The following is a 55,493-nucleotide window of genomic DNA, read 5'->3' as shown; positions in this document are numbered from 1 at the left end:
ACCCGCTGGGCATCAAGGGAGCGGGTGAGGCGGGGGTCATCCCGGTGTCCGCCGTCATCGCCGCCGCGATCGAGGACGCGGAGGGCTTCGACATCTCGGCGATGCCCATCTCCCCGGACGAGCTCTACCGGCTGCGCCTGGCCCGCCAGGGCGAGCCGGCGGGGTTGCTCGGGGAGCGGGGGACCTCAACCCCGCCGGCTCTGTGAACCATAGTGGCGTTTCGTCGCAGGATGGTGTGGTTTGAGGATCTCGCTATCGGTCCGCGCGCCCGGCCTGCGCGTTCACCGGGCCGGCTGGAAATAACGCGCGGGCAGGTAGTCGCGGAGCTCGGCCGGCTGGTAGCCCTGCTTGTCGATGCGGCGCAGCAGGGTGCGGAAGTCCCGGGTCATGTGCGGCTCGAAGTGGACCAGGATGATGTCCCCCGGGTGCAGCCCGCCCGAGGTCTGGTAGGCGAGGTCGCCGTTCTCGGAGGTCTCCCGCCAGAACAGCAGTGCCTGCATGCCGCAGTCCCGCGCGGCCCGGCGGGTCGTGGTGTTCGACGCGCCGTAGGGGGCCCGGAAGAGCGTGGGGCGGGTGCCGTACCGCGAGGCGTAGATGTCGGCGGCCTTGCAGATCTGGTGCTTCTGCCGGGCATAGGACAGCTCCGTCATCAGCGGATGCGTCATCGTGTGGTCCTGGATCTGCGCACCGGCCTGCTGGAGCCGCCGGAAGTAGCCGTAGTCGTCCTTCACGGCGTCGTTGGTCAGGAACAGGGTGACCGGGATCTTCCGGTCCCTGATGAGCCGGATGAAGTCGCGGTCCTTGTGCCAGCCGTCGTCGATGGTGATGAAGACGACCTTGTCCTTGGTGGCGATCTTGCTGATCACCGGTGGCAGCGTGCCGCGCGCCCGCGGCCGGCCGGCCGCGGGCGGGGTGGTACGGGCCGGGGTGGTGGGGGCGGGGGAGGGCGGCGCCGAGTGCACCCCCGTGATGGTGGCGGCGGGCGCCGGGGTGGCGGTGGGCGTCCCGGCCGGCGGGGCCTGCGGCGCCTGCTGCGGGGAGGCGACCGGCGCCGTGGCCGACGACCCGCGTGCCGTCGCGGAGTGCCCCTGGCAGCCGGCCAGTCCGCCGGTGACCAGCGCCGCCATGGCCGCGGCCGCGGTCACGCGGGTGGTGCGGGTCCGACCGGATGCCATGAAATCCCCCTTGTCCCCCTGGGCGGTCACCGGTCGCTCGGTGGCCGGGGGACGTGACGGCTCGACGGGTACGTGTTCGCTGCTCTTTATTTGACCTTGCCTCGGCGCCGGATGTGGCCTGTTTTCAGGTCTTCACCGGTGTTCCGCCCGGCTGTGGGTCCGGTGCGTTGCCGCCGAGGGAGACGGGGAGATAATTCTCGATCGCGGCCGGGCGGAAACCTTGCTGGCGGACCCAGCCGAGCACGGTCTGGAAATCCTTGGCCAAGCCCGGCCGGTAGTGCATGAGCATGATGTCGCCGGGGCGGAAACCGGTGCCGCCGTCTCCCCGGGCGAACGCGTTGTGCACGCCCTGCGGGGACCTGGTGCCGTTGTAGAACTCCGCCGACCAGATCAGGATCGACTTGATCCCGCAGGCGGCCGCGGCCTGCCGGGTGAGCTGGTTGAACGACCCGAACGGCGGCCGGAAGATCTGCGGGCGCCGCCCGTACTGGCCGGCGATGATGTCGCTGGTCTCGCAGATCTCCTTCTGCTGCGCCGCCAGCGGCAGGGTCGCCATGTTCGGGTGGTGCAGGGTGTGGTTCTCCATCCGCGAGCCGGCGTGCTTGAGCGCCCAGAAGTACTCGTAGTGGCCCTTCGCCGCGTCGTTGGTGAGGAAGGTCAGGATCGGCACCTTCTGCCGGCGCACGATGTCGACGAAGCCCGGGTCGTGCTCCCAGCCGTCGTCGATCGTCAGGAAGACGACCTTGTCCTGGGTCTGGATCTGCTTGATGACGGTCGGCAGCCCGTCGGGGTTCTTCGCCGGCACCGTCCAGCTCCCGGCCCTGGGACGTTCCCACTGCTGGTCGGCGAGGTCGGCGGTGAGCCTGCTGCGCAGCGAGGGCCCCTCCGGGCCGCCGAAGGACTGGGCCCGGACCTCCGGCCACGTGCCGGCGCCGGTGCCGAGCACCGCGGCGACCAGGCAGGAGACCAGTGGGATCTTGCCTCGCATCGTCCGAACCTTCCCCTCGTCACCGCCGCCGGGCTTCAGCGGAGGTTCACGCCCCTTAGATGTCGCTTACTACCGGCTTGTTCGTACATGATCTGAAGAGGCGGAGCGCCGCGCCACGCCGGAGCGGGTCGTTTGCGATGCCCGTTTGCCACCGTCGCTACGGCGGGCTCGGCACATGTTGCCGTTCGCGTCGCCGGGCGGGTTATCTAAGGTCGGTCCATGAAGGTCAACGGCAGTGCGACGGTGGCGGCCCCGGTGGGCCTGGTCTGGGATGCCCTGCAGGATCCCGCGGTGCTGGTCCGCACGATCCCGGGATGCCGGCGGCTGGAGGCCACCGGCGCCGACACCTACAAGATGACGGTCACCGCGGGGGTGGCCTCGATCAAGGGCACCTACGTCGGTCAGGTCGCCCTCGCCGAGCCCGATCCGCCGCACTCCTTCGTGCTGCGCGCGCAGGGCCAGGGCGCTCCCGGGACGGTCGACGCCACGGTGCTGGTGCGGCTGTCGGACGGCGACGGCGGGACCCGGATCGACTACGCCGCCGACGCGGTCGTCGGCGGGATGATCGGCGGGGTCGGCCAGCGCATGCTGAGCACGGTCGCCAAGCGGACCGCCGGGGAGTTCTTCGCCGCCGTCGAGCGCGCGCTGACCGAGCAGCCCATACCGGCGGAGGCCGGGGTCTCGGCCGGGCCACAGGCCCCCGTCGGCCCGGGGACGGTCTCCGCACCCCCGGCCGCGACGGGCGCGGTGGCGGCCGCACCGGCCGGAATGGGGACGGTGTACGCCGCGCCGGCCGCGGAACGCGCGGCCGGCCCGGCCGCCGCCGCCGCGATGACCGCGGCCTTCGTGGCGGGCGGCGTCATCGCGCTCGGCGGCGTCGCCGTCGGCTACCTGATGGGCCGGCGTGCCCGCCGGTAACCGCCTCCCACCTTCCGTGATCATGCAATCGTTCGACGAACGATTGCATGATCACGGCGGGTTGCGCGGGTTGCGCGGGTTGCGCGGGTTGCGCGGGTGGGGAGGGCGTCAGCCGACCCCGACCAGGTCGACCACGAAGATCAGGGTCTCGCCGGGCTTGATCGCGCCGCCGGCGCCCCGGTCGCCGTAGCCCAGGTGCGGCGGGATCACGAGGCGGCGGCGGCCGCCGACCTTCATGCCCTGCACGCCCATGTCCCAGCCCTTGATGACCCGGCCGGCGCCGAGCGGGAACTCGAAGGCGCTCCCGCGGTTCCAGGAGGCGTCGAACTCCTCGCCCGTGGAGAAGGCGACGCCGACGTAGTGCACGGACACGTTGGAGCCCTTGGTTGCCTCCGGGCCATCGCCGACGGTGATGTCGGTGATGTCGAGGTGGGCAGGAGGCTGCCCTTCGGGGAAGTCGATCTCGGGCCGTTCAAGCGCCATCGCTAAAGCTCCCGGATGTGTGTGGTGGGTGGATGAACGATCGCCGTTCACCCTAGTCGGTGCCTCCTGACGGGAATGGAGCGCGGTCCCGCCCGGTTGACCGGAGCGTGAACGTAGAGATCTTCGCTGATGTCGTCTGCCCATGGTGCTATCTGGGACAGGCCCGGTTCCGCCGGGCCGTGGCGGATTTCGGGCACGAGGTCCAGGTGACCTGGCGGCCCTTCCAGCTCGACCCCGGGGCGCTGTCGGCGGCCGTCCCCGCGACCGCGCACCTGGCGGAGAAGTTCGGCGGCCTGGATCGGGTCACCGAGGCGCACGCCCGGCTGCGCGGGCTGGCCTCCGCCGAGGGGCTCGCCTACGAGCCCGAGCGCGGCCTGCACGTCAACACCGGCGCCGCGCACCGGGTGATCTGGCTGGCCGGCCGGGAGGGCGGCCCGGCCCTGCAGGACGCGGTGGCCGAGCGGCTGTTCCGGGCCCAGCACGCGGAGGGGCGCGACGTGGGCGACGCCGAGACGCTGGCCGAGCTGGCGGGCTCCGCGGGCCTGGCCGCCGGTTCCGTACGGGCCATGCTCGCGTCCGGGGAGGGCGTCGCGGAGCTGGAGCAGGACCTCGCCAGGGCCCGTGAGCTCGGCGTCACCGGCGTGCCGTACTTCCTCTTCGAGGGCAAGTGGGGGGTGTCCGGCGCGCAGCCGGCGCAGACGCTGGAGGCGGCCCTGCACGAGGTGGCCGGCAACCTCACGCGCTGACTCGCCCGACGGCGGGCCGTTTCGTTGGCAGAACTCGACGATTCGCCCGGGCCCGCGCGGGCGGTAGATGTAGGTGTCATGGAATCCCCGGCACGGCAGCTCAGGGGCGGCATCCGGATCGGCATCGACACCGGCGGCACGTTCACCGACGTGGTGGCCGTCGACGAGACGGCCGGGCGGATCGTCACGACCAAGACGCCCTCCACCCCCGCGGACCCCGCCGAGGGGTTCATGGCGGGCGTGCACAAGGTGCTCGGGCTGCTCGGCGCCACCGGGGCGGACATCGCGGCGGTCTCGCACGGCACCACCGTGGCGACCAACCAGCTCCTCGAGGACCGGATCGGCGACCTCGGGTTCATCACCACCGAGGGCTTCGAGTTCCTGCTGGAGATCGCCCGGCAGAGCGTTCCCGACGGCTACGGCAACTCCTACTTCTGGGTCAAGCCGCCGCGCATCGTGCCCGTCCACCGGGTCCGTACCGTCGGGGGGCGGCTCGACCACACCGGCGCCGAGCTCCGGCCGTTCGACGAGGCCGGGGCCGTCGCGGTGGCCCGCTGGTTCCGCGACCAGGGCATCGACACGCTCGGGGTCTGCTTCCTGCACTCCTACGCGAATCCCGCGCACGAGCTGCGGATGCGCGAGGTGCTGCGCAGGGAGCACCCGGCCGCGGTGATCTCGCTGTCCTGCGAGGTGCTGCGCGAGTACCGCGAGTACGAGCGGTCCGTCACCACCCTGGTCGACGCCGCGGTCAAGCCCACCATGATGCGGTACATCGCCCGGATCGCCGAGCGCCTCGGAGAGCCGCCGTTCTACGTCATGAAGAGCAACGGAGGTGTGCTGTCGGCCGAGGAGGTCGTGCACCAGCCGATCACCACGGTGCTGTCGGGGCCCGCCGCGGGGGCGCTCGGCGCGGCCCTGGTCGCGCGTACGGCCGGCATGGACTCGGTCATCACCCTGGACGGCGGCGGGACCTCCACGGACGTGGCGGTGGTGCTCGGCGGGGAGCCGACGCTCACCACGGAGGGCACGATCGGCCGGTTCCCCTCCAAGATCCCGATGATCGACATCGTCACCGTCGGGGCCGGGGGCGGTTCCATCGCCTGGACCTCGCCCGAGGGCACCCTCAAGGTGGGCCCGCGCAGCGCCGGCGCCGACCCGGGGCCGCAGTGCTACGGACGCGGTGGCGAAGACCCCACGGTCACCGACGCGCACGTCTTCCTCGGCCGGGTCCCGCCGCATCTGCTCGGCGGCGAGATCCCGCTGGACGCCGAGGCGGCCCGGGCGGGCATCGAGGGGCTGGCCGCGGCCCTGCGGCTGACGCCGGAGCGGGCGGCCACCGGCATCCTGGAGATCTCCGCCTGGAACCAGGCCAACGCCATCCGTCAGATCACCGTCAAGCGCGGCCTGGACGTGCGCGACTACCCGATGGTGGCCTTCGGCGGATCGGGGCCGCTGCTGGTGTGCCGGCTGATGGACGTCCTCGGCCTGCCCGCCGTGATCGTGCCGGAGAATCCCGGCAACCTGTCGGCGTTCGGGCTGCTGACCGTCGACGTGAAGAACGACTACGTCCAGACCCACGTCGCCCGCGACTCCGAGCTCGACCCCGCGGCCGTCGCCGGCGTGCTGGCCGGGCTGGAACGCCAGGCGGGCGCCGCGCTGGAGCGGGAGGGCTTCGACGCCGCGGCCCACCGCCTCGTCCGGTCGGCGGACCTGCGCTACTTCGGCCAGGCCTTCGAGGTACGGGTCGCCGCGCCCGGCGGCCCCGTCGACGGGGACTTCCGCGCCGAGGTCGTCCGGCGCTTCGAGGACGAGCACGAACGGCTCTACGGCTACTGCTACCGCGGCGACCCGCGCCACCCGGTCGAGTGGGTCAACCTCCGGGTCTCCGGCATCGGGCCGATCAGGAGGCCGGAGCTCGCCGAGCGGCCCGCACCGGAGGAGGGCGCGCCCCCGCCGCTCCCGGCCGCCCACCGGCGGGTGTACTTCGACGAGGACCTGACCCGCGCGGGCGCCGGGGACGGCTGGCGGAGCACGCCGGTCCACCGCCGCGAGGACCTCCGCCGGGAGGACGTCGTCGAGGGCCCCGCGGTGATCGAGGAGTTCGGCTCCACCCTCCCCCTCCACCCCGGCTTCCAGGCGACCTGCGACCCCCACGGCAACCTGGTGATCACCCGAAGCCCCTCCGGCTCGGAGCCCCCGAACCTGGAGCCGTCCGGAGGCGCCCCGTGAGCGCGCGCGCGGTGGCTGCAGGAGGAGCGCGCACAGCGAGGAACGAGCGAGCACGCGACGACGGAGGCCGCCGCGTGAAAGCGCGTGCGAACCGGCGAGCGGAGCGAGCCAGAGGCGGCACAGCGCGTGCGAACCGGCGAGCGGAGCGAGCCCATGAACACTGACCCGATCGTGCTGGAGATCGTCGAGGGGACGCTGGCCTCGGTGGAGCGGGAGGTCGAGACGGCGATCGCCCGGACGGCGCGCTCCCCGATGATCCGGGACGCGCACGACTTCCGGGCCGGGATCCACGACCGCAGGCTGCGGAAGCTGACCGGCAGGTCGTACTCGGCGCTGGTGCAGCCGATCGCCAGGGACTTCCCGCTCGAGACCATGCGGCCCGGTGACGTCTTCTTCCACAACGACGTCTACCTGTCCGAGGGCGGCATCGGCCATCTGCCGGACCTGTGCGTCACCGTGCCGGTCTTCCACGAGGGTGAGGTCGTCGCGTTCGTGCAGGCCTTCGGGCACCACGACGACATCGGCGGGTCCGTGCCGGGCTCGATGCCCTCGCACGCCCGCAGCGTCTTCGAGGAGGGGCTGATGGTCCCGCCGATCCGGCTCTGGGACCAGGGCGTGCCCAACGAGGCGGCCATCAAGATCATGACCCGCAACTCCCGGATGCCGGACTCGCTGGCGGGCGACCTGGACGCCGAGTGCTCGGCCTGCCTGATGGGGGCGCGCCGCCTCGGCGAGCTGTTCGACCGGTACGGCCGGGAGACCGTCGAGGGATGCTTCGACGCCATCCTCGACAACACCACCAGGACCTTCCGCACGGAGATCCTTTCCAAGATCCCGGACGGCACGTTCACCTGGGAGGACTACGCCGAGCACGACGGGGTCGATCCGCCCCGGCTGCACGCGCAGCGCATCACGCTCACCAAGACCCCCGAGAAGATCATCATCGACTTCACCGGGACCTCACCGCAGGCCAAGGGCCCGATCAACCACGCGGGCGACTACGCCGACGGGGTCTTCCTGAAGAAGTGGCTGGCGCCGGTGCTGCGCAACCTCGCCGACACCCCGGAGCGGATGGCCGAGCTCGACGTCAACGAGGGCGTGGTGCCGCTCATCGAGATGGTCTTCCCGGAGAAGGGGACGCTGCTCACCCCGATCTTCCCCGCCCCGACCAACGCCCGTACCTTCGTCATCCTGCGGCTGCTCGGGGTCCTGGCCGGCGTGCTGGCGAAGGCGACCGGCGGCCGGATGCCCGCCGACCAGGAGACCATCCGCTACACCGGGGTGTACGGGGCGGACGCCGACGGCGAGCCGTACCTGATGCGGGAGGTGCTCGGCGGAGGTTCCGGCGGCCGCTACTACGCCGACGGGGAGGACACCATCCACGTGGTGCCCGACTCGCGCAACATCCCGGTCGAGTTCGCCGAGGCCCGCTGGCCGTTCGTGGTCGAGCGGCTCGGGCTGGCGGCCGACTCCGGCGGCGCCGGGGAGTTCCGCGGCGGTCTCGGCTACGACAAGCACCTGCGGATGCTCCGGGACGCGCACTACATGTCGATCGCGGACCGCTCGATCCTGTCCTGCTGGGGGGTGAACGGCGGCGCCGCGGGACGCCCCTTCCTGGTGACCGTCGACGGGCGCGAGATGGAGGGCCTGGTCGACGCCGAGCCCGTCAAGGCCGGCGAGGTCATCCGGATCCGTACCACCGGAGGCGGCGGCTGGGGCGACCCGCTCGTCCGCGACCCCGCCCGGGTGGCCGCGGACGTACGGGACGGCAAGGTCACCTCGGCGGGCGCCCGCGACGACTACGGGGTGGTGCTGCGCGCCGGGACTCGGGTCGACGAGACCGCCACCGGGGATCTGCGGGCCCGGCTGCTCGCCGCCCGCGGTCCGGCGCCGTTCTTCGACCGCGGCCCGGGTTACCCGCTGCTCTCCGGCGGCCGTGACCGGGCCGACGTCGACTGACCGGCTCGCCGCGTCTCCCTGGTCGCCATTGTGAGAACGGCAACTCTCCGACATGTCAAGGCAAAAGCCCGCTAAAGTCCCACTTTCAACGATCTGATTCATTGGGGCGGGCCCATGAGTGTGTTCGGTATCGACTATGCGTGGGGGCGCCCGAGCATCACGGCGCTGAAGAACGCCGGGGTGAAGTTCGTGGCCCGGTATCTCTCCCACGACACCTCCGGCAAGAACCTCACGGCCGATGAGGCGCGCAAGCTGTCCGACGCGGGGATCTGGATCGTCGTGGTCTGGGAGACGACCGCGAGCCGGGCGCTGGCCGGCCGGGCCGCCGGGGTGGCGGACGCCAAGGCCGCGGCGGCGCAGGCGAAGGCCTGCGGCATGCCGTCCGGACGGCCGATCTACTTCGCGGTGGACTTCGACGCCACCTCCTCCCAGCAGGACGAGATCCACGCCTACCTGGACGGCGCGGCCAGCGTGCTGGGCCGCGGCCGGATCGGGGTCTACGCCGGTTACGGGCCGGTCAGGCGGGCCTTCAACGCCAAGAAGATCACCTACGCCTGGCAGACGTACGCCTGGTCGGGCGGCAACTGGGACTCCCGCGCGCAACTGCAGCAGTACTCCAACAATCACACCGTCGGCGGCGTCGACTGCGACTACGACCGCGCCATGAAGTCCGACTACGGGCAGTGGCGCGTCGGCGTCAGCCCCGCGCCGCCGCCCCCGGCGGTCCCGCAGGACGACGACCTGCCCACCGGCCGGCTCGCCGAAGGCGCCCAGGCGATCACCCCGATCGCCCTGCCGCGAGGCAGGTACAAGACCATCGGGTTCACCGCCGACAACAATCTGCAGGGACTGCCGCCGGCCGAGTTGCGGGTCGCGGTGCACCAGGCGGGCTCCTGGCATCTGGCCACCGCGACCGTGGACTCGGGCGGACAGACCGTGGTGACCTTCCCCGACCCCGGTACCACGGACGGGATCTCGGTACGCCGGGAGGACGCGGGCGACGTCCACGTCGCCTGGGAGGTGTCCTGACCCGCGGTCCGGCCGCCCGCACCGGGCATCGGCTCGCATCCGTCCCGGGCTTCGGCCCCGGCCCCCGGCATCGGCTCCCGGGACCGGGCGCGGGCATCAGCCCAGGCGGAGCAGCCGGTCGGGCAGGCCCGGCTCGGTGAGGGAGCGGGCGAGCCGGAGGCCGGTCCGAGCCCGGCCGGGTCCGCTGCCGACGGCGACCGCGCCCACCGTCCCGCCCGCGCGGGCCGTGTGCGGCGGCCTTCCCTCGGCGGTGAGCCGTACGGTGAGACCGGGCCAGCCGGCCACGGTGACGGGACGGGTGGCGAGCAGCGGGGTGCGCCCGCCCAGCCCGTCGTCGACCTGCGCCACCCGCTCGCCCGTGCGCGCCACGGTCACGCTGGTGAGCGAGCCCCCCGTGACCTCGAGCAGCCGCCGGGCGGCGTCGATGGCGGGCCCGGGGGTGGTGGCGCCGCTCTGCGCCATCACCGCGCCGACGATCAGGGCGCTGGTGGCGCCCACCCGCTTGCGCGCCGCGAAGACGTAGTTGCCGCCCGCCGCGTCGGTGAAGCCGGTCTTGCCGCCGATCACCCCGTAGTGTCCCAGCAGGGTGTTGCCGGCCGGCCGCGTCTCGCCGCCCTGTGACGGCGTGTACGACGACATGCCGACCACCTGGGCGAACGCGGGGATCCGCATCGCCGCGCGCAGCAGCTTGACCTGGTCGGCGGCGGTGCTCACGGTGGAGGAGTCGTAGCCGCTGGGGTCGGTGTAGACGGTGTTGTTCATGCCCAGCGCACGGGCGGTGGCGTTCATCTTCTGGACGTACGCCACGTCGCTCCCGGCGTCCCACCGGGCCATCTCGTGGGCGATGTTGTTGGCCGAGACGATCATCAGCGCCTCGAGCGCCTCGCGTTCGGTGAACCTCTGCCCGGCGACCACGTCGACGTGCGTCTCCTGGCGGGCCTTCACGTCGGGCAGGCGGGCCGCCTCCTCCGCGGAGATGGTGTAGGTCGGGCCGTCCTCGCCGTCGCGCAGCGCGTGGTGGCTGAGGAAGACGTAGGCGGTCATGACCTTGGCGACGCTGGCGGTCGGGGTGGGGGTCTGCGCGCCGGAGGTGCCCAGGCTGCCGAGCCCGTCCACCTCCACGGCGGCCTGGCCCTTGACCGGCCAGGGCAGCTGCGGGGCCGAGCCGGGGAAGGTGTGGCTCGCGGCGATGACCAGCCGCACGGCCGGATCCGGCAGCGGCCGCACGATCTGGACCACGGCCAGCAGGACCGGCAGCATCAGGACCGCCAGCACCGCGACCACGAGGCCGCGCGGCCTGGACCGCCGGCGCCGCGCCGGTGCCGGACCCGCGGGCGGCGGACCGGGCGGCTCGTACGGCCCTGACGAGGCGCCGGGCGGCCCGTACGGCCCCGAGGCGGCCGGGGATCCGGGCGGCGGCCCGTAGGGTCCCGAGGGGACCGGGGGCCCGGGCGGCGGCCCGTACGGTCCGGAGGCGGCCGGCGGCCCGTACGGTCCCTGGCCCGAACCTCCCCGTGGCCATGCGGGAGGCCCCTGGCCGGCTCCCGTCCCCGCGGGTTCCGGCCGCTGCGGCACCGCCCCGCCTGGGGACTCGGTCACGGCTGGGCCTCCTCGGACGTGCGGACGGAGCGCCGCCACCGCCGGCGCTCCGCTGAGATCGTTGACGTAAGCGCAACGGTGCGCAATGTCGTTTTAGTTCCTATTCGGACTGACCGGAAGTGGCCGAGCCGAAAGTTCTCCCAGCTCAGGCATTCCCCCTCGGGGGAGCGATCTACCCGGCGGACAGCTGCACGCCCGGCCCCTCCGTGGCCGCGCCGTCGACCAGCAGGTCGGCCCGCCCGCGGGTCCCGTCGGCGGCGAAGTGCGCGCACTCCCGCACGCTCCAGGCGTCCCAGCTCGCCGCGAACTCCGCGCCGTCGCGCCGGAGCGCGCGCCGGCGCCGCAGCTCCCGGGGCGCGTCCACCCAGATGCGGTAGGCGGCGGGCGCCTCCCGGTGGCCGGCCCCGACGCCCTCGATGATCAGCAGGCCGGCCGCCGGTACGTCGCTGACCGGGCGGTACGTGCCGCGCCGCCAGTCGTAGGGCCGGTGGCGGGCGGTCAGGCCGGCGCTCAGCGGGGTGAGGATCCGCTCGGTCAGCGCCGGCCACCAGGCCAGCGGATCGCCGTCCCAGGGCACCGGGAACTCGTCGGACCGCACCACCGGGGCACCGTCCAGGGCGCCGGCCAGCAGGGTGGCCAGCGTCGACTTCCCGGCCGCGCTGGGCCCGTCCACGGCGATCACCCGGACCGGGCCGCAGGACGGAGGGAGCGCCCGGACCCGCTCGGCCAGAGCAGGATAGGTGACGGTCCGCGGCGGCATACCGGCATACTCCCAAGGAGGAAACGGGCCTTCCGGGCCGGGGTCGGGGAGAACAGGAGGTCGTGAGGTTGCCAGAGATCATTGCGGTGCCGGGGGCGCAGGCCACGGCGCATGTTCTCGTCAAGCAGGGACTGGCCGGCCGCCGCCTGCCCACCGTCCTGGACGCGGTCACCGCCACCGCCGGGCTCTACGGCACCGCGCCCACCTGTTACCTGTCCTGCGCGGCCCGGGTGGAGGGCTTCAAGCTCGCCGACCTGGACCGCGAGCTCTACACCGAGCGCAGCGTCGTCCGGCTGCGCTGCGTCCGCGGCATGGCCTACATCGAGCCGCTCGACCTGACGCCGGTGCTCTTCGCCTGCACGGGCGAGAAGAAGGAGCGGACGGTCACCCGCATCGGGAAGGGGAGCGGGCTCGGCGAGGAGGGGGTGCTCGCCTTCGCGGACCGGATCGAGGCGGCGATGGCCGGCCGCCCGCCCGCAACCGTACGGGAGATCCGCGAGCTGATCGGCCCCTGCACCCCGGCGGAGAAGGATGGCCTGCAGCAGGTCGTGGCGCTGCTGGGCCGCTTCGGCCGGATCGTCCGCGCCGAGGTGCGCGGCGGGTGGCGCAGCGACAACTACGCCTACGCGCGCTGGGCGGACTGGACCGGCGCCCCGGTCGCGGAGCTGGACGCCGCGCCCGCACGGGCCGAGCTGGCCCGGCGGTACCTGCGCGCCTTCGGGCCCGCGACCACCGACGACCTCAAGTGGTGGAGCGGCTGGACCAAGCGCGACACGGTCTCCGCGGTGACCGCGCTGGGCGACGAGATCGTGCCCGTGGCGGTGGACGGCAGGGACTCCTGGGTGCTCGCCGGCGAGCTGGAGGCCCTCACCGGGCTCGATCCCCGGGCCGGGCGCGGCGTACGGCTGCTGCCGGTCTGGGATTCTTACTTCATGGCCTACGCCACCTCTCCCGCCGGCCGGTCCAGGCAGGTGGCCGAGAACGACTACCCGCGGATCTACGACACGAGCGGCAACGGCACCTCGGTCGTCACCCAGGACGGCGTGGCCGCCGGGGTGTGGGAGCTCGACGCCGACGGCGGCACCGTGACCGTGGCGCCCTTCGGCGCCGGGCCGCGCTGGGACGAGGTCGAGGCGGAGGTGGAGGTGCTGGCCGGTGCCGTCGGCACCGGGCTGCGGCTGGTGCGCGCGCCGGAGCCGGGCCCGCTCAGCGACGGCCCGCGCAACACCTTCCTGTCCCCGATCACGCTCCGCGCGAAGAACTGAGGAGGCCCCCTTGTCCGGACCGCTCGCAGGTGTCGTCGTCGTCGACCTGAGCAGGGTCCTCGCCGGGCCGCACGCCACCATGATGCTCGCCGACCTCGGCGCCCGCGTCATCAAGGTCGAGCAGCCCGGCACCGGTGACGAGACCCGGAAGTGGGGACCTCCGTTCGTCGGCGACGACCAGGTCAGCACCTACTTCCTGGCCTGCAACCGGAACAAGGAGTCGATCACCCTCGACCTGAAGTCCCCGTCCGGTGCCGACACCCTCACCCGGCTGGTGCGGCGCGCCGACGTCGTGGTGGAGAACTTCCGCACCGGGGTGCTGGACCGCCTCGGCTTCTCCATGGAGCGGCTGCACGAGCTCAACCCCGCCCTGGTCATCCTGTCGATCACCGGCTTCGGCCACGACGGGCCCGAGGGCGGCCGTCCCGGCTACGACGCGATCGTGCAGGGAGAGGCCGGGATCATGAGCATCACGGGGCCGCCCGGGCACCCGTCCAAGATGGGGCTGTCCATCGCCGACATCCTGGCCGGGATGAACGGGGCGTACGGGGTCGTCTCCGCGCTGTTCGAGCGGTCCCGTACCGGCCGCGGGAAGGTCGTGCGGACCTCGCTGCTGGCCTCGGCCGTCGCCGCCCACTCCTACCAGGGCACCCGCTGGACGGTGGGGCGGGACGTGCCGGTGTCGATCGGCAACGACCATCCGTCGGTCGCCCCGTACGGCACGTTCCGGTGCGCGGACGGCGTCATCCAGATCGGTGTCGCCAACCACGGGCTGTGGCGCCGGTTCGCGCCGATCGTCGGGCTCGACCCCGACGATCCGCGCTACGCGACCATGGGGGACCGCTCGGCGCGCCGGGGGGAGCTGACCGCCGACATCGAGAAGGTCCTGGCCGGGGACACGCGGGAGGGCTGGCTGGCCCGGCTGGCCGCGGAGGGCATCCCGGCCGGGTCGATCCGGTCCATCGACGAGGTCTACGAATGGGACCAGACCCGCTCGCAGGGCCTGGTCGTCGAGGTCGACCACCCGCAGCTCGGCCCGATCGAGCTGCCCGGCCCGGCCGTGCGCTTCGAGGGCTCGGCCCCCCGCGAGCACACCGCGCCGCCCACCCTCGGCCAGCACACCGAGGCCGTCCTCGCCTGGCTGGAAGAGCCCCCGCCCTCCTCGTGACCGCGGTCGCCCGGCCGGCCCCCGCCTGAACGGACGCCCCCGTTCCCGTTCCCCCGTCCCCTCCGTGATCATGCAATCAATCGACGAACGATTGCATGATCACGGAGGGAGGGGGAGAGGGGGAGGAGAGGACCGGGTGGGAGGCGACGGTGAGCGGGAGGCGGGTGGACGCGCGGGCGCTGGTCGCGCGGGTGCTGGACGAGGGCAGCTGGACGTGCTGGGACGTCCCGCCGGCCGATCCCGCGCCGGCGGGCTCGCCGTACGCCGCGGCGCTGTCCCGGGCCCGGGAGCTGTCCGGATACGACGAGGCGGTGATCACCGGCTCGGGGACGTTGCGCGGCCGGCGGGTGGCCGTCGTCGCGTGCGAGTTCTCCTTCCTGGCCGGGTCGATCGGCGTGGCGACCGCGGAGCGGCTGGTGCGCGCCGTCGAGCGCGCGACCGCCGAGGGCCTGCCGCTGCTGGCCGCGACCTCGTCCGGCGGCACCCGGATGCTGGAGGGCACGGCCGCGTTCGTCCAGATGGCCCGTATCGCCGCCGCGGTGATGCGGCACAAGGCGGCGGGGCTGCCCTACCTGGTCTACCTGCGGCATCCCACGACCGGCGGGGTGCTGGCCTCCTGGGGTTCGCTCGGCCACGTCACCGTGGCGGAGCCGGGCGCGCTGATCGGATTCCTCGGCCCCCGGGTCCACGAGGCACTGCACGGGGAGCCGTTCCCTCCGGACGTGCAGACCGCCGAGAACCTGTACGCCAAGGGGCTGGTCGACGCCGTCGTCGGGTCCGGCGAGATCGGCGAGGTGGCGGCCCGGGCCCTCGACGTGCTCTGCCGGCCGCGTACGGGGCTCGTCGCCACGGCGGCGGGGCGGACGGCGCGGCGGGAGCGGGACGATCTCGCCGAGGTGCCCGCCTGGGAGTCGATCCGGCGTTCCCGGCGGGACGACCGGCCAGGCGTCCGGGAGCTGCTCCGCCACGGCGCGGGGAACGTGACGCCGCTGTCGGGCACCGGTGAGGGCGAGGCGGACCCGGGGGTGCTGCTGGCCCTGGCGACCTTCGGCTCCGCCCCTTGCGTGGTCGTCGGCCAGGACCGCCGCAGCCAGCGCGCCGGGCACCCGCTCGGCCCGGCCGGGCTCCGGGTCGCCCGGCGCGGCCTGGGGCTGGCCGCGGGGCTGGGACTGCCCCTGGTGACCGTCGTGGACACCCCGGGCGCGATGCTGTCGGCGGAGGCGGAGGAACGCGGGCTCGCCGGGGAGATCGCCCGCTGCCTGGCCGAGCTCATCACGCTGCCGACGCCGACGGTGTGCGCGCTGCTCGGCGAGGGCGCCGGGGGAGCGGCGCTGGCGCTGCTGCCCGCCGACCGGGTGCTGTGCGCCCGGCACGCCTGGCTGTCCCCGCTGCCGCCCGAGGGCGCCTCGGTGATCGTGCACCGGACCGTCGACCACGCCGCCGAGCTGGCCGAGGCCCAGGGCGTGCGCTCGGCGGACCTGCTGCGCGACGGGATCGTCGACGTGATCGTTCCGGAGCGCCCCGACGCCGCCGACGAGCCGGCCGCGTTCTGTGCCCGCGTCGCCGCCCTGCTGGAGGGCGAGCTCATCGGCCTGCTGGCGGCCGGGGACGAGGCCCGCCGGGTGGCCCGGCAGGACCGCTACCGCCGGCTGGGCACGCCCTGAGCGCCGGCCGGGATCACTGGTCGTAGCGGCTGTGCGCGCGGAAGCGCACCCGCTCACCGGGGATGTCGACCGCCTCGACCTGGTAGCCGGCGGTCATCCAGGCGATGGCCTGGGCGTTGGCGGAGTCGTTCTCCCACCAGCGGGCCAGCCGCGGGTTGCGCGCCGACGGCGGCAGGTGAGCACCGCCCATCGCGGACTCGATCTCGCTGAAGGAGATCTCGATCCGCTCGCGGCCGTCCTGCTTCAGGTAGTCGGCGAGCGGCTGGAACCGGGAGCGCACCGGGGTGTTGTCGCCCGACAGCCACTTCTGCGCCTGCTCCGTCGGCAGCGCGATGAACTCCGAGTGCCGCCAGCCCCACTGCTGGTCGGGGTCGTGCAGCGGGGCCACGATGTAGTGCTCGTCGGGCGAGCGGCCCTCGATGCGCACCAGCCGCCCGATGCGGTTGGGGTCCCATCCGCGGCCGAAGCTGGAGATCTCCATGACGATGTCACCGGGCTGGGGCCTGCGCATGCGTTCGGCGAGGGGGGTGCCCGGGCTCGCCATGTACAGCTCCCAGCCGAGGACGGCGAGGATGCGCGACTCCTCGGGTGTCACTCCTGGCTCCACTCCCGGCTGTTCGGGTTCCGTGGCTCAGCGTCCCCACCGGGGGAGTGGAAGCAGACGCCGACCATCCGCCCATTCTCGCACTTTGACCAAGGAAATCCGTTCCCGTCGGCTCGTTGTGATCCACGGCGGAACGAGCGTCGCCGCCTCCCCGGGAGGGGAGGCGACGAGCGCGCCGATCGGCCCGGTCCGGGCGGTGGCGCCGCGGCCGCACCGGCGGCCGGGCACCGGTGAGGTCAGCCGCTCTTGCGGCGGAAGGAACGCTGGCCGCCGACCGGCCCGTGCACACCGCGGACCTTGGAGGAGTCCTTGCCCGGAGCGCCGGTGTTCTTGTCGCCCTGCGGACCGCGCTTGCGTTCCAGGGCCTCGCGGAACTTGCGCTTCACCTCGTCCTCGGAACCCTCGGGCTCCGGTGTTTCCTCAGCCATGCGGACCTCCTGCTCGGTCGTACCTGCCTACAGCCTCGCACGTTCTCGACCGGCGGCGCCCGCCCACCGGCTCCCGGCCACGCTCCGATCAGCGCATGGTCGCGCCGCCGTCGACGCTGAGCACCTGGCCGGTCACCCATTCCGCGTCGGCGGACAGCAGGTAGGCGGCGGCGGCCGCGACGTCGTCGGGATCGCCCAGGCGCGGGCTGCGCTGCATCTTCAGCACGGTGGCGCGGAAGTCCTCCGGCAGGCTCGCGCGCACCTCCGCGGTGAGGACCAGGCCGGGGGCGAGAGCGTTGGCGCGAATGCCCTTCTTGCCCCATTTGGATGCCGTATGACGCATCAGCGCGTTGACACCGGCCTTGGCGATTCCATAGCTGACCCGCTCCCGCTCGCCGACGAACGCGGCGCCGGAGGAGGTGTAGACGATCGCGCCCCCGCCCTGCTCGAGCATCACCGGCACGGTGTGCCTGGTCAGCAGGAGGTAGCCGCGGAGGTCGACGTCGATGGTGCGCTGGAAGACCTCCATCGGCACCTCCACCGCGTCGGTGTCGGCGCCGATGACGCTCAGGTCGGCGGCGTTGGCGTGCAGCCCGTCGATCCGGCCGTAGAGTCCCACCACGGTGCTGACGAGCGCGGCCACCGAGGACTCGTCGCTCTGGTCGTAGTGCGCCGGGGCCGCCCGCCCGCCCGCGGCGCCGATCCCGGCCACGACCCGCTCGGCGTTGCCGAGGTCGATGTCGCCGACGACGACGCGGGCGCCCTCGGCGGCCAGCCGGCGGGCCGTGGCGGCCCCGATGCCGCTGCCGCCACCGGCCACCAGGACGACCTGATCATTGAAACGCAGCATCCTGCCGTGCCCTCCTCGCGTGGGGCTCCGGGAGCCGCCCGGCGGGGACGCCGGCCGCCGCTCGCGCCCGGCCGCGGTGCCCCGTCGTCCTCTGCTGACCAAGCGCTCGCTCAAAGCCCCGTACGGAATCGTACGCCCGGCGCGTGAGATCATGGTGAGCGCCGGAGGCGGCCACCCTTACGTTGGAGACATGTGCGGCGAATGCGCGGACCGGGCCTGCGGGCCATGCGGTGCCCGGCCGGGCCCGGGATGACGGCCGTGCCCCCGGTGACCTCGGGGATGCTCATGGACGTCCCCGCGGAGACGGTGTACGGCTTCCTCTCCCGGCTGCCCAACCACCGGAGCATGGGCGGCCGCCGGTTCCGGCTGGAGTCCCTCGCCGAGGACCGCCTCGGCGCCAAGATCGTGATCCGCGGGCCGCTGGGCATCCGCCGGACCGTCGAGACCACGATCACCTGCCTGCACCCCGCGCGCGGCGTGGGCGGCACCGCCGCGATCGGCCGGCGGACGGTCGCCCACGTACACTGGACCATCGACGCGGCCGGCGAGCGGTCGCGGGTGGCGCTGACCGCCACGGTGCTGCGCATCGGGGCACTGGACCGGCTGCTGCTGGCGGCGGGCGGCCGGAGATGGCTGGCCCGCAGCTTCCACCGGGTGCTGACGCTGCTGCCCGGCACGATCGGCGCGGCGGCCCAGCACGGCACGGTGCCGGTCATCGCTCCCAGCGCAGGTCAGGGAGATTGACCACGATGGCCTCCTGGGTGCTGCGGGCGATCACCACGACCGCCTCGATCTCGGGGTCGGGGTTCTCCTCCCGGTGCGGGACGAAGGGCGGCACGAAGACGTAGTCCCCGGGGCGGGTGTCGATGCGGGTCTCCCGGGGCTCGTCCCCCTCAAGGTCGAGGAAGACGAACGACGGGGTGCCGCTGACCACGTAGATCGCGGTCTCCGAGGCCCCGTGATGGTGATCGCCGGAAGTGGCGCCCGGTGCCACGTGCGTCTGGCCCATCCACAGCGCGCGGGACCCGACCGTGGCCCCGCTGATCGCGGCCCTGCGCGACATCCCGGGCGTCTGGGCGGTCCCGGCGGCCATGCCCGCGGGGACGATGTGGTGCAGCCGGCGGTGAAAGGGATCCTCGGGAATCTCGCTCATGCCTCCCATTTTCCGGGCAGAAGTCCGATGACGCGCAATGCTGGGACGGAATCGCCGGACGCCACCGCAGCAGGGAGACGACCATGAAGATCGGGCTGATCGGAGCCGGGAGCATTGGCGGGACGCTCGCGCGGCTGTTCGCCCGTGCGGGCCATGACGTGGCGGTCAGCAATTCGCGCGGCCCCGACACGCTGCGGGACCTGGAGGCGGAGCTGGGGGAGCGGGGCCGCGCGGTGACCGCCCAGGAGGCCGCGGAGTTCGGCGACGTCGTGGTGGTGTCGGTACCGTTCGGCCGCTACCGAGAGGTCCCGGTCGAGGGGATGGCAGGGAAGACCGTGATCGACACCAACAACTACTACCCGGTGCGGGACGGCGACTTCGAGGAGCTCGACGAGGACCGCACGACCTCCAGCGAGCTGCTGCAGGCCCATCTGCACGGCGCCCACGTGGTCAAGGCGTTCAACGCGATCTACTACGTGAAGCTCGGCCATGCGGGCCGCCCGGCCGGGGAGGCGGGCCGCCTCGGCATACCAATCTCGGGGGACGACGCGGACGCCAAGCGGGAGGTGGCCGGCCTGATCGACCAGATCGGGTTCGACGCCGTCGACGCCGGGCCGCTCGGCGAGGGCGGCCGGCTGCACCAGCCCGGGACGGCCGTCTACGGACAGCTTCTGACCGCCGCCCAGATCCGGGACGCCTTCACCGGCTGAGGCCGCGGCGGCCCGGAAACGCGCCGGGCCGCGGCGGAGCCGGCCGCACGGGCCGGAGGGCCCGGGGCGCTGCCGCGCCGAGGGAGCCCCGGGCGGATCAGCCGGAGGTGCCGGGGCCGAGACGGCGGTGCGCCAGGCTCGGCAGGATCTCGCGCACCCGCGCGGTGACGTCCTGGTCGATCGCGCCGACCCGTACGGCCGGGAACGGGCCGAGGTCGGCGTGCACCACGCCCATCGGGTCGACCAGCAGGCTGCGCCCCACGCCGGTCCGGCCGCCCGACGGCGGGCTCGAGAGGTCCGGCGCCTTGTCCACCGCCACCGTCCAGATGGTGTTCTCGATGGCGCGGGCCCGCACCAGCGTGGTCCAGTGCTCCTCCTTGAACACCCCCTGCGCCCAGGCGGCGATGATCACGATGACCTCGGCGCCCTGGTCGACGAGGGCCCGGAACAGCTCGGGGAACCGCACGTCGTAGCAGGTGACCAGGCCGACCCTGGTGCCGGCGAGCTCGACGACCACCGGATCCGCGCCGGGCGCCACCACCTCCGACTCGAGGAACGCGTAGGCGTCGAAAAGATGGATCTTCCGGTACGAGCCGACCAGCTCACCGGCGGCGTCGATGGCCACCGAGGTGTTGTGGACGCGGCCGTCGCCGGCGGGTTCGAAGACCCCGGCGATCAGCGCGGTGCCGTGCTCCCGGGCCCCCTCGCGCAGGGCGGTGACGAAGGGGCCGTCCAGGGGCTCCGCGAGCGCGGCGAGGTCGTTGCCGAACCGCACCTGCGCCGCCTCGGGGAAGACCGCCAGATCCGCGTCGCCGGTCGCGGCCAGCGCGTCGCGGATCCGCTGCAGGTTCTCCTTGGGGTCGTCGCCGACCGGGATCTGACACAACGCGACGCGCATGGTGGGCACTCCTTCGCCAGAGGTCTCAGGTCCATCCTCCCCCGCCGGCGGCGGGCCGGGCGACCCATGCCCGCCGGTGACCCTGTGTCGCCGCTCTAGCCCTCTCCGTGGTCGTATGGGGCGAGGCGGCGGAGGAGAGGACGACGATGCGGCGAGCGATGATCGGGGCCGGATGCCTGCTGGTGCTGTGGTGCGTCCCCGGAGCGGGCCGGGCGGAGCCGCCCGGGGCGTCGGCCACGACCCTGGCCCAGGGCACGACCACGGACCCGGTCAGCATCCGGATCGACGGACCGGCGGAGTTCGTGGTCAGGACGATCACCATCCGGCCCGGCGGGTCGACCGGCTGGCACTACCACCCCGGCCGGCTGGTCGCCGTCGTCGCGTCCGGCACGCTCACCCGCTACGAGTCCGACTGCTCGGCCCGCGCCTACCGCGCCGGTCAGGCCCTGGTCGAGCCGAACGGAGCGGGTGAGGTCCATCTGGGCCGCAACCTCGGCGCCGTCCCGGTCGTGCTGTACGCCACCTACCTCAACCCGGCCGGGCGGCCGCTCGCCGTGGCCGCTCCCGATCCCGGGTGCCGGCCGCGTCCCCCGTACTCTTGAGCCCGTGAGCGAACCGCTGGTCGAACGTATGCAGGGCTTCGGCACCACGATCTTCGCGGAGATGACCGCGCTGGCCGTACGGACCGGGGCGATCAACCTCGGTCAGGGCTTCCCCGACACCGACGGGCCGCCCGCGATGCTGGAAGCGGCCGTCGAGGCCATCCGCGGCGGCGCCAACCAGTACCCCCCGGGGCCCGGCGTGCCGGAGCTGCGCGAGGCGATCGCGGCGCAGCGCCGGGAGCGCTACGGGCTGTCCTACGATCCGGCCACCGAGGTCCTGGTCACGGTCGGCGCCACCGAGGGGATCGCCGCCTCGCTGCTCGCGCTGGCCGGGCCGGGCGACGAGGTCATCGTCTTCGAGCCCTACTACGACTCGTACGCCGCCATGATCGCGCTGGCCGGGGCGGTGCGGAAGCCGGTGACGCTGCGGCCCGCCGAGGGCCGTTTCACCTTCGACCCGGACGAGCTGCGCGCCGCCGTCGGGCCGCGCACCCGGCTGATCCTGGTCAACTCCCCGCACAACCCCACCGGCACCGTCTTCACCCGCGCGGAGCTGGAGACCATCGCGGCCCTCTGCCGCGACCACGACCTCGTCGCGATCACCGACGAGGTCTACGAGTACCTCACCTTCGACGACGCCGAGCACGTCCCGCTGGCCACTCTGCCCGGGATGCGCGAGCGCACCGTCGCCCTGTCCTCGTCCGGCAAGAGCTTCTCCGCGACCGGCTGGAAGGTCGGCTGGGTCACCGCTCCGGCCCCGTACGTCCGGGCCGTGCAGACGGTGAAGCAGTTCCTCACCTACACCGCCGCCGCCCCGTACCAGCGGGCGGTCGCGTACGCGCTGCGGGACGAGCTGCCCTGGGTCGAGGGGCTCCGCAAGTCCCTGGAGACCAAACGGGACCGGCTGATCACCGGCCTGGAGGCGGCGGGGTTCACCGCCTACCGGCCGCAGGGAACCTACTTCGTGCAGGCCGACATCCGGCCGCTGGGCTTCACCGACGGGGCCGAGCTGGCCCGCGCGCTGCCGGGCCGGGCCGGGGTGGTCGCGGTGCCCAGCCAGGTCTTCTACGACCACACCGAGGCGGGCCGGCCGTTCGTCCGGTTCGCGTTCTGCAAGCGCGACGCGGTCATCGACGAGGCCGTGGAGCGGCTGCGCGCCCTGGCCTGACCACGCCGCCCGGGAGCACGCGCGCGGCGGCGGCTCCACCGGATCACACAGGGACACCGCCCAGGGATAGGCGAGTTCTGCCAATGAGCGCGAGCCGTACGGAGGGTAACGTCGCGGCGTGAGCCAACTGACGGGCAAGCGGGTGCTGGTGGCGCTGGGCGGCAACGCCATGACGGCGCCGGACGGCAGCGCGACGCCGCAGGCCCAGGCGACGGCGGTCGAGGGCGCGATGGAGCTGGTCGCCGACCTGATCGCCGCGGGCGCCGAGGTGGCGCTCACCCACGGCAACGGACCCCAGGTCGGCAACATCCTGATCAAGCAGCAGCTCGCGGCCCACGTCGTCCCGCCGGTGCCGCTGGACTGGTGCGGCGCGCAGACCCAGGCCACCATCGGCGTGCTCATCATGAACGCGCTCGGCCGGGCGCTCGCCCGGCGCGGGGTGGAACGGCCCGCGACGACCGTCGTCACCCGCACCCTGGTGGACGCGGGCGATCCCGCGTTCACCGAGCCGACCAAGCCGATCGGCCGGTACTTCCCGCAGGACGAGGCGCGGCGGTGCATGGACCTCGGGGAGAGCTGGACGTCCTTCGGCGCACGGGGCTGGCGGCGGGTCGTGGCCTCGCCCGAGCCGCTGGAGATCCTCGACGCCGCGGCGGTCGACGTGCTGATGGCCGCCGGCCACGTCGTGGTGGCGGCCGGCGGCGGCGGGGTGCCGGTGGTGCGGCGGGACGGGGCCCTGAGCGGCGTCGAGGCCGTCATCGACAAGGACCTCGGGGCCCAGTTGCTGGCCCGCCTGATCGGCGCGAGCACGCTGGTCATCGCCACCGACATCGCGCACGTGATGGTGGGGTACGGCTCCGAGCGGGCCCGGCCGCTGGGCCGTGTCACGCCGGCGGAGCTGCGGGTCCTCGCCGGTGCGGGCGAGTTCGCCGGAGGAAGCATGGGACCCAAGGTCGAGGCCGCGGTGCGGTTCGTCGAGGCGGGCGGCCACCGGGCCGTGATCACCTCGCTCGCCCACATCGCCGACGCGGTGCACGGCGAGGCCGGCACCGTCATCGAACAAGCAGAGCAAGCAGAGGAAGGCTAGGCATATGCCCGATCCGATCGAAGTCCGCAAGGTGCCCATCGAGAGTGTCACCGATGCCTCGGGGCTCGCCCGGCTGATCGACGAGGGCGTGATCGAGGCCGACCGCGTGCTCGCCGTCGTCGGCAAGACCGAGGGCAACGGCGGAGTCAACGACTACACCCGGATCCTCGCCGATCGGGCCTTCCGCGAGGTGCTGCTCGCCAAGGGGACGCGCAGCCCGCAGGAGGTCGGGCAGGTGCCGCTGGTGTGGTCCGGCGGCACCGACGGGGTGCTCAGCCCGCACGCCACCATCTTCGCGACGGTCGACCCGGCGAAGGCCCCGGCGTCCAGCGAGCCCCGGGTGTCGGTCGGCGTGGCGATGAGCGACATCATCGCGCCCGAGGACATCGGCCGGCCCGCCATGGTGGAGACGGTCGCCGCGGGGGTCCGCGAAGCGATGAAGATCGCCGGGATCGACGACCCCGCCGACGTGCACTACGTGCAGACCAAGACCCCGCTGCTCACCCTGGACACGATCAACGACGCCAAGCGCCGGGGCCACGACGTGGTCACCGAGGACACGCTGAAGTCCATGGACATCTCCAACTCCACCACCGCCCTCGGGATCGCCGTGGCGCTGGGCGAGATCGAGATGCCCGCGGCCGGGCAGATCCACAAGGACCTCTCGCTGTACTCCAGCGTCGCGTCCTGCTCGTCGGGTGTGGAGCTGGACCGGGCGCAGATCGTCGTGGTGGGCAACGTCCGGGGCATCGGCGGCCGGTACCGCGCCGGGCACGGCGTGATGCGCGACGCGCTCGACGCCGACGGCATCTGGGCCGCCATCCGCGGCACCGGGCTGGAGCTGCCCGAGCGCCCGCACCCCAGCGATCTCGGCGACCGGCTGGTCAACGTCTTCCTCAAGTGCGAGGCCGACCCCAGCGGCTCCGTCCGCGGCCGGCGCAACATCATGCTCGACGACTCCGACGTGCACTGGCACCGGCAGATCAAGGCCTGCGTCGGCGGGGTCACCGCGTCGGTCACCGGAGATCCGGCGGTCTTCGTGTCCGTCGCCGCCGTCCACCAGGGCCCTTCCGGCGGCGGCACGGTGGCCGCCATCGCCGACCTGGGCTGACGTACGGGCGGCGGAGCGGCCGGCGAAGGGCGCCCGGGCTGACGGTCAGTGTGCGAACAAGCACCCTGAGTACCCGTGAATGGTTATACCCTCACAGCCGTGCACGGAGCGTCCATTCCCCAGCCCCAGTTCCCCGACGACGACGGCAGGGCCGACCCCCGGCTGAGCGAGGCCCTCCTCGGGTACGCCGCCGGGCGCGTCGGCGAGCACACCGTGATCGAGGAGCTCTACGGAGCCCGGCTGCTCATCCCGGTCGTGGCTGTGCTCACCGAGGAGGCCGAGGTGGCGCCCGGCGAGCCGCGCCGCGAGAAGGAGAGCGAGATGGCGCTGCCCACGCTCATCGGCGACGACGGCCGCCGCGGGGTGCTGGGCTTCACCTCGCTGGAGTCGCTGGCCCGGTGGCGGCCCGACGCCCGGCCGGTCGCCGTGCACGCGCGGCAGGCCTGCCAGGCGGCGCTCGACGAGCAGGCGCACGCCCTGGTGGTCGACGTCGCGGGCCCGGTGCCGTTCGCCGTCGACGGCTTCCGGCTGCACCTGCTCGCCGAGGGCAGGCCGATCCCGCCGCCGCACGAGGACCCCGAGGTGCTGGCCGCGATCGAGGCGGCGTTCGCCTCCGAGGACGGCGTCACCGGTGTCCAGGTGACCAAGGGCACCGGCGCGGAGCTGTCCATCCGCTTCGCCGTCGCCGAGGACCTCGACGAGCGGGCGACCGTCCAGCGGGTGGCCGACCGGCTCGCCGGGATGCTGCGCGGGCGGACCGTCGGAGGCGTCGAGATCGGGGTCGTCCGCCGGTAGGGTTCGCCCCGTGAGCGAGCCGATCCTGGAGGGCGATCCCCCGGCACGGGCGCGGCACGACTGGGCCGGCCCGGTCACCGGCCGGCCCGTCCCGGTCGCCCTGGCGGCGCTCGCCGTGCTCGCCGTGCTGGGCTGGCGGATCGGCCTGCGCCCCGACCTGCCGGCGTTCGGCTACCTCGGCGCGGTCGGCGTGCTGCTGACCTTCATCGACGTGGCGCTCAAGCGGCTGCCGGACCCGCTCACGCTGCCCTCGTACGCCGCCGGGGCGGCGCTGCTCGGGCTCGCCGCGCCCTTCACCGACCAGGGCGGCACCCGTTACGCCCACGCGCTGATCGGCATGGCCGCGCTCTGGCTCCTCTACGCCCTGCAGTGGGCGATCGCGCCGACCCAGATCGGCCTGGGCGACGTGAAGCTGTCCGGGGTGCTCGGCCTCTATCTCGGCTGGCTGGGGCTCGAGGCCTGGATCCTCGGGGTGCTGGGCATGTTCCTGCTCGCCGGCCTCTACTCGGTCGCCCTGCTGGTCAGCGGGAAGGCGACCCGCAAGAGCAGCATCCCGTTCGGCCCCTTCATGCTCGCCGGCACCCTCGTGGCGGTGCTGCTGTTCGCCCAGCCGGTCTGACCCGCGCAATAGGCTGGACCGAGGCGCTCCGGCACGGAAACCTGTCCCCTACACGAGGGGGAGAACGATGCTGACCATGCAGGACGCCCTGATCAGGCTGACCGATTACTGGGCCGGCCAGGGCTGCGTCATCACGGCGCCGATGAACACCGAGGTCGGCGCGGGCACGCTCAATCCCGCGACGGCGCTGCGGGTGCTCGGTCCCGAACCCTGGCGGGTGGCCTACCCGGAGCCGAGCGTCCGGCCCGACGACTCCCGGTACGGCCACAACCCGAACCGGCTGCAGACCCACACCCAGTTCCAGGTGATCCTCAAACCCGAGCCCGGCGACGCCCAGGACCGCTACCTCGGCAGCCTCGCGGCGCTCGGCATCGACCTGACCGCGCACGACGTGCGGTTCGTCGAGGACGACTGGGCCTCGCCGGCGCTGGGCGCGTGGGGTCTCGGCTGGGAGGTCTGGCTGGACGGGCTGGAGATCACCCAGTTCACCTACTTCCAGCAGTCCGGCGGGCTGGCCCTCGACCCGGTGTCGGTCGAGATCACCTACGGGATGGAGCGCATCATCATGGCGCTCCAGGGCGTCTCCCATTTCAAGGACATCGCCTACGCCCCGGGCCTGTCCTACGGAGAGGCGTTCGGCCAGGCGGAGTACGAGATGAGCCGCTACTACCTTGACGACGCCTCCATCGAGACCAACCGGGCGCTGCTGGCGGCCTACGAGTCCGAGGCGCGGCGGATGATCGAGGCCCGGCTGCCGGTGCCGGCCCACTCCTACGTCCTCAAGTGCTCGCACGCCTTCAACGTGCTGGACGCCCGGGGCGCCGTCGGCGCCACCGAACGCGCCCGCGCCTTCGCCCGCATGCGCGCCCTGGCGCACGAGGTGGCCCTGCTGTGGGTGGCCCGCCGGGAGGAGCTCGGCCTCCCGCTCGGCAACGCCGCGGTGTCCTCCGCCGCGGCTCCCGAGCCCGCGACCGAGGCGCCGCCCGCCCTGCCGCCGGCGGAGCGGCCCGCCCCGCTGGCGTTCGAGATCGGCGTGGAGGAACTGCCGCCGGGGGAGGTGGCCCGGGCCGCCGGGGTCGTCCGGGACGCGCTGGCCGATCGGCTGCGGGAGACCCGGCTGCGGCACGGCGAGCTCCGGGTGCTGACCTCGCCCCGCCGGATCCTCGCCCTGGTCGACGAGGTCGAGCCCCGGGAGGACGACGCGCGGGAGACCGTGCGCGGCCCCCGGCTGACGGCGGCCTACGACGCCGCAGGCAGGCCCACGAAGGCCGCGGAGGGGTTCGCCCGGGGCCGGGGGATCTCCGTCGGCGAGCTCCAGACGATCACCGTCAACGGGACCGAGTACGTCGGTCACGTGCGGCAGGTGCCCGGCCGGCCCGCCGCCGAGGTGCTCGCCGGCCTGCTGCCCGGGATCGTCACCGGGCTCCGCGCGGGCAAGAACATGCGGTGGAACGCGCCCGAGCTCTCCTACGCCAGGCCGATCCGCTGGATCGCCGCCCTGCTCGGCGACCAGGTCATCCCGTTCGAGGTGTCCGGCCTGGTCAGCGGGCGGCTGACCCGGGTGCGGCGGACGAGCCCCGAGCCGGTGCTCCCCGTCGCGTCCGCGGTGGAGTTCCCGGCCACGCTGCGGGCCGCCGGGATCGAGCCGGACGGCGCGCTGCGCCGGGAGCGGATCATGGCCGCCGCCGCGGAGCTCGCGGCGGAGGCGGGCGGGGTGATCGACGCGGAGGAGGAGCGCGCGGTCATCGACGAGGTCACCGACCTGGTGGAGCAGCCGGTCGCGATCCTCGGCTCGTTCGACCCGAAGTACCTCGAGCTGCCGGCCCGCATCCTCACCACGGTGATGAAGAAGCACCAGCGCTACCTGCCCGTGCGCACGGTGGCGCGCGGCGGGCCGGCCGGGCCGGTCGTGCCGGGGCGGGAGCCCGACGAGCGGCTGCTGCCGTTCTTCGTCGCCGTGGCCAACGGCGCCTGCGACCACGATGCCGTACGGGCCGGCAACGAGGCGGTGCTGCGCGCCCGCTTCGAGGACGCGTCGTTCTTCTACGTCCAGGACCTCGGCACGACACCCGACGAGTTCGCGGGCAGGCTGGAGAAGCTCACCTTCGAGGACCGGCTCGGCTCGATGGCCGACCGGGCCGGCCGGATCCGGGCGATCGCGATGGAGCTCGCCGACCACATCGGGGTGCCGGAGGAGGAACGGCCGGTGCTGGCCCGCGCCGGGGAACTCGCCAAGTTCGACCTCGCCTCCAGCATGGTGATCGAGCTGTCCGGCCTGGCCGGCACGATGGCCCGGGAGTACGCCCTGCGCGCCGGGGAGCCCGAGGACGTCGCGGAGGCGCTCTACGAGATGGAGCTGCCGCGCTCGGCCGGCGACGCGCTGCCCGTCACCTACGCCGGGGCGCTGCTCGCGCTCGCCGACCGGCTGGACCTGCTGGCCGGGCTCTTCGGCATCGGGGCCGTCCCCACCGGCAGCTCGGACCCGTACGGGCTGCGCCGGGCCGCGCTCGGCGTCATCGCGATCCTGCGCACCCATCCGCGGCTCGGGGGCATCACCGTGCGCGGCGGGCTGGTGGCCGCCGCCCGGCACCAGCCGGTCACCGCGAGCGGCGAGTCGCTGGAGGAGGCGGACGAGTTCGTGCTGCGCCGGTTCGAGCAGGCGCTGCTGGACGAGGGGCACCCCGTCCGGGTGGTCCGGGCCGTCCTGCCGTCCGCCGACCGGCCCGCGTACGCCGTCCAGGCCGCCCACGACCTGGAGTCGCTGCTCGGCGAGGTGCGGTTCCAGCGGCTCACCACCGCGCTCCAGCGGGTCCTGCGCATCGTGCCCGAGGGGACGCCGCCGGTCTACAAGGCGGAGCTGTTCGACGAGGAGGCCGAGCTGGCGCTGCACCGGGCGTACGCGCGGACCAAGGCGGCGCTGGGGCTCGCCATGCCGACCCTGCCGGCGTTCATCGAGAACGCGCTGCCGCTGGCCGAGCCCATCGACACCTACTTCGACGAGGTCCTGGTCATGGCCGAGGATCCGGCGATCCGGGCCAACCGCCTCGGCCTGCTCGCCGCCGTCCGCGACCTCATCCCCGCCGTCGTCGACTGGCGCAAGATCATGTGACGCGCCGGGGCCCGGGGGCAGGCGGCCTGCGGGTCATGTTCCGTCCAGTGTGAGGTGCCGGTGCCGCCGCAGGGTGCCGGTCCAGAGCAGCGGCACGGCGATCAGGATGCCCGCGCCCGCGCCGAGGAACACCAGGCGGGGGTCGTCGCCCAGCAACTCGGTGCCCACGCCCGCCAGCACCGCGCCGACGGGCGTCACCGCCAGCACGACGGCGCGTACCGTGCTCGTCACCCGGCCCAGCAGGGCGCGCGGCACGATCCGCTGCCGCAGCGTGCGGCCCACGATGCTGGAGACGATGGTGCCCCAGACCACCAGCAGGTTGGTGGCCACCAGCCACCACAGGCCGGGCGCCCCGCTCATCAGGACCAGGCCCGCGCCGATCAGCGCGGCGCTGACCGCCATCAGGGGGACGGGCCGGACGCGGGTGACGAGCCGGGGGGCGGCGAGCGCCCCGGCGATCCCGCCGATCCCGCCGCCGGCCACGGCCAGGCCGGCCATCGGGGCGGTCAGCCCGAGGGTGTCCCGGGCGAAGAAGACGATCAGCTTCTCGACCGCGAGGCAGAGGTTGATCATCACCCCGAGGAGCATCAGGGAGAGCATCACGGGGGTGGTGACGACATACCGCAGGCCCGCCGCGAACTCGGCACCGAGCGACCGCCAGGAGGCGGCGGGCGGAACGGGCCGGGCGGCCGTCCGGCGGCCTGCCGTGAACAGCGTGGCCAGCGAGACCGCGAACGTCAGGGCGTTGATCAGCAGCGCAGTGCGCACGCCGAGGCCCGCGGCCAGGACGCCGACGACGGCGGGCCCCAGGACCACCGAGGTCTGGCCGGCCGCCTCCAGGAACGCGTTGGCGCGCACCAGCCCGTCGCCGGTGTACAGGTCCCGTATTGCGATGGTGAGCGCGGTGTCGAAGAACACGCCGGCCCCGCCCGCGAGGAACGCCAGCGCCAGGATCAGCCAGACCGCCGCGGCGTGCGCGGTCGCCAGGACGAAGAGCGTCAGGAACACCGAGGCCCGGATCACGTCCGCCGCGATCAGCACCCGCCAGGGATCGGAGCGGTCGACGAGCGGCCCGCTGGGCAGCCCGGCGAACAGGTAGCCGATGCTGCGCGGCGCGGCGGCCAGGGACGCGGCCAGCGGGCTGCTCGTCACCTGCAGCACCAGCAGCGGGATCGCCAGCAGGGCCAGGCCGTCGCCCAGCAGGGAGACGGCCTGGCCGGTGAGGAAGACGCGGTGGCCGCCGGGCATCACAGGGCCCGGGCGCACCGGAGGGACATCAGGGGGCGATGCGTTCGCAGAGCCAGGCCAGGGCGAGCGGATAGCGGTAGTCGATCGCCATGTGCCCGGCCTCGAACAGCTCGTAGTGGACGACCTCGCCGGGCACGCCCGCCCCGGCCAGCGCGTCGCGGAAGGCCTGGGCACCCAGGTCGAGGTACCACTCGTCCCGGGTGCCCGCGTCGATCCAGATCGCCTTCAGCGAGCGGAGGGCCTCGGCGTGCTCCGGGACCATCCGTACCGGGTCCCAGTCCAGCCAGCGCTGCCAGACCTCCGGCCGCAGCACCCCGCTGCGCGGGTCGAAGGGCAGCTCCGGAGTGCCGTCCTCGCGGGCCGAGAAGCACGCCGCGACGCCCAGCGTCATCAGCAGTTCCTCGTCCTCCTCCCGGGTGAAGGAGACCCGGCCGCGGAAGTCGTCCCACCAGCGGAAGATGTCGCCGTCGTAGTCGCGCAGGAACCGCACGGCCTTGGCGAACCCGGGCAGGTAGCCGTACTCGTAGAGGGAGTCCCCGGCGTGCGTGGCCAGCGCGCCGAACAGGTCGGGCCGCAGCATCGGCGTGATCATGGCGCCGAACCCGCCGCTGGACTTGCCGGTGATCGCCCGGTGGTCGCGGTGGGGGAGCGTCCGGTAGTGCGCGTCGACCCACGGCACGACCTCGTCGCAGAGGTAGGAGTGGTAGCGCCCGGTGCCGGGGGAGTCGACGAACTGGCTGCCGCCGTAGGAGGTCCACGCGTCGACGAAGACGACGATGGCCGGGGGCACCCCGCCACCGGCGAAGACGGCGTCGGCGGTCTCCGGGAACGGCTGCCGGTACGGCGTCCGGTTGCGCCACATCCCGATGTGGCCGGTGTAGCCCTGGATGACGTGGACCGTGGGGTACCGGCGCTCCGGTTCGTCGTCGTACCCGGGCGGCACGTACACCCACAGCGGCCGCTGGTGCGGATCCTTCAGCGGGTTGTCCCGCAGCAGCTCACTGGTGATCACATGTTCGTCCAGGCGTCCCGCGAACTCGGCGGACCAGGGCAGCATCAACACTCCTTCGTGCCGGCGTTCCGATCTTCTCGTCCCCACGATGTCACGAGATGCTGAGAGCAGGACAACGTCGGCTCACGGCTTCGGGGTGGTCATGTCATCCGCACACGGCTCGCACGCGTACGACGTCGTCGTGGTGGGGTCGGTCAACGCCGACCTGGTGGTCCGGGTCGGCCGCCGCCCCGCCGCGGGCGAGACCGTGCTCGGCTCCGACCTGGCGACCCTCCCGGGCGGGAAGGGCGCCAACCAGGCGGTGGCCGCCGCCCGGCTGGGCGCCCGGACGGCCCTGGTGGGGCGGGCCGGGGCGGACGGGCACGGGGACTTCCTGCGCGCCGCGCTCGGCCGGGAGGGAGTGGACCTCACCGCCCTGATCACCGACTCCGGCCCCAGCGGGGTCGCGCTGATCACCGTGGACCCCGGCGGGGACAACAGCATCATCGTCTCGCCGGGGGCCAACGGGCGGGTCTCGGAGGCCGACGTCGCCGCCGCGCGGCCGCTGCTGGCGGCGGCTGCCGTGGTCTCGCTCCAGCTGGAGATCCCGATCCCGGCCGTGACGGCGGCCGCGCGCCTGGCCGCCGAGGCCGGCGCCCGCGTGGTGCTCAACCTCTCCCCGGTCGCGCGGCTGCCACCGGGGCTGCTGGGCCGGTGCGACCCGCTGGTGGTCAACGAGCACGAGGCGGCCTTCCTGCTCGGGCCCGAGCAGGGCGCCCGGTCCGGGCCGGAGGAGCGGGCCAGGGCCCTGCTGCGGCTGGGGCCCCGGTCGGTGGTGATCACGCTGGGCCCCGGCGGCGCGGCCGTCGCCGAGGGCGCCGCGACCGGCCTGGTGCCGAGCCCGGAGGTCGAGGCGGTGGACACCACCGGGGCCGGGGACGCCTTCACCGGGGCGCTGTGCTGGCGGCTCGCCGGCGGCGACGACCTGGCGGCCGCGGCCGGCTTCGCGGCCCGGGTGGGCGCGGCATCGGTCCGCGGAGAGGGCGCGCAGAGCTCCTACCCGACGCCCGCCGAGGTGGCGGCGCTGTGAGAAGGACGCGCTGACCGGGCGTAATGTCGGCTCTGTCCTGGTCGGTGATCGAAAGACGGGTGTGGTGCCGTGGTGACCCGGTCCTCCCTGGGGGAACACGTGACGCTCGCCGAGCTGGAGGGCGATCCGCACGAGCTGATCGCCCGGCTGCGGGCCGCCGAGCCGGTGTCGTGGCTGCCGGTGCTGGACGGCTGGCTGGTCACCCGGCGTGCGCAGGCCCTGGAGGTCATGCGCGACGCCGCCACGTTCACGGTGGACGACCCGCGCTTCTCCACCGCCCAGGTGGTCGGCCCGAGCATGCTCTCGCTGGACGGCGCCGAGCACGCCCGGCACCGGGAGCCGTTCGCCCGCGCGTTCCGGCCCGCCGAGGTCCGCGCCCGGTTCACCGAGCTCATCGAGGAGGAGGGCGACCGCCTGATCACCGCGCTCGGGCCCGGCACGGCCGAGCTGCGCAGGGACTTCGCCGGGCCGTTCGCGGTCGCGGTCATCGCCCGGGCGCTGGGCCTGCGCGACGTCGCCCCGGGCACGGTGCTGTCCTGGTACGACGCCATCGTCGGCGCCGTGTCCAGCGTGACGGCGGGCGACGGCGTCACCGCCGGGGGAGCGGCGGCGTTCCAGCGCCTGCGGTCCGCCGTGGAGGACTCGCTCGGGCCACCCGCGGGGTCGCCTGCCATGCCGTCGGCGCTGGCCGAGGCGGCCGGCCGGCTGACCACGGCGGAGGTCGTCTCGAACGCCGCGGTGCTGATGTTCGGCGGCATCGAGACCGTGGAGGGGATGATCGTGAACGCGGTCTGGCACCTGCTCGGCCACCCCGATCAGCTCGCCCTCGTCCTGGCCGACCCGGGGCTCGTCGCGAACGCCGTCGAGGAGTCGATGCGCCTGGAACCGGCCGCCGCGGTGGTCGACCGCTACGCCACCCGCGACGTCCGGCTCGGCGGGGCCGCGATCCGCCGGGGCGACCTCGTACGGGTCTCCCTCACGGGCGCCAACCGGGACCCGGAGCTGTTCTCCGACCCGGACCGGTTCGACGTGCGGCGCGAGAACGCCAGGCTGCAGCTGGTCTTCGCGCACGGCCCGCACTACTGCCTGGGCGTCCACCTGGCCCGCCTGGAGGCCCGGATCGCGGTGGGGACGCTCCTGCGCAGGCTGCCGGGGCTGCGGCTCGACCCCGCCCAGCCCAGCGCCCCGCGGGGCCTGGTCTTCCGCAAACCGCCGGCCCTGCGGGTGGCCTGGGACGGCTGACCGGCCACGCCGCCGATCTCACGCAGCGGACATGTGCGCGGGACACACCCCGGGGGTGGAAGGATTGACAGCATGTTGCGCTGGTTGACCGCGGGGGAGTCTCATGGCCCGGCCCTCGTCGCGATCATGGAAGGGCTGCCGGCCGGGGTGCGGGTGACCTCGCAGGACGTCGCCGAGGCACTGCGCCGCCGCCGCCTGGGCCACGGGCGGGGCGCCCGCATGAAGTTCGAGCAGGACAAGGTCACGATCGTCGGCGGGATCCGGCACGGCGCGACCCAGGGCGGGCCGGTCGCGATCGAGGTCGGCAACTCCGAGTGGCCCAAGTGGGAGACGGTGATGGCGGCCGACCCGGTCGACCCGGAGGTGCTGGCCGCCCAGGCCCGCAACGCCCCGCTGTCGCGGCCCCGGCCCGGCCACGCCGACCTGGTCGGCATGCAGAAGTACGGCTTCGACGACGCCCGGCCGGTGCTGGAGCGGGCCAGCGCGCGGGAGACCGCCGCGCGGGTCGCGCTGGGCGAGGTCGCCAAGGCGTTCCTGCGGCAGGCCCTCGGCGCCGAGGTGTTCAGCCACGTCGTCTCGCTCGGCGAGGTCGCGGTGCCGGAGGACGCCCCGCTGCCGCAGCCGGAGGACCTCGCCGCGATCGACGAGTCGCCGGTGCGCTGCTTCACCGCGGCGACGGCCACGGAGATGGTCGCCCACATCGACGAGCTCAAGATGGCCGGGGACACCATCGGCGGGGTGGTGGAGGTGCTCGCCTACGGGCTGCCGCCCGGCCTGGGCAGCCACGTGCACTGGGACCGCCGGCTGGACTCCCGGCTCGCGGGCGCGCTGATGGGCATCCAGGCGATCAAGGGCGTCGAGCTCGGCGACGGGTTCACCACGGCGCGCCGGCCCGGCTCCAGGGCGCACGACGAGATCGAGCGGGGGCCGGACGGCATCCGGCGGCGCACCAACCGGGCCGGCGGCGTCGAGGGCGGCATGACCACCGGTGACGTGCTGCGGGTCCGCGCCGCCATGAAGCCGATCTCCACCGTGCCACGCGCCCTCGACACCATCGACGTCACGACCGGTGCGGCCGCCAAGGCGATCAACCAGCGCAGCGACGTCACCGCGGTGCCCGCCGCTGGCGTGGTCGCGGAGGCGATGGTGGCGCTGATCCTGGCCGACGCCGTCCTGGAGAAGTTCGGTGGCGACTCCGTCGAGGAGACCGCCCGCAACGCGCACGGTTACCTGTCCTCTCTCACGATCAAGTAGGTCCACATGCCCAAGGCTGTAGTGATCGGGCCTCCCGGCTCGGGCAAGACCACGGTCGGCAAGGCCCTGGCGGTCCGGCTGGCGACGAGCTTCCGCGACACCGACGACGACGTAGAGGCGGTGGCCGGCAAACCGGTCGGCGAGATCTTCATCGACGACGGCGAGGAGCGCTTCCGCGAGCTGGAGCGCGAGGCCGTGCGCCTCGCGCTGGAGGAGCACGAGGGGATCCTCGCCGTGGGCGGCGGGGCGGTGCTGGCCCCGGAGACCCGCGAGCTCCTGGCCGGCCACACGGTGGTCTACCTCGAGGTGGGGCTGTCGGACGCGGTGAAGCGGGTCGGCCTCGGCTCGGCGCGCCCCCTGCTGGTGCTCAATCCGCGCAGCCAGCTGCGCAAGCTCATGGAGGAGCGCCGGCCGATCTACGAGGGGCTGGCGACGATCACCGCCGCCACCGACGGCCGGACGCCCGACGACATCGCCGAAGAGCTCGCCAAGGTGCTGCCGTGAGCGCGGCCCGGATCCGGGTGGCCGGCGACCGGCCGTACGACGTCGTCGTCGGCACCGGCGTGCTGGGCGAGCTGCCCGGGCTGGTGGGCGAGCGGGCCCGTACGATCGCGGTCGTCCACGACGAGAGCCTGCCGGAGATCGCCCGGCCGGTGTGCTGGGCGCTGGAGCACGCGGGGCACACGGTGCACGCGCTGCCGGTGCCGCAGGGCGAGGCCGCCAAGGAGCCCTGGGTCCTCGCCGGGCTCTGGTCGCGCTTCGCCCGGCTCGGCATGACCCGCTCCGACACGGTCGTCGGGGTCGGCGGGGGGGCCACCACCGACCTGACCGGGTTCGCGGCGGCGTCCTGGCTGCGCGGCGTCGAGGTCGTCCAGGTGCCGACCACCCTGCTCGGCATGGTGGACGCCGCGGTGGGCGGCAAGACCGGCATCGACCTGCCCGAGGGCAAGAACCTCGTGGGCGCCTTCCACCCGCCCGCCGGGGTGCTCTGCGACCTCGCGACGCTGGTGACGATGCCGCAGCAGGACTACATCAGCGGGCTGGCCGAGGTGATCAAAGCCGGGTTCATCGCCGATCCGGTCATCCTCGACCTGGTGGAGGAGGACCCGGAGGGGGCCGCGCGGCCGGACGGCGCGCACACCCGTGAGCTGGTCGAGCGCGCCGTCCAGGTCAAGGCCGACGTGGTCTCGGCGGACCTCCGCGAGAGCGGGCTCCGCGAGATCCTCAACTACGGCCACACCCTCGCGCACGCCATCGAGAAGGCCGAGGACTACCAGTTCCGGCACGGGCACGCCGTCGCCATCGGCTGCGTGTACGCGGCGGAGCTGGCCCGGCTCGCGGGCCGGCTGGACGCCGCGACGGCGGCCCGGCACCGCACCGTGTTCTCGTCGGTCGGCCTTCCGACGTCGTACGGCGCGGACGCCTGGCCGGAGCTGCGCGCCGCCATGACCATCGACAAGAAGGCCCGCGGCGCGACCCTGCGGTTCGTCGTGCTGGACGGCCTCGCCAAGCCCGGCCGGCTCGAGGGCCCCGACGAGAGCCTGCTCGCCGACGCCTACCGGGAGATCGCTCGGTGAACACCGTCCTGGTCCTGAACGGGCCCAACCTGCGCCGGCTCGGCACCCGCGAGCCGGACGTCTACGGCGCCGCCGACTTCGAGGACCTGGCCGAGTTCTGCCGGGAGACCGGCCGCGAGCTCGGCCTGCACGTCGAGGTACGGCAGACCGACGACGAGGCCGAGCTGATCGGCTGGGTGCACGAGGCCGCCGACGCGCGGACCCCGATCGTGATCAACCCGGCGGCGTTCACGCACTACTCCTACGCGCTGCGCGACGCGCTGGCCCAGCGCACCGCGCCGCTGATCGAGGTGCACATCTCCAACCCGGCGGCCCGGGAGGAGTTCCGGCACAACTCGGTGGTGGCCGGGGTGGCGACCGGCACGATCGCCGGCTTCGGGCTGGGGTCCTACGCCCTGGCCCTGCGGGCCATCTCCGACCTCACCGAGATCGCCACCGGCTGACCTCCGGCCGCCCGCCGCCCGGCCCGGGATCACCGGCCTAGTCGAGGCCGAGGTCGAGCTGCTCCCAGGTGATGACGGCGTCCAGTGGGTCCGAGACGTCGACCGCGACTCCGCCGCCGTGGGCACGGAGCGAAACCTTCTCGGTGACGTAGGTGCCGTCCGTGGTCAGCCTGAGCATCTCGATCGACGCGGCGGGACCGTTGTCCTGCACCATGCGCACGATCCAGTAGTGCGGAATTCCCAGCCGGGCGTACTCGGCGCGCTTCTCGGTCAGGTCGGCGGTGATCGTTCCCGGTCAGGCGACCGGGTCGTCCGCCGTCCTGAGCCGGAAGTGCCGCGGTACCCTTCCGGCGGGGCGGAAGCGGCGGCCTAGCGGCGGGAGACGTCACGATGCGGACGCGGGACAGGGCTCTGTGCTGGACGTACGGTGTGATCGCGTTCGGCGCGCTGATCGCCACCTGGTCGCAGAACCTCAGGTTCTTCGCCCAGGACGGCAACGGGGGCCTCTGGGGCTTCCTCAAGGCCTGCTACGCCAACCCGGCAGCGGGCTCGATCACCAACGACATCATCTTCGTGCTGCTGGCCGCCTTCGTCCTCATGGTCGTGGAGGCCCGGCAGCTCGGCGTCCGGCACGTGTGGGTGTACATGCTGCTGTCGTTCGTGGTGGCCCTCAGCGTGGCGTTCCCGCTGTTCCTGCTGGCCCGCCAGCTCAGGCTCGCCCGCGCCGAGGCGCCGTCCGTGCCGCCCTCCGGGGCGCCCTCCATGCCGCCCTCCGCGCCGCCCGCCGGCTGAGCGGCGGCCCGGCGGCCCGGCTCAGCCCGTCAGGACGGCGTCCAGCAGGGACTCCAGCTCGGCGGCCACGTCGTCCAGGGCCCGGGTGTCCCGCTTGGCACGGCACAGGATGGTGGCGCCCTCCACGGCGGCGACGATGAGCGTGGCGAGCCGGCCCGCCCGCTCGTCCGGCACCCCGCCGTCGCGCAGGCCGGTGGTGAGCGCGTCCTGCCAGCGCTGGAAGGCGGCCGCCGCGGCGGCGGCGAGCTGCGGCGACTCCTCGTGCGACTCCACGGTGACGGCGGCGATCGGGCAGCCGGCCTGGAAGTCGCTCTTCTCCAGTACCCGGCGCCACCAGCCCAGGAAGGCGTAGACGGCGGCGATCGGGTCGCCGTCGCGGGTGGCCGACTCGGTGCCCATCGCCACGAACTCCCCGGCGTAGCGCATGGCCTCCTCGGCGAGCTGCACCTTCCCGCCGGGGAAGTGGTGGTAGATCGAGCCGCGCGGCGCCCCGCTGTGCGCGATGACGTCGCGGAACGCGGTGCCGGTGTAGCCGTGCTCGCGGAACAGGTACGCGGCGCTGCGCACCATGCGTTCGCGGCTGTCCCGCGCCATGCCGACTCCTCACCCCGGCCGACCCCCGGTCCCGTCGCGGCGCGGATCCGGTCGCGGCGTCACGGCCGGCCGGGCGCTATGACATTCACCATAGGGACGTGCGATTGACTATGACGGTCATCATAGGGGACGGTCTGTATGACGGCCGTCATAGCCGGCGGCAGAGAGGGGTCCCCCATGGGCGCCGAGACGACGGCGGGCCTGGAGCAGCTCAAGGCGCTGATGAACGCGGGCGCCGAGAGCGGCACCGGCATCGGCCACCTGCTGGGCATGACCGCCGAAAGCCTGGAGCCGGGCCGCGTGGTGTTCTCGCTGACCACCAGGCCGGAGTTCGGCAACCCCCTCGGCTCGGTGCACGGCGGCATCCTGTCGACGCTGCTGGACTCCGCGATGGCGTGCGCGGTGCACACCTCGCTGGCGGAGGGCGCGTCCTACACCACGCTCGAGCTCAAGGTGAACTTCGTGCGGCCGGTGCCGACCGACGGCAGCCGGCTGGTGTGCGTGGGGTCCACGGTGCACTCGGGCCGCCGGGTGGCCACCACCGAGGGCCGGATCACCGACGGCGCCGGCCGGCTGATCGCTCACGGCACCAGCACCTGCATGGTCTTCCAGCCCGCTCAGTAGGGTCTGTCACCTACCCGTACCGGTCCGTAGGAGAAGGAGCCTCCCGTGTTCGACCTGCAGCGTGACGGTGACGTGTTCGTCCTCCGCTTCGACGACGGAGAGAACCGCTTCAGCCCCGCCTTCCTGGACGGCGTCCAGGGGGCCCTCGACACGGTGGAGAAGGCCGAGGGCCCCCGCGCGCTGGTGACGGTGGGGACCGGCAAGTTCTACTCCAACGGCCTCGACCTGGACTGGCTCGGCGCCAACGGCGACCAGGCGGAGGCCTACCTCGGCGGCATCCACGAGGTCTACGCGCGGCTGCTGTCGCTGCCGATGCCCACCGTTGCCGCGCTCAACGGGCACGCCTTCGCCGGTGGCGGCATGCTCGCCCTCTCGCACGACTTCGCGGTGATGCGGACCGGGCGGGGCTACTTCTGCCTTCCCGAGGTCGATCTCGGGATGACCTTCACCCCGGGCATGAACGCCCTCCTCCAGGCCCGGCTCTCCGCGGCCACCGCCCACGAGGCGATGACCACGGGCCGCCGGTACACCGCCGAGCAGGCGCTGAGCGCCGGGATCGTCCAGCACATCGCCGCGGAGGCGGAGGTGCTGCCCACCGCCGTGGGGATCGCCGCCGCGCTCGCGCCCAAGAACGGCCACACGGTCGCGAAGATCCGTACCGGTCTCTACCGCCCGGCGCTCGAAGCCCTCGGCGGCCCGGTCTTCTGAGCCGCCCGGCCCGGCCGGGTGCCCCGGAGGGAGGCGGCGGCCTCCCGCTAGCCTTCGGTGCATAGAACTGAATCTGGTTCGGTTTACTGGTCGAGATGACCCGGTTGAGTTCCGGCCCCACGTTCGGCCGGAGGAAAGGTGCCGCATGCGCATCGGTATGGCTCTGAACTACTCGGGCGGTTTCAAGGAGGCGGTCGCCGAGCTGGCCGACTACGAGAAGGCCGGGCTCGACATCGTCTACGTCGCCGAGGCCTACAGCTTCGACGCGGTCAGCCAGCTCGGCTTCATCGCGGCCAGGACGGAGCGGCTGGAGATCGCCTCCGGCATCCTGAACATCTACTCGCGCACGCCCAGCCTGCTGGCCATGACGGCGGCGGGGATCGACTACGTCTCCGACGGGCGCTTCACGCTCGGGCTGGGCGCCTCGGGCCCGCAGGTGATCGAGGGCTTCCACGGCGTTCCCTACCACGCGCCGCTGGGCCGCACCCGCGAGGTCATCGAGATCTGCCGCAAGGTCTGGAAGCGCGAGGAGCGGCTCAGCTACGACGGTAAGTACTACACGCTGCCGCTGCCCGCCGAGCAGGGCACCGGGCTGGGCAAGCCCCTCAAGATCATCAACCATCCGGTACGCGCTGACATCCCGGTGCTCATCGCCGCGATCGGGCCCAAGAACGTCGAGCTGACCGCCGAGATCGCCAACGGCTGGCAGCCGATCTTCTACCTGCCGGAGAAGGCCGCCGACGTCTGGGGCGCCTCCCTGGCGGCCGGCCGGGCCAAGCGCGACCCGGGGCTGGGCGAGCTCGACATCGTCGGCCAGGCCGCCCTGGCGATCGGCGACGACGTCGAGGGCTTCCTGGAGTTCGGCCGCCCGATGGCCGCGCTCTACATCGGCGGCATGGGGGCCAAGGGCAAGAACTTCTACAACGACCTCTGCCGCCGCTACGGCTGGGAGAAGGAGGCCGAGCTCATCCAGGACCTCTACCTGGACGGCAAGAAGGACGAGGCCGCCAAGCACGTGCCCTACGAGCTGCTGCAGAAGATGTCGCTCATCGGCACCGAGGGCCACGTCAGGGAGCGGCTGGCCGCGATGAAGGCCTCCGGCGTCACCACCCTCAACGTCACCCCGATCGCGGGCGACCACGCCGCCCGCGTCAAGCTGATCGAGAAGGTCAGGGAGCTCGCCGCCGAGGTCTGACCCCCACCCCACCCGACCCCCTCCGTGATCATGCAATCAATCGACGAACGATTGCATGATCACGGAGGGAGGGGGAGGGGGACGGTGACCCGGGGCGGGTGGTCACAGGGCGGAGGCGACCTCCTGGGCGACGCGCTCGCCGGAGCGGACCGCGCCGTCCATGTAGCCGGTCCAGTACGAGGCCGTCTCGGTGCCCGCCCAGTGGACCAGGCCGCAGGGCGCCCGCAGCGCGGGACCGAAGTCGCTGAGCACCCCGGGCGGGGCGATGCCGACGGGTCCGCCGCCGCTCCAGGTCTCGTTGTCCCAGCGCTGGAACGCGGTCCGCTGCGGGGTCTTGGCCTTGTCCCCGAACAGCAGGGCGAACGAGGCGAGGCCGGCCGCCTTCACCTGGTCCGCGGAGGCGCCGTCCAGCGCCCGGATGTTGCTCTGGTTCATGAAGCCCATGAGGAGCCCGCGCGAGGCGTCCGGCGGGCTGTTGTCGAAGGTGGTGTCGATCGCGCCCTGGTCGGAGACCGCCTGGCCGGTGAGCCCGTCGGCGCGCCAGAACGGCGTGTCGTAGACCGCGACGAACTTGGCCACCGAGCCCATCGGATAGCGCTGCATGAGCTGCGCCCGGGCGGCGGGCAGGGCGGGGGAGAAGTCGATCTTCCCGGCGATGGCCGGTGACATGGCGATGACCACGCGCTTGGCGTTGACCGTGATGCCGTCGGCCTCCACCCGGACCTTGCCGTCCTCGGTCACCACGCGCCGTACCGGGGCGTTCAGCCGCACCCGGTCGCCGAGCGAGGCGGCCAGCCTCAGCGGGATCTCCTGGGAGCCGCCGACGAAGCGGCTCTCCTGGCCCCCGCCCGCGGTGTTGATCAGGCGGTCGACGTTGCCGGGGTTGCCCTCGTTGCCGGCGGAGGCGATGTAGTTGAGCACGTAGAGCAGGGACACCTCCCGGGAGCGCACCGACAGGGTCGAGCTGATGAAGGCGTCCAGCAGGAAGCGCGCGCCGCTGCTCAGCGTGTTGGCGCGGGACCAGCTGTAGAACGTCTGGCTGTCCCACTCCTCGGCCTTGGCGGCCTTCCAGGGCTGGCCCACGGGCACCGTCTTGGCCATGTTGCCCATCGAGAGCATGGCGACCTCGAGGTCGACGACCCCCCAGTCCGGCGGTACCGCGCCGAGCACCCCGTCGGTGGCGTAGAGCGACCGCTTGCCGCTGCGGTAGTAGACGTTCTTGCCGGTGTTGTAGGTGGGGAAGGTGGTCACTCCCAGCGACTGGGCCAGGGCGGCGATCCGGTCCTGGGTCGGGCCGATGAACTCCGCCCCGCCCTCGTTGGTGGTGCCGTCGCCGAGCGGCATGCCGTACACCCGCCCGCCGGCGCGGTCCCGGGACTCCAGCACGATCACGGACTTGCCCGCGGCCACCAGGTCGCGGGCGGCGCACAGTCCGGCCAGCCCGGCACCGACGATCACCACGTCGGCCTCGGCGGTGGTGTCGGCGGACGCGCTCGGCATCGCGGGAACGGTCATGAGGGCGGCACCGGCGGCGGTCAGGGCGCCGGTGCCGAGCAGGCGACGGCGGGAAACAGAGGTCACTTGAGTGTGTTCCTTCCACGCGAGGGGCGTGGCCAACGTAAATGATGATCATGGGGTGATCAAGGGATAACCTGAGAACTCCTCATGTTTGTTACGGGAGTGACGCGGTCGCGGGCTCCCGGTCGCAGCCCCGGCCGGTTCATGCGTAGGGTCGGGGAATGCCGCAGATCCATCAGGCGCGCCGGGACCGGCTCGCCACCCTCCTCAGCGACCGCGGCGCCGACGCCGCACTCGTCACCGGCCTGGTCAACGTGCGTTACCTGACCGGGCTGGCCAGCTCCAACGCCGCCCTGCTGGTCGATGCCGGCGGCGGCGCGGTGCTGGCCACCGACGGGCGCTACGCGGGAGCCGCCGCCCAGGTCTGCGACGACCTCGAGCTCGTGGTGGACCGCCGGGTCGCGGCGGTGCTGACGGCCCGTGCCGCCACCGCGGCGGGGCGGCTGGCCTTCGAGGAGCACCACGTCACCGTCGAGGCCCACGCCGCCCTGACCGAGGCGGCGGGCGCCACCCGGCTGGTCCCGCTCCGGCGCGCGGTCGAGGAGCTGCGCAAGATCAAGGACGAGGCGGAGCTGACCCTGCTCGCCCGGGCCTGCGCGATCACCGACCAGGCCTTCGCCGACGTGCTGGGCTCCCTCCGGCCCGGAGTCACCGAGCGGGAGATCGCCGTGGCGCTGGAGCGCCGGATGGTGGATCTCGGCGCGGACAAGCCCGCCTTCGACTCGATCGTGGCGAGCGGCCCCAACGGCGCCGTGCCCCACCACGAACCGGGCGACCGGGCCATCGAGACCGGGGACCTGGTCACGATGGACTTCGGCGCGCGCTACGGCGGCTACCACGCCGACATGACCCGTACGGTCGCCGTCGGCCGGGTCGCGGACTGGCAGCGGGAGATGTACGACCTGGTGGCGGCGGCCCAGCGGGCCGGCTTCCAGGCAGCGGTGGCCGGCGCGGACACCAGGGGCGTCGACGCCGCGGCCCGCGACCTCATCGCCGCCGCCGGGCACGCCGAGCACTTCCCGCACGGTCTCGGCCACGGAGTGGGGCTGGAGATCCACGAGGCTCCGCTCCTGGGGTACGACAAGACCGGTAAGCTGGTGGATCGGGTTCCCATCACCGCCGAGCCCGGCGTGTACGTCGCCGGCCGGGGTGGGGTCCGCATCGAGGACACCCTGGTGGTCCGAGCGGGCGGACCGGAACTCCTCACCAAGACGACGAAGGAGCTGCTGGTCCTGTGACCGGCGGCCCGCTGACTGGAAAGACGACGCCGGCGGGATCACCCCGTCAGCGGGTTGGAGAGAGCACGTGGCGACGACGAACGACCTGAAGAACGGCCTGGTACTCAAGCTCGACGGCGGTGATCTGTGGACCGTCGTGGAGTTCCAGCACGTCAAGCCGGGCAAGGGCGGCGCGTTCGTCCGCACCAAGCTGAAGAACATCCTGTCCGGCAAGGTCGTGGACAAGACCTTCAACGCGGGCGTCAAGGTCGAGGTGGCCAACGTCGACAAGCGGGAGATGCAGTACTCCTACCCCGACGGCGACGAGTTCGTGTTCATGGACACCGAGACCTACGACATGCTGAACGTCTCCCGCGGGACCCTCGGCGACGCCGCCAACTACCTGCTGGAGAACACCCTCGCCACGGTGGCCATGCACGAGGGCTCCCCGCTGTACGTCGAGCTGCCCGCCGCGGTCGTCCTCGAGGTCACCCACACCGACCCGGGCCTGCAGGGCGACCGCTCCACCGGCGGCACCAAGCCCGCCACGCTGGAGACCGGTGCCGAGATCAAGGTGCCGCTCTTCATCACCACCGGCGAGAAGGTCAAGGTCGACACCCGGTCCGGCGACTATCTCGGCCGCGGCTGACGATGCCCGCTCGGAGCAAGGCGCGCAAGCACGCGTTCGAGGTGCTGTTCGAGGCGGAGCTGCGCGAGGACTCCGCCGTCGACGTGCTGACCCGGAGGGGACAGCCCAAAGGCGAGGAGCTGGCGGAGTACGCCCACGCCGTACGGCTGGTGGAGGGCGCCTGGGAGCACCGCGAGCGCATCGACGAGCTGATCGCCACCTACGCGGTCGGCTGGACCCTGGACCGGATGCCGGCCGTGGACCGCACGATCCTGCGGCTCGGCACCCACGAGCTGCTCTGGGTCGACGACGTACCCGACGGGGTGGCGATCAGCGAGGCGGTGGCCCTCGCCACCGAGTTCTCCACCGACGAGTCCCCCAAGTTCGTCAACGGGCTGCTCTCCCGGTTGCAGCAGCTCAAGCCCTCCCTGTTCCTCTGACTCCCGTGCTCGCCCCCGGCCGATCACTGATGATCACCCTGGTCCGGACACCGGGGCCTGCCCGGCGCCGGGCACGGCTACTGTGGCCAGGGTGACGGACATGAAGGGGGCACCCGTGGACGACCGCCCTGCCACCAAGCCCGGAATCCGCCGGACCAGCAGCGTACGGACCGCCGTCGTCTGGGACGTCCTGCGCGCGGCCCTGGACCGCATCTCGGCCGCGTCGGGGCGTACCGCCCTCGACGTGGTCGACGCCGGCGGCGGCACCGGCGGATTCGCCGTGCCTCTGGCCGAGCTCGGGCACCGGGTCACCGTCGTCGACGCCAGCCCCGACGCGCTGGCCGCCCTGGAACGCCGCGCGGCCGAGAAGGGCGTGAGCGTGCAGGCCCTGCAGGGCGACGCCGACGACCTGCTCGGGGTGGTCGGCACCGACAGCGCCGACCTGGTGATGTGCCACAGCGTGCTGGAGTACGTCGACGACCCCGCCGCCGCGATGGCCTCCCTGGCGGCGGTGGTGCGTCCCGGCGGCTCGGTCAGCGTGCTGGCCGCCGGACAGGTCGCCACCGTGCTGCACCGGGCGCTCGCCGGCCACTTCGACGACGCCCGGCACGCGCTCACCGACCCGGCCGGCCGCTGGGGCGACCGGGACCCGGTGCCCTGCCGGCTGACCCGCGACCGGCTGGCCCGGCTGGCCGAGGGAGCGGGCCTGCGGGTGGGCGACGTGCACGGGGTGCGCATCTTCGCCGACCTGGTGCCCAGCGGCCTCATCGACGGCGACAACGCCGCGGCCGAGGCCCTGGTCGCCCTGGAGACCGCGGCCGCCACCCATCCCGTGCTCCGCGACCTCGCCACCCAGCTCCATCTCCTGGCGCACCGCGCCTGACCGGCCGTGCTTCCGGCCGGATCACGGCCGCCGGTCCCGGCTCCCGCGCCCGCGGGCGCCCGTCCCGCGGGCCCGCGGCCACGGCCGGCCGCGCACCGGCCCCCGGTGCGGGTCCCCGGCGGCGTCCCGGCGGGCTATGGTGGCGGTAGATGAGCCGCAAGCAGCAACTTCACAGGCCTGGGCCGCAACCGGGCCCGCCGGCCGACGACGCCGGCTGCGCCATCCTGCACGTCGACATGGACGCGTTCTTCGTGAGCGTCGAGCTGCTCGACCGCCCGGAGCTGCGCGGCCGGCCCGTCGTCGTGGGCGGCGCGGGCGCGCGCGGCGTGGTCGCGGCGGCCTCCTACGAGGCACGGGCCTACGGCGTGCACTCGGCGATGCCGATGACCCGGGCCCGGCGGCTGTGCCCGCAGGCGGTCGTCCTGCCGCCCGAGCACGAGAAGTACGCCCGCGTCTCGGCCGCGGTCATGGAGATCTTCCGTTCGGTCACCCCCTCCGTCGAGCCCCTCGCCCTGGACGAGGCGTTCCTGGACGTCTCCGGGGCGCTGCGGCGCCTGGGCCCGCCGGCCGAGATCGGCCGGCTCATCCGGGCGCAGGTCGCCGAACAGCAGGGGATCACCTGCTCGGTCGGGGTGGCGAGCACCAAGTTCGTGGCCAAGCTCGCCTCCACCCGCTGCAAGCCCGACGGCCTGCTGGTCGTGCCCGCCGCCGAGGTGGTGCCGTTCCTGCACGCGCTGCCGGTGGCGGCGCTGTGGGGGGTGGGGGAGCGCACCGAGCAGACCCTCGCCCGGCTCGGGCTGCGCACGGTCCGCGACATCGCGCACACCCCGCCGGCCACCCTGCAGCGCGAGCTCGGCACCGCCCTCGGCACCCATCTGCACGAGCTGGCCTGGGGCCGGGACCCGCGGCCGGTCGTCGCGTCCGCCCCCGACAAGAGCATCGGCGCCGAGGAGACCTTCGACCACGACATCGACGACCGCGAGATCATCCGGCGGGAGCTGCTGCGGCTGGCGGAGAAGGTCGGAGCCCGGCTACGCGCGAGTGGCAACGTTGGACGTACGATTAGTGTCAAACTAAGAATGGCGGACTTCAAAACGATCACTCGGGCCCGCACGCTGGGCGACCCCACCGATCTGGCTCGTGTGATCTACGCCACAGCATGTGAATTGTACGAGACGGCAGGACTTGAACGGGTACGACTTCGGCTGGTCGGCGTTCGGGTGGAGAACCTGGGCCCGGCCGATCGGACCCCCCGTCAGCTGACCCTGGACGAGCCGGACAACGGCTGGCACGAGGCCGAGCGTGCCATGGACAAGGTGGTCGGCAGGTTCGGCAGGGGGGCGGTCCGGCCGGCGGCCCTGGTCCGGCCGGACGACGCGTACGACGAACGTGGGACGAGGGGAGGGAGACGATGACCGGACCGTGTGATCTGACCACTCCGCTGACCTGGGTCGGACGTTTTCTTTCTTACGCTCGCCCCGCCTCGTATTCTGGGCATATCACCGATGGCCAAGTCCCCGTCAGGCATCGGATCGACCGTAGCGGGGCTGTCTTTGGGAGGCGCCGTGCCGCTCTCTGAGCACGAGCAACGTCTGCTCGACCAGATCGAGCGGGCGCTGTATACAGAAGATCCGAAGTTCGCTCACGCGGTTCGGTCGACGAATCCGCAGGTGCACTACAAGCGCCGCATCGTCAAGGCGGTGCTCGGCTTCGTGCTGGGCGTGTGCGTGCTGATGGCCGGTCTGGTCATCAACGCCGGCTCGGTCACCGTCGGCGTCAGCGTGACGGGCTTCCTGCTGATGGTCGCCTGCTGCGTGTGGGCGCTGTCCAGCTGGAAGCGCATGACCGGGGTCGGCACCGAGCCGGCGACGCCCAAGCGCAACTCCCGGCCCGCCCGCGCCGGGTTCATGGATCGCCTGGAAGAACGCTGGCGCCGCCGCTCCGACGGCGAGTAGCGGCCCGCCGCGCGGCCCCCGCCGCAGCCTGGGCGGGGGCGCGAGAGGACGTGTGCCGCGTCGGCGGCACGGCGCGGCCAGCGGGTCCCGTCAGCGCGGTGCCCGGCCGGGAACGGGTCGGTTCCCGCTCCGCTCACCGGTGATCGACCGGCGCGGGGTCCACCGCCATCGACCGTGCCGGGTCAGGTCACCCGTGCCGTCCCGGCCCGCCGGCGATGTGCCCTTCACCTGCGGCGCCCCGGCTCACCCGCCTCACCTGCGGATCAGCTCACCGATGCGGCTCACCAGGCGGTCGAAGACCTCCAGGGCCCGGCTGCCGGCGCCGCGCAGCGCCGACATGGCCGTCGGCGGCGCCAACCGCGCCCGCAGCCTGGTCCGGCGGTCCACCGATTCCGCGATCACGGTCCGGACGGCCGCCACGTCCGCGCGCAGCGTGTCGGCCGGAGCCGGCACGGGGGCGTAGCGGGCGCGTTCCTCCGCCCGGGCGATCCGGTCGAGGGCGGCGGAGGCGGGACCGGCCAGTTCGAGGAGCTCCCCGAGATGGCGCGCCGCGGCGCGCGGGCTGTCGCTGGACCGCCAGGGCAGGCCGTGGTCGATGGCGTCGGCGCGCATCTCGGCCCAGGCGGCGTGCGCGGCCTCCGCGGGATCGGCCGGCGGGTCGGCCGCGCGCCAGGTCCGCCGCTGCCGGAGCGGGCCCGGCCCGGCCGGACCCCGGCCCCGGCCGCGAGCGCCCGGCCGGACCGCCTGGGCCCAGCGGCGGCGCCGGGCGGCGAGGCGCACGCCCATCGGCACCGCCAGGATCAGCAGGATCAGCACGAGCGCGCCGATCCAGCCGACCGGCACGCCCGGGCCCTTCTTCTGGTCCGGGGTCGCGCCGGCGGTCTCCTCCTCCTCCAGGCGGTGACCCGCGGCGGCGCTGGGGGTGGCCCCGCCGCCGGTGACCGCGGGCGCCGTCGGCGCGGACGTGGCCTGGCCTCCCTGCCCGGCGCCGGTCTCCCCGGTGGCCGTCTCGGCGTAGGCGGGGGTGGTCGCGGTGCCCTGGCCGGCCTGGCCCGACGCCCCCGGGGTCGGTTCGAAACGCAACCAGCCCACGCCCTCGAAGTACAACTCCGGCCAGGCGTGCGCGTCCCGGGACCGCACCACCCAGGTGCCGTTCTCGTCCCGGCTGCCGGCGGTGTAGCCCGCGGCGACCCGGGCGGGGATGCCCAGGCTGCGGGCCAGGACCGCCATCGCCGCGGCGAACTGCTGGCAGTACCCGACCCGGTGCTCGGTGAGGAAGTCGAGGAGGTCGTTGGTGCTGTCGGGAGGCTGCGCGGTCAGGCTGTAGGTGAACGCCGGCGAGGTGAACCACTCCTGCAGCTTGAGCGCCCGCTGGTAGTCGTTGCGGGCGCCCCTGGTGTGCCTGAGGGCCAGGGACAGGATCGACTCCTGGACCTCCGGGCTCACCGCGAGGTAGTGGCCCCGGATGTCCGCGGGGGCCTCGCCGGCCGCCTGGAGCTGCGCGGCCGTGGGCTCCGCCCGCTTGCTGGTGACCGTGTACGACCGCCCGTCGGCCACGTCGCGCAGGGAGTAGACCATGAGCGAGGCGGGGTGCACCCGCCAGTCCCCGGCGATGCCCACCCGGACGGGTGCGTACGGCAGCGGCAGGAACTCGAAGCCCTCGGCGCGCCGATCGACCTTGATGTCGGTGCGCACGGTGCGGACCGGGGTGTCCCCGGCCAGGCCGGGCGCGGGCGGCAGGTCCCGATCCCTGATCCGGTCCCTGGGCGTGCCGTTGAACGAGCTGTAGGTCCACTGCCCCGACTCGAACAGGTCCAGTGCCCACAGCCGCAGGTAGTCGGGCTGCCCCGGGTCGTTGGTGCGGTAGGTCAGCACGATCGAGTCGTCCGGCCGCTGCAGCTCCCGGCGCAGGCTGACCATCGGGTCCGGCTTCCGCACCGTGCCCGAGCCGGAGGCCCGGTCACCGGTCCCGCTCAGCCCGAACATCCCCTTCGGGTGGATCCCGGGCACGGCCATCGGCACCAGCACGGCGAGGGCGACGGCGGCCATCCCGACCCGGCGGCCCGCTCCCGCCATGGCCCGCGAATCGGGCCGCTCACCCGGCACCGCCTCGGACCAGCGGGCGGAGAGCACGTGGCGGCCCCAGCCGCTCACCTGCTCGCGCGCGTCGGCGACGAGCAGCGCCATGAACCCGGTGGCGCCGAGCATGAAGGCGATCCAGCTGACGCTCTCCTCCCGGACCGCCGCGGGCACGCTGTACATCGCCAGCAGCGGCAGGCCCGCCGGGGCGGCGCGGCGCAGCCGTACCGCCAGCAGGTCGACGGTCGCGGCGACCAGCCCGACGCCGAGGGTGGCCAGCAGCGCGACCCCGTCGTTCAGCGGCACGGGCGCGGTGTACTTGTTCGCGGTGTCCCAGCCGTCGTTCATCAGCGAGCCCAGCCGGGCCAGTGACGAGGGCGTGGGGACGACCCACAGGAACGCCTCCGGGGCGGTGTAGACCACCGTCAGGTAGAGGTTCAGCGCGGCGAGGCCGCCCGCCAGATTGAAGATCGCGGGCAGCCGGAAGCGGCGGGTCAGCGCGCCCGCGGCCGTGACGACGGCGACCGCGCCCAGCCCGGGCCAGAACCACCCCCAGCCGATGAACAGCGGGTAGAGCCCGATCGAGCTCAGCAGCGTGGCCACCGCGGCGGTGACCGTCAGGCGTGTCTTCATGGCCGGCTCCGCTCGGCGGGCGGGATGTATCGGGCATCTTCCAGGGCCTGGTCTGCCTGCGCCCAGGCGGCCGCCAGCGCGGCGGCCGCGCTGATCGTCACCACCCGCCAGCCGGCCGTGCGCAGCGTCTCCGTGGCGATCATGGTGGGACCGTGCTGCGGTCCCCCCTCACGGTGGGTGACGTCGACGAGGATCGCGACGCAGGTGGCGGTCCCGCGCCGGATGGCGGCCACGGACCGCGCCTCCAGGGGGTCCAGCAGGCCGAAGATCGCGATGACCAGCCCGTCGCCCTGCCGGCCGGCCCCGATCGCCTCCCGCAGCGCGCCGAGCCCGGGCACCAGCGACCTGTTCGTGGACATCCGGGCGATCGCCAGCGCGTCCAGCAGCGCCCCCTCGAAGCCGCTGCCGCCGGCGGAGGCCTGCGACTCGCCGGCGTCGGTCAGGAACCGCAGGCCGAAACCCTCGCGGGCCAGATGCACCCCGACCGAGGCGGTGGCCGAGACGGCCTGCTCGAACGACGACCCCGGGCCCTCACCCCGGTGCACGTGGCGCCGGGTGTCCAGGAAGAGCGCGCCCCGGCTCTGCCAGTGCTGCTCCTCGCGCCGCACCATGAGCTCGCCGCGCCGGGCCGTGGAGCGCCAGTGGACCCGGCGCAGGTCGTCGCCGTGGCGGTACTCCCGGGGGGCGATGTCGTCCTCGCCGGCGCTGGAGACCGTGTGCGCGCGGCTGTCGCCGCCGCCGGTCCACGCCCCGCTCAGCCGGCCGGCCGGCAGCGGCACGATGGCGGGGGTCACCGTGAGGGTGTCGGTGAGGCTGAAGGAGCGGGCCAGCTCCACCAGCCCGAAGGGGTCCGCCAGGCGCACGGTCAGCGGTCCCACCCGGTAGCGGCCGCGCACGTCGGAGCGGACCCGGTAGCTCAGCTCGCGCGAGCCGCTCGCCTCCACCCGGTCCAGGACGAACCGGGCCCGCCCGCCGAGGGTGTACGGCACCCGGTCCTCGACCAGCAGCAGCCCGGTCGGCAGCCGGGAGACGTTCTCCAGGCGCAGGTCGACCCGGGACTCGTGCCCCACGGGGAGCCGGGACGGCTCGAGCCGCCGGGCGCAGGCGAGCCGGTAGCGGGTACGCGACACCGCGAGCGACGACAGCAGCGGCATGGCCAGCACGAGGGTGCCGGCGCGCAGCAGATCCCGCTCGCCCAGGATGAACGCGCACAGGATCGCGGTCAGCCCCGCGGCGACGAAGGACCGGCCGCGGGTGGTCAGGGCGCTGAGTGATTTGCGCATGTCCGGTGGCCGACCCGGTTCATCGACGCCGGTCGGGCACGGGCAGCCGGGTGACGATGTCGTGCACGACATGTTCCGGGAGGCGCCGCTCCACCCGCGCCTCGGCCGTCGGCAGCAGCCGGTGCGCCAGCACCGGCACCGCCAGCTCCTGCAGGTCGTCGGGGACGACGTAGTCGCGCTCGTCGATCGCGGCCCGTGCGCGGGCGGCGCGCACCAGGTGCAGGGTGGCCCGCGGGGAGGCGCCGAGCCGCAGGTCGGGATGGTTGCGGGTGGCGGTGACGAGGTCGATGGCGTAGTGGCGGATGGCGGCGGCGACGTGCACCCGCCGGACCACGTCGATGAGGTCGCGGACGTCGTCGGCGTGGGCCACCGGCTCCAGCCGGTCCAGCGGTGACGCCTGCCCGTGGACGTCGAGCATCTCGAGCTCGGACGCGGGGTCGGGGTAGCCCATGGAGATCCGGGCGGTGAACCGGTCCCGCTGCGCCTCGGGCAGCGGGTAGGTGCCCTCCATCTCCACCGGGTTCTGGGTGGCGATCACCATGAACGGCTGCTCCAGGTGGTAGGTCGTGCCGTCCACCGTGACCTGCCGTTCCTCCATGCACTCCAGCAGCGCGGACTGCGTCTTCGGGGAGGCGCGGTTGATCTCGTCCCCGACCAGGAGGTTGGCGAACACCGGACCGGGCTTGAACTCGAACTCCCGGCGCTCCTGGTTGTAGGCGCTGACGCCGGTGATGTCGCTGGGCAGCAGGTCGGGGGTGAACTGCACGCGCCGCACGGAGCAGTCGACGGAGCGGGCCAGCGCCTTGGCCAGCATGGTCTTGCCGACCCCCGGGACGTCCTCGATGAGCAGGTGCCCCTCCGCCAGCAGCACCGTGAGCGCGAGCCGTACGGCGACCGGTTTGCCCTCGATCACGGACTCGATGGCCGCGCGGATCTTGTTCACGATCTGCGCCAGTCCGTCCAGACCGCCGGCTCGGTCCCCGAGGTCGCCGTGCGTGCTGACTGCCACTAACCCTCCTCAGTCGCCTGCCGGGTGCGCATGGCGTCCTCGACCTAGGACGCCACTCTGTTTTGTCCGGCTTTTGACATTACGTCGTCAGGCATCCCGGCCGCGATGACCGCGTGGCAGTTGAGTAAACCGTGTTTTGCGGGAATCGGGGAATCTCCGCCTCCCATCGGTCCGGATCGGCACCGGGCGTCCCGGCGGCCCCGCCCGGGGCGGCCGGGACCGTGCGGCCGGGGTCGTGCGTCCGGACGGTGCGGACCGGGCCGGCGCGGCCCGCGATGTCCCGGCGGCTGCCCCGCGGCTCGCGGAGCGGGTCGACGCTCCGGTCGACGCTCCGGTGGGTGCGACGACGCCCCACTCCGCTCCACCCCTGTGACCTGGTCTTTTGTCCCGCGACACGGTGGAGGAACCGCGTTTTCTCAGTTGACGGTGGGGGAGAGTGGAGTACAGTGGGGCGCTGTGGGGAGCGATTGCTCTCCGCGGGGTCCGGGAGGTGGGGCCGGTGTTCCTCGGCACCCATGCGCCGCGCCTGGACGACAAGGGGCGGCTGTTCCTCCCGGCCAAGTACCGCGAGGAGCTGTCGGAGGGACTGGTGATCACGAAGGGCCAGGAGCGCTGCCTGTACGTCTTCCCCATGGCAGAGTTCGAGCGGATCACCGAGGCGCTCCGTACCGCGCCGGTCACCGCCAGGTCCGTGCGGGCGTACAGCCGTGTCTTCTTCGCCAGCGCGTCCGACGAGGTGCCGGACAAGCAGGGGCGGATCACCATTCCGCCGGCGCTGCGCGGCTATGCCGGGCTGGAGCGCGACTGCGCCGTCATCGGGGCCAACACGCGCCTGGAGATCTGGGACGCCCAGGCCTGGGAGACCTACCTGGAGCAGGAAGAGCAGCAGTTCTCCGACCTTTCGGAGGAGGTGTTGCCCGGGGTTCTTTGAGGGTTCGACTTTCCGGTCCTCGACCGGTGTGGCCCACGTTCGGCCAGGTCTCCACCCGCTCTCCGTGCCAGCTGACGCAGCTTCCCCGGCGCCAGGTGGCATTCCCGTCAAAGGGATCTTCCTCAAGGGCAGCGGATGGGGACCTGGCCGGGCGAGGCCGCCGGTGACCGGTGAAGGCCACAGTCCGCGAGCGGTGGCGGCACAAGGGGGGTTCAGGATGCGCAGTGATGATGACATGGACGGGCACGGTCACGTACCGGTCATGCTCGATCGCGTCCTGTCGCTGTTCGAGCCCGCCTTCGACCGCCCCGAGCCGATCCACGTGGACGCCACCCTGGGCATGGGAGGCCACGCCTTCGCGATGCTGGAGGCGCACCCCCGGCTCAGGCTCATCGGGCTGGACCGGGACCCCACCGCACTGGAGCGGTCCGGCCGGCGGCTGGCGCCCTTCGGGGATCGCGTGACCCTGGTGCACGCCGTCTACGACGAGCTCCCCGACGTCCTCGAGCGGCTGGGCATATCCCGCGTCGACGGGATCCTGTTCGACCTGGGCGTGTCCTCCCCGCAGCTCGACGAGGCCGAGCGCGGCTTCGCCTACTCCTACGACGCCCCCCTCGACATGCGCATGGACCGTACCCGCGGCCGCACCGCCGCGGAGGTGGTCAACGGCTACAGCGTCGGCGAGCTCACCCGGATCCTGCGCGACTACGGCGAGGAGCGCTACGCCCGCCGGGTCGCGATGGCGATCGTCCGGGAGCGCCAGACCGAGCCCTTCCACTCGACCAAGCGCCTCGCCGACATCGTGCGGACCTCGATCCCCGCCGCGACCCGCCGCACCGGCGGCAACCCCGCCAAGCGCACCTTCCAGGCGCTGCGGATCGAGGTCAACGAGGAGTTGACGGTCTGGGAGCGGGCGCTGCCCGCAGCCCTGGACCTGCTCCGCGTGGGCGGCAGGATCGTCGTCCTGTCGTACCACTCGCTGGAGGACCGCATCACCAAGCGGGCCCTGGCCGAGCGCACCATCGACACCACCCCACCCGATCTGCCCGTCCCGATACCCGGCCTGCAGCCCAGGTTCCGGCTGCTGGGCCGGGGGGCGGAACTGCCGTCCGAGGACGAGACCACCACGAACCCACGGGCAGCCTCAGTCCGGCTACGCGCCGCTGAGCGGATCCGGGAGGCCGGATGAGCACCACGACCACGCGCCCGGCGAAGGCCGCGCCCCACGACCGCCCCGCCAGGAGGTCCGGCCCGGCCGGGTCCGCGGCGGGATCCAAGACCGCCGAGAGCCCGCCCGCAGGCACCCGGCGCGCGGCCGACGCGGGGGCGGCGCGCGCCCCGGCACCGCCCGCGCGCCCGGGAGTGCCGCCGCGCGCGCCCTTCGTGCTGCTGGTCGTGGCGCTGCTCGGCGGCGCGCTGGTCAGCCTGCTGCTGCTCAACACGGTGCTGGCCAAGGACGCGTTCACCCTCACCGAGCTGCAGCAGAGCAACAACCTGCTCACCCAGCAGCGCCAGGCCCTGCAGGAGCAGATCGCCCGCGAGGAGGCGCCCGAGCGGCTCGCCCAGAAGGCCAGGGCGCTGGGCATGACCCAGCCGGTCCGGCCGGCGTTCGTCGACGCCCGGACGGGCCGGGTGGCCGGCGACACGCTGCGCCCGGTGCCGCGCGCGGCCGCGGCCGCGGCCGGCGCCGCCGGAGTGGTCGGGGTCCCGGGTGCCGTCGTCCCCGGTGACGGCATCCCCGGCTGGGGAGGCGGATCGGTGCCCCCGCCCCAGGGCGGGACCCGGTGACGACCAGGCGGGGGCCCGCCATGCCGCCGCCGGGCCGGCGGGGGAGCCCGCCGGGCCGGGGGCAGGGCGGGCCCCCGCGCAGGGCGGGCGGCACCTCCCGGGGCACCGGCTCGGGCACCGCGAAGGGCGCCGGCACCGTCAAGGGCACGGGCGGGAGCCCGCGCACGCCGAGCGCGGGCACGCCCCGCAGGAGC

The 55,493-nt window shown here is 73.6% G+C and carries 55 protein-coding genes and 1 pseudogene (1 of these 56 running past the window's edge); 38 read left to right on the top strand and 18 right to left on the bottom strand.

Annotated features, from left to right (window positions below):
- Positions 1-206, top strand: the 3' end of a protein-coding gene (cutA, locus tag ACRYCC_RS28610; protein ID WP_433816815.1) for an aerobic carbon-monoxide dehydrogenase large subunit. Its footprint begins 2,227 nt before the window's first position; only the last 206 of its 2,433 coding nucleotides appear in the window; its start codon lies off the left edge, out of view; its stop codon occupies positions 204-206.
- Positions 207-281: 75 nt separating this feature from the next.
- On the opposite strand, the gene ACRYCC_RS28605 is transcribed toward cutA, so the two are convergent.
- Both ACRYCC_RS28605 and ACRYCC_RS28600 read right to left on the bottom strand, forming a co-directional pair.
- A complete protein-coding gene (locus ACRYCC_RS28605; RefSeq protein ID WP_433816814.1) occupies positions 282-1,175 on the bottom strand; it encodes a polysaccharide deacetylase family protein in 894 nt (297 codons plus the stop codon).
- A 124-nt stretch (positions 1,176-1,299) separates the two neighbouring features.
- Positions 1,300-2,163, bottom strand: a complete 864-nt coding sequence (locus ACRYCC_RS28600) for a polysaccharide deacetylase family protein (protein WP_433816813.1) — start codon at positions 2,161-2,163, stop codon at positions 1,300-1,302.
- 219 nt (positions 2,164-2,382) lie between these two features.
- Between ACRYCC_RS28600 and ACRYCC_RS28595 the strand changes: the two genes are divergently transcribed.
- Entirely contained in the window at positions 2,383-3,081 is a 699-nt protein-coding gene (locus ACRYCC_RS28595) for an SRPBCC family protein (RefSeq protein WP_433816812.1), read from the top strand.
- Between the two features lie 108 nt (positions 3,082-3,189).
- Here ACRYCC_RS28595 and ACRYCC_RS28590 read toward each other — a convergent pair whose 3' ends face one another.
- Entirely contained in the window at positions 3,190-3,564 is a 375-nt protein-coding gene (locus ACRYCC_RS28590) for an FKBP-type peptidyl-prolyl cis-trans isomerase (RefSeq protein WP_433816811.1), read from the bottom strand.
- 107 nt (positions 3,565-3,671) lie between these two features.
- Between ACRYCC_RS28590 and ACRYCC_RS28585 the strand changes: the two genes are divergently transcribed.
- The 4 genes from ACRYCC_RS28585 (at position 3,672) to ACRYCC_RS28570 (ending at position 9,527) form a co-directional block, all read left to right on the top strand.
- Positions 3,672-4,310, top strand: coding sequence for a DsbA family oxidoreductase (locus ACRYCC_RS28585; protein WP_433816810.1), 639 nt, complete (start codon positions 3,672-3,674; stop codon positions 4,308-4,310).
- 78 nt (positions 4,311-4,388) lie between these two features.
- Positions 4,389-6,539: a hydantoinase/oxoprolinase family protein gene (locus ACRYCC_RS28580; protein WP_433816809.1), complete on the top strand. Its 2,151-nt coding sequence runs from the start codon at positions 4,389-4,391 to the stop codon at positions 6,537-6,539.
- A gap of 153 nt (positions 6,540-6,692) precedes the next feature.
- Entirely contained in the window at positions 6,693-8,498 is a 1,806-nt protein-coding gene (locus tag ACRYCC_RS28575; protein WP_433816808.1) for a hydantoinase B/oxoprolinase family protein, read from the top strand.
- A gap of 114 nt (positions 8,499-8,612) precedes the next feature.
- Positions 8,613-9,527, top strand: a complete 915-nt coding sequence (locus ACRYCC_RS28570) for a glycoside hydrolase domain-containing protein (RefSeq protein ID WP_433816807.1) — start codon at positions 8,613-8,615, stop codon at positions 9,525-9,527.
- 96 nt (positions 9,528-9,623) lie between these two features.
- On the opposite strand, the gene ACRYCC_RS28565 is transcribed toward ACRYCC_RS28570, so the two are convergent.
- Together ACRYCC_RS28565 and ACRYCC_RS28560 are read right to left on the bottom strand one after the other, a co-directional pair.
- Complete coding sequence (locus ACRYCC_RS28565) at positions 9,624-10,802, bottom strand: D-alanyl-D-alanine carboxypeptidase family protein (RefSeq protein ID WP_433816806.1); 1,179 nt, start codon at positions 10,800-10,802, stop codon at positions 9,624-9,626.
- Positions 10,803-11,298: 496 nt separating this feature from the next.
- Positions 11,299-11,886: a uridine kinase family protein gene (locus tag ACRYCC_RS28560; RefSeq protein ID WP_433816805.1), complete on the bottom strand. Its 588-nt coding sequence runs from the start codon at positions 11,884-11,886 to the stop codon at positions 11,299-11,301.
- 62 nt (positions 11,887-11,948) lie between these two features.
- Here ACRYCC_RS28560 and ACRYCC_RS28555 point away from each other — a divergent pair, with 62 nt between their 5' ends.
- The 3 genes from ACRYCC_RS28555 to ACRYCC_RS28545 all read left to right on the top strand — a co-directional run bounded on the left by ACRYCC_RS28555 (position 11,949) and on the right by ACRYCC_RS28545 (position 15,983).
- On the top strand, positions 11,949-13,151 hold the full coding sequence (locus ACRYCC_RS28555) for a winged helix DNA-binding domain-containing protein (protein WP_433816804.1): 1,203 nt from the start codon (positions 11,949-11,951) through the stop codon (positions 13,149-13,151).
- 10 nt (positions 13,152-13,161) lie between these two features.
- Positions 13,162-14,319: a CaiB/BaiF CoA transferase family protein gene (locus tag ACRYCC_RS28550; protein WP_433816803.1), complete on the top strand. Its 1,158-nt coding sequence runs from the start codon at positions 13,162-13,164 to the stop codon at positions 14,317-14,319.
- A 149-nt stretch (positions 14,320-14,468) separates the two neighbouring features.
- Positions 14,469-15,983 carry a carboxyl transferase domain-containing protein gene (locus ACRYCC_RS28545; protein WP_433816802.1) on the top strand — a complete coding sequence of 505 codons (1,515 nt, stop codon included), beginning with the start codon at positions 14,469-14,471 and terminating at the stop codon, positions 15,981-15,983.
- A 13-nt stretch (positions 15,984-15,996) separates the two neighbouring features.
- On the opposite strand, the gene ACRYCC_RS28540 is transcribed toward ACRYCC_RS28545, so the two are convergent.
- The 3 genes from ACRYCC_RS28540 to ACRYCC_RS28530 form a co-directional block, all read right to left on the bottom strand.
- Complete coding sequence (locus ACRYCC_RS28540; RefSeq protein WP_433816801.1) at positions 15,997-16,578, bottom strand: DUF7662 domain-containing protein; 582 nt, start codon at positions 16,576-16,578, stop codon at positions 15,997-15,999.
- A 245-nt stretch (positions 16,579-16,823) separates the two neighbouring features.
- Positions 16,824-17,015: a DUF5302 domain-containing protein gene (locus tag ACRYCC_RS28535; protein ID WP_433816800.1), complete on the bottom strand. Its 192-nt coding sequence runs from the start codon at positions 17,013-17,015 to the stop codon at positions 16,824-16,826.
- An 88-nt stretch (positions 17,016-17,103) separates the two neighbouring features.
- Complete coding sequence (locus ACRYCC_RS28530; RefSeq protein WP_433816799.1) at positions 17,104-17,865, bottom strand: SDR family NAD(P)-dependent oxidoreductase; 762 nt, start codon at positions 17,863-17,865, stop codon at positions 17,104-17,106.
- Between the two features lie 201 nt (positions 17,866-18,066).
- On the opposite strand from ACRYCC_RS28530, the gene ACRYCC_RS28525 reads away from it, so the two are divergent.
- Positions 18,067-18,609: a hypothetical protein gene (locus ACRYCC_RS28525; RefSeq protein ID WP_433816798.1), complete on the top strand. Its 543-nt coding sequence runs from the start codon at positions 18,067-18,069 to the stop codon at positions 18,607-18,609.
- Here the strand turns inward: ACRYCC_RS28525 and ACRYCC_RS28520 are convergent.
- Entirely contained in the window at positions 18,578-19,018 is a 441-nt protein-coding gene (locus ACRYCC_RS28520) for a cupin domain-containing protein (protein WP_433816797.1), read from the bottom strand. The genes ACRYCC_RS28525 and ACRYCC_RS28520 overlap by 32 nt on opposite strands.
- A gap of 83 nt (positions 19,019-19,101) precedes the next feature.
- Between ACRYCC_RS28520 and ACRYCC_RS28515 the strand changes: the two genes are divergently transcribed.
- Positions 19,102-19,728: an NADPH-dependent F420 reductase gene (locus ACRYCC_RS28515; RefSeq protein WP_433816796.1), complete on the top strand. Its 627-nt coding sequence runs from the start codon at positions 19,102-19,104 to the stop codon at positions 19,726-19,728.
- Between the two features lie 97 nt (positions 19,729-19,825).
- Here ACRYCC_RS28515 and ACRYCC_RS28510 read toward each other — a convergent pair whose 3' ends face one another.
- A complete protein-coding gene (locus ACRYCC_RS28510) occupies positions 19,826-20,626 on the bottom strand; it encodes a carbon-nitrogen hydrolase family protein (protein WP_433816795.1) in 801 nt (266 codons plus the stop codon).
- 146 nt (positions 20,627-20,772) lie between these two features.
- Between ACRYCC_RS28510 and ACRYCC_RS28505 the strand changes: the two genes are divergently transcribed.
- From ACRYCC_RS28505 to ACRYCC_RS28475, 7 genes are all read left to right on the top strand, one after another.
- Entirely contained in the window at positions 20,773-21,228 is a 456-nt protein-coding gene (locus ACRYCC_RS28505; RefSeq protein ID WP_433816794.1) for a cupin domain-containing protein, read from the top strand.
- Between the two features lie 4 nt (positions 21,229-21,232).
- Positions 21,233-22,396, top strand: a complete 1,164-nt coding sequence (locus ACRYCC_RS28500; RefSeq protein WP_433816793.1) for a pyridoxal phosphate-dependent aminotransferase — start codon at positions 21,233-21,235, stop codon at positions 22,394-22,396.
- 118 nt (positions 22,397-22,514) lie between these two features.
- A complete protein-coding gene (locus ACRYCC_RS28495; protein WP_433816792.1) occupies positions 22,515-23,483 on the top strand; it encodes a carbamate kinase in 969 nt (322 codons plus the stop codon).
- A gap of 4 nt (positions 23,484-23,487) precedes the next feature.
- Positions 23,488-24,594: a barbiturase gene (bar, locus tag ACRYCC_RS28490; RefSeq protein ID WP_433816791.1), complete on the top strand. Its 1,107-nt coding sequence runs from the start codon at positions 23,488-23,490 to the stop codon at positions 24,592-24,594.
- Positions 24,595-24,693: 99 nt separating this feature from the next.
- Positions 24,694-25,389, top strand: a complete 696-nt coding sequence (locus ACRYCC_RS28485) for an SseB family protein (RefSeq protein ID WP_433816790.1) — start codon at positions 24,694-24,696, stop codon at positions 25,387-25,389.
- Positions 25,390-25,399: 10 nt separating this feature from the next.
- On the top strand, positions 25,400-26,008 hold the full coding sequence (locus tag ACRYCC_RS28480) for a prepilin peptidase (RefSeq protein WP_433816789.1): 609 nt from the start codon (positions 25,400-25,402) through the stop codon (positions 26,006-26,008).
- A 67-nt stretch (positions 26,009-26,075) separates the two neighbouring features.
- On the top strand, positions 26,076-29,117 hold the full coding sequence (locus tag ACRYCC_RS28475; RefSeq protein ID WP_433816788.1) for a glycine--tRNA ligase: 3,042 nt from the start codon (positions 26,076-26,078) through the stop codon (positions 29,115-29,117).
- A 33-nt stretch (positions 29,118-29,150) separates the two neighbouring features.
- Here the strand turns inward: ACRYCC_RS28475 and ACRYCC_RS28470 are convergent, their stop codons facing one another.
- Both ACRYCC_RS28470 and ACRYCC_RS28465 read right to left on the bottom strand, forming a co-directional pair.
- The gene (locus ACRYCC_RS28470; RefSeq protein ID WP_433816787.1) at positions 29,151-30,383 is read right to left on the bottom strand and encodes an MFS transporter; all 1,233 of its coding nucleotides are present in this window, start codon (positions 30,381-30,383) and stop codon (positions 29,151-29,153) included.
- A gap of 10 nt (positions 30,384-30,393) precedes the next feature.
- Positions 30,394-31,422 carry an alpha/beta hydrolase gene (locus ACRYCC_RS28465; protein ID WP_433816786.1) on the bottom strand — a complete coding sequence of 343 codons (1,029 nt, stop codon included), beginning with the start codon at positions 31,420-31,422 and terminating at the stop codon, positions 30,394-30,396.
- Positions 31,423-31,519: 97 nt separating this feature from the next.
- Between ACRYCC_RS28465 and ACRYCC_RS28460 the strand changes: the two genes are divergently transcribed.
- The 6 genes from ACRYCC_RS28460 (at position 31,520) to aroQ (ending at position 36,962) form a co-directional block, all read left to right on the top strand.
- A complete protein-coding gene (locus ACRYCC_RS28460; RefSeq protein WP_433816785.1) occupies positions 31,520-32,446 on the top strand; it encodes a ribokinase in 927 nt (308 codons plus the stop codon).
- Between the two features lie 72 nt (positions 32,447-32,518).
- Complete coding sequence (locus tag ACRYCC_RS28455; RefSeq protein WP_433816784.1) at positions 32,519-33,688, top strand: cytochrome P450; 1,170 nt, start codon at positions 32,519-32,521, stop codon at positions 33,686-33,688.
- A 72-nt stretch (positions 33,689-33,760) separates the two neighbouring features.
- Positions 33,761-34,942: a chorismate synthase gene (gene aroC / locus ACRYCC_RS28450; RefSeq protein ID WP_433816783.1), complete on the top strand. Its 1,182-nt coding sequence runs from the start codon at positions 33,761-33,763 to the stop codon at positions 34,940-34,942.
- Positions 34,943-34,948: 6 nt separating this feature from the next.
- The gene (locus ACRYCC_RS28445) at positions 34,949-35,446 is read left to right on the top strand and encodes a shikimate kinase (protein ID WP_433816782.1); all 498 of its coding nucleotides are present in this window, start codon (positions 34,949-34,951) and stop codon (positions 35,444-35,446) included.
- Positions 35,443-36,519 (top strand): 3-dehydroquinate synthase, encoded by a 1,077-nt coding sequence (gene aroB, locus ACRYCC_RS28440; protein ID WP_433816781.1) that lies wholly within the window; start codon positions 35,443-35,445, stop codon positions 36,517-36,519. The genes ACRYCC_RS28445 and aroB overlap by 4 nt, the downstream gene beginning before the upstream one ends.
- Positions 36,516-36,962 (top strand): type II 3-dehydroquinate dehydratase, encoded by a 447-nt coding sequence (gene aroQ / locus ACRYCC_RS28435; protein ID WP_433816780.1) that lies wholly within the window; start codon positions 36,516-36,518, stop codon positions 36,960-36,962. Before aroB ends, aroQ begins: the two co-directional genes overlap by 4 nt.
- A gap of 37 nt (positions 36,963-36,999) precedes the next feature.
- Here aroQ and ACRYCC_RS28430 read toward each other — a convergent pair whose 3' ends face one another.
- Positions 37,000-37,236, bottom strand: a complete 237-nt coding sequence (locus tag ACRYCC_RS28430) for a hypothetical protein (protein WP_433817208.1) — start codon at positions 37,234-37,236, stop codon at positions 37,000-37,002.
- Positions 37,237-37,352: 116 nt separating this feature from the next.
- Between ACRYCC_RS28430 and ACRYCC_RS28425 the strand changes: the two genes are divergently transcribed.
- Entirely contained in the window at positions 37,353-37,754 is a 402-nt protein-coding gene (locus tag ACRYCC_RS28425; protein WP_433816779.1) for a DUF2834 domain-containing protein, read from the top strand.
- Positions 37,755-37,775: 21 nt separating this feature from the next.
- Here the strand turns inward: ACRYCC_RS28425 and ACRYCC_RS28420 are convergent, their stop codons facing one another.
- Positions 37,776-38,348 carry a TetR/AcrR family transcriptional regulator gene (locus ACRYCC_RS28420; protein ID WP_433816778.1) on the bottom strand — a complete coding sequence of 191 codons (573 nt, stop codon included), beginning with the start codon at positions 38,346-38,348 and terminating at the stop codon, positions 37,776-37,778.
- Positions 38,349-38,525: 177 nt separating this feature from the next.
- On the opposite strand from ACRYCC_RS28420, the gene ACRYCC_RS28415 reads away from it, so the two are divergent.
- The 3 genes from ACRYCC_RS28415 to ACRYCC_RS28405 all read left to right on the top strand — a co-directional run bounded on the left by ACRYCC_RS28415 (position 38,526) and on the right by ACRYCC_RS28405 (position 40,875).
- Complete coding sequence (locus ACRYCC_RS28415) at positions 38,526-38,972, top strand: PaaI family thioesterase (protein ID WP_433816777.1); 447 nt, start codon at positions 38,526-38,528, stop codon at positions 38,970-38,972.
- A 45-nt stretch (positions 38,973-39,017) separates the two neighbouring features.
- Positions 39,018-39,680, top strand: coding sequence for an enoyl-CoA hydratase-related protein (locus tag ACRYCC_RS28410; RefSeq protein ID WP_433816776.1), 663 nt, complete (start codon positions 39,018-39,020; stop codon positions 39,678-39,680).
- A gap of 145 nt (positions 39,681-39,825) precedes the next feature.
- Positions 39,826-40,875, top strand: coding sequence for an LLM class F420-dependent oxidoreductase (locus tag ACRYCC_RS28405; protein ID WP_433816775.1), 1,050 nt, complete (start codon positions 39,826-39,828; stop codon positions 40,873-40,875).
- A 102-nt stretch (positions 40,876-40,977) separates the two neighbouring features.
- On the opposite strand, the gene ACRYCC_RS28400 is transcribed toward ACRYCC_RS28405, so the two are convergent.
- Positions 40,978-42,456, bottom strand: coding sequence for a flavin monoamine oxidase family protein (locus ACRYCC_RS28400; RefSeq protein WP_433816774.1), 1,479 nt, complete (start codon positions 42,454-42,456; stop codon positions 40,978-40,980).
- A gap of 158 nt (positions 42,457-42,614) precedes the next feature.
- On the opposite strand from ACRYCC_RS28400, the gene ACRYCC_RS28395 reads away from it, so the two are divergent.
- The 6 genes from ACRYCC_RS28395 (at position 42,615) to ACRYCC_RS28370 (ending at position 47,576) form a co-directional block, all read left to right on the top strand.
- Complete coding sequence (locus ACRYCC_RS28395) at positions 42,615-43,691, top strand: M24 family metallopeptidase (RefSeq protein WP_433816773.1); 1,077 nt, start codon at positions 42,615-42,617, stop codon at positions 43,689-43,691.
- Between the two features lie 67 nt (positions 43,692-43,758).
- Positions 43,759-44,319 carry an elongation factor P gene (gene efp / locus ACRYCC_RS28390; RefSeq protein WP_433816772.1) on the top strand — a complete coding sequence of 187 codons (561 nt, stop codon included), beginning with the start codon at positions 43,759-43,761 and terminating at the stop codon, positions 44,317-44,319.
- A gap of 2 nt (positions 44,320-44,321) precedes the next feature.
- Complete coding sequence (gene nusB / locus ACRYCC_RS28385; RefSeq protein WP_433816771.1) at positions 44,322-44,738, top strand: transcription antitermination factor NusB; 417 nt, start codon at positions 44,322-44,324, stop codon at positions 44,736-44,738.
- Between the two features lie 100 nt (positions 44,739-44,838).
- Positions 44,839-45,621 carry a methyltransferase domain-containing protein gene (locus tag ACRYCC_RS28380; RefSeq protein ID WP_433816770.1) on the top strand — a complete coding sequence of 261 codons (783 nt, stop codon included), beginning with the start codon at positions 44,839-44,841 and terminating at the stop codon, positions 45,619-45,621.
- A 149-nt stretch (positions 45,622-45,770) separates the two neighbouring features.
- Complete coding sequence (locus ACRYCC_RS28375) at positions 45,771-47,036, top strand: DNA polymerase IV (protein WP_433816769.1); 1,266 nt, start codon at positions 45,771-45,773, stop codon at positions 47,034-47,036.
- 150 nt (positions 47,037-47,186) lie between these two features.
- Positions 47,187-47,576: an SCO2097 family morphological protein gene (locus ACRYCC_RS28370; protein ID WP_433817207.1), complete on the top strand. Its 390-nt coding sequence runs from the start codon at positions 47,187-47,189 to the stop codon at positions 47,574-47,576.
- Positions 47,577-47,828: 252 nt separating this feature from the next.
- On the opposite strand, the gene ACRYCC_RS28365 is transcribed toward ACRYCC_RS28370, so the two are convergent.
- From ACRYCC_RS28365 to ACRYCC_RS28355, 3 genes are read right to left on the bottom strand one after another with little or no spacing between them, the layout of a single operon-like run.
- Entirely contained in the window at positions 47,829-50,288 is a 2,460-nt protein-coding gene (locus ACRYCC_RS28365) for a transglutaminase TgpA family protein (RefSeq protein WP_433816768.1), read from the bottom strand.
- Entirely contained in the window at positions 50,285-51,571 is a 1,287-nt protein-coding gene (locus ACRYCC_RS28360; protein ID WP_433816767.1) for a DUF58 domain-containing protein, read from the bottom strand. Before ACRYCC_RS28360 ends, ACRYCC_RS28365 begins: the two co-directional genes overlap by 4 nt.
- A gap of 19 nt (positions 51,572-51,590) precedes the next feature.
- Positions 51,591-52,580, bottom strand: a complete 990-nt coding sequence (locus tag ACRYCC_RS28355; protein ID WP_433816766.1) for an AAA family ATPase — start codon at positions 52,578-52,580, stop codon at positions 51,591-51,593.
- Positions 52,581-53,079: 499 nt separating this feature from the next.
- On the opposite strand from ACRYCC_RS28355, the gene mraZ reads away from it, so the two are divergent.
- The 4 genes and pseudogenes from mraZ to ACRYCC_RS28335 form a co-directional block, all read left to right on the top strand.
- A complete protein-coding gene (mraZ, locus tag ACRYCC_RS28350) occupies positions 53,080-53,511 on the top strand; it encodes a division/cell wall cluster transcriptional repressor MraZ (protein WP_433817206.1) in 432 nt (143 codons plus the stop codon).
- A gap of 217 nt (positions 53,512-53,728) precedes the next feature.
- Positions 53,729-54,700, top strand: coding sequence for a 16S rRNA (cytosine(1402)-N(4))-methyltransferase RsmH (rsmH, locus tag ACRYCC_RS28345; protein WP_433816765.1), 972 nt, complete (start codon positions 53,729-53,731; stop codon positions 54,698-54,700).
- Entirely contained in the window at positions 54,697-55,299 is a 603-nt protein-coding gene (ftsL, locus tag ACRYCC_RS28340; protein WP_433816764.1) for a cell division protein FtsL, read from the top strand. Before rsmH ends, ftsL begins: the two co-directional genes overlap by 4 nt.
- Positions 55,296-55,493, top strand: a pseudogene (locus ACRYCC_RS28335) (DUF3352 domain-containing protein); the annotation flags it as partial. The gene ftsL and the pseudogene ACRYCC_RS28335, both read left to right, overlap by 4 nt.

It is taken from the genome of Actinomadura scrupuli, from assembly GCF_050971785.1.
Classification (GTDB): domain Bacteria; phylum Actinomycetota; class Actinomycetes; order Streptosporangiales; family Streptosporangiaceae; genus Actinomadura_E; species Actinomadura_E scrupuli.
Note: the sequence above shows the minus strand (reverse complement) of the source record. Positions and strands in the feature narration are given on the sequence as shown.

Bases quoted from the DNA above. Each gene is read 5' to 3' on its own strand.
- ACRYCC_RS28605 (WP_433816814.1), bottom strand. From the start codon at position 1,175: ATGGCATCCGGTCGGACCCGCACCACCCGCGTGACCGCGGCCGCGGCC.
- ACRYCC_RS28600 (WP_433816813.1), bottom strand. From the start codon at position 2,163: ATGCGAGGCAAGATCCCACTGGTCTCCTGCCTGGTCGCCGCGGTGCTC.
- ACRYCC_RS28595 (WP_433816812.1), top strand. From the start codon at position 2,383: ATGAAGGTCAACGGCAGTGCGACGGTGGCGGCCCCGGTGGGCCTGGTC.
- ACRYCC_RS28590 (WP_433816811.1), bottom strand. From the start codon at position 3,564: ATGGCGCTTGAACGGCCCGAGATCGACTTCCCCGAAGGGCAGCCTCCT.
- ACRYCC_RS28580 (WP_433816809.1), top strand. From the start codon at position 4,389: ATGGAATCCCCGGCACGGCAGCTCAGGGGCGGCATCCGGATCGGCATC.
- ACRYCC_RS28575 (WP_433816808.1), top strand. From the start codon at position 6,693: ATGAACACTGACCCGATCGTGCTGGAGATCGTCGAGGGGACGCTGGCC.
- ACRYCC_RS28570 (WP_433816807.1), top strand. From the start codon at position 8,613: ATGAGTGTGTTCGGTATCGACTATGCGTGGGGGCGCCCGAGCATCACG.
- ACRYCC_RS28560 (WP_433816805.1), bottom strand. From the start codon at position 11,886: ATGCCGCCGCGGACCGTCACCTATCCTGCTCTGGCCGAGCGGGTCCGG.
- ACRYCC_RS28535 (WP_433816800.1), bottom strand. From the start codon at position 17,015: ATGGCTGAGGAAACACCGGAGCCCGAGGGTTCCGAGGACGAGGTGAAG.
- ACRYCC_RS28530 (WP_433816799.1), bottom strand. From the start codon at position 17,865: ATGCTGCGTTTCAATGATCAGGTCGTCCTGGTGGCCGGTGGCGGCAGC.
- ACRYCC_RS28525 (WP_433816798.1), top strand. From the start codon at position 18,067: ATGCGCGGACCGGGCCTGCGGGCCATGCGGTGCCCGGCCGGGCCCGGG.
- ACRYCC_RS28520 (WP_433816797.1), bottom strand. From the start codon at position 19,018: ATGAGCGAGATTCCCGAGGATCCCTTTCACCGCCGGCTGCACCACATC.
- ACRYCC_RS28515 (WP_433816796.1), top strand. From the start codon at position 19,102: ATGAAGATCGGGCTGATCGGAGCCGGGAGCATTGGCGGGACGCTCGCG.
- ACRYCC_RS28510 (WP_433816795.1), bottom strand. From the start codon at position 20,626: ATGCGCGTCGCGTTGTGTCAGATCCCGGTCGGCGACGACCCCAAGGAG.
- ACRYCC_RS28505 (WP_433816794.1), top strand. From the start codon at position 20,773: ATGCGGCGAGCGATGATCGGGGCCGGATGCCTGCTGGTGCTGTGGTGC.
- bar (WP_433816791.1), top strand. From the start codon at position 23,488: ATGCCCGATCCGATCGAAGTCCGCAAGGTGCCCATCGAGAGTGTCACC.
- ACRYCC_RS28475 (WP_433816788.1), top strand. From the start codon at position 26,076: ATGCTGACCATGCAGGACGCCCTGATCAGGCTGACCGATTACTGGGCC.
- ACRYCC_RS28465 (WP_433816786.1), bottom strand. From the start codon at position 31,422: ATGCTGCCCTGGTCCGCCGAGTTCGCGGGACGCCTGGACGAACATGTG.
- ACRYCC_RS28460 (WP_433816785.1), top strand. From the start codon at position 31,520: ATGTCATCCGCACACGGCTCGCACGCGTACGACGTCGTCGTGGTGGGG.
- aroC (WP_433816783.1), top strand. From the start codon at position 33,761: ATGTTGCGCTGGTTGACCGCGGGGGAGTCTCATGGCCCGGCCCTCGTC.
- ACRYCC_RS28445 (WP_433816782.1), top strand. From the start codon at position 34,949: ATGCCCAAGGCTGTAGTGATCGGGCCTCCCGGCTCGGGCAAGACCACG.
- ACRYCC_RS28425 (WP_433816779.1), top strand. From the start codon at position 37,353: ATGCGGACGCGGGACAGGGCTCTGTGCTGGACGTACGGTGTGATCGCG.
- ACRYCC_RS28420 (WP_433816778.1), bottom strand. From the start codon at position 38,348: ATGGCGCGGGACAGCCGCGAACGCATGGTGCGCAGCGCCGCGTACCTG.
- ACRYCC_RS28415 (WP_433816777.1), top strand. From the start codon at position 38,526: ATGGGCGCCGAGACGACGGCGGGCCTGGAGCAGCTCAAGGCGCTGATG.
- ACRYCC_RS28405 (WP_433816775.1), top strand. From the start codon at position 39,826: ATGCGCATCGGTATGGCTCTGAACTACTCGGGCGGTTTCAAGGAGGCG.
- ACRYCC_RS28395 (WP_433816773.1), top strand. From the start codon at position 42,615: ATGCCGCAGATCCATCAGGCGCGCCGGGACCGGCTCGCCACCCTCCTC.
- nusB (WP_433816771.1), top strand. From the start codon at position 44,322: ATGCCCGCTCGGAGCAAGGCGCGCAAGCACGCGTTCGAGGTGCTGTTC.
- ACRYCC_RS28380 (WP_433816770.1), top strand. From the start codon at position 44,839: ATGAAGGGGGCACCCGTGGACGACCGCCCTGCCACCAAGCCCGGAATC.
- ACRYCC_RS28375 (WP_433816769.1), top strand. From the start codon at position 45,771: ATGAGCCGCAAGCAGCAACTTCACAGGCCTGGGCCGCAACCGGGCCCG.
- ACRYCC_RS28365 (WP_433816768.1), bottom strand. From the start codon at position 50,288: ATGAAGACACGCCTGACGGTCACCGCCGCGGTGGCCACGCTGCTGAGC.
- ACRYCC_RS28360 (WP_433816767.1), bottom strand. From the start codon at position 51,571: ATGCGCAAATCACTCAGCGCCCTGACCACCCGCGGCCGGTCCTTCGTC.
- rsmH (WP_433816765.1), top strand. From the start codon at position 53,729: ATGCGCAGTGATGATGACATGGACGGGCACGGTCACGTACCGGTCATG.
- ftsL (WP_433816764.1), top strand. From the start codon at position 54,697: ATGAGCACCACGACCACGCGCCCGGCGAAGGCCGCGCCCCACGACCGC.